This is a genomic window from Microbulbifer variabilis (genome assembly GCF_052467165.1).
In genome coordinates this window covers 4,062,672-4,117,500 of the sequence record NZ_CP174301.1, presented here as the reverse complement: position 1 = coordinate 4,117,500, position 54,829 = coordinate 4,062,672, and the positions used below count along the sequence as shown (strand labels likewise).

At 51.9% G+C, this 54,829-nt stretch carries 59 protein-coding genes, 5 tRNA genes and 2 rRNA genes (1 of these 66 running past the window's edge); 57 read left to right on the top strand and 9 right to left on the bottom strand.

Annotation, left to right across the window (positions count from 1 at the left end):
* The first annotated feature begins 26 nt into the window (after window positions 1-26).
* Window positions 27-2,904 (top strand): 23S ribosomal RNA (locus ACJJIP_RS18410).
* Window positions 2,905-3,107: 203 nt separating this feature from the next.
* Window positions 3,108-3,223 (top strand): 5S ribosomal RNA (gene rrf, locus ACJJIP_RS18405).
* Window positions 3,224-4,131: 908 nt separating this feature from the next.
* Here rrf and ACJJIP_RS18400 read toward each other — a convergent pair.
* A complete protein-coding gene (locus ACJJIP_RS18400; protein ID WP_444945758.1) occupies window positions 4,132-5,088 on the bottom strand; it encodes a hypothetical protein in 957 nt (318 codons plus the stop codon).
* A gap of 189 nt (window positions 5,089-5,277) precedes the next feature.
* Between ACJJIP_RS18400 and ACJJIP_RS18395 the strand changes: the two genes are divergently transcribed.
* The 25 genes from ACJJIP_RS18395 (at window position 5,278) to tuf (ACJJIP_RS18275) (ending at window position 31,413) form a co-directional block, all read left to right on the top strand.
* The gene (locus tag ACJJIP_RS18395; RefSeq protein ID WP_444945757.1) at window positions 5,278-6,702 is read left to right on the top strand and encodes an alpha/beta hydrolase; all 1,425 of its coding nucleotides are present in this window, start codon (window positions 5,278-5,280) and stop codon (window positions 6,700-6,702) included.
* Window positions 6,695-7,447 (top strand): ABC transporter ATP-binding protein, encoded by a 753-nt coding sequence (locus tag ACJJIP_RS18390; RefSeq protein ID WP_444945756.1) that lies wholly within the window; start codon window positions 6,695-6,697, stop codon window positions 7,445-7,447. The genes ACJJIP_RS18395 and ACJJIP_RS18390 overlap by 8 nt, the downstream gene beginning before the upstream one ends.
* Window positions 7,444-8,637, top strand: a complete 1,194-nt coding sequence (locus ACJJIP_RS18385) for an ABC transporter permease (protein ID WP_353377276.1) — start codon at window positions 7,444-7,446, stop codon at window positions 8,635-8,637. Before ACJJIP_RS18390 ends, ACJJIP_RS18385 begins: the two co-directional genes overlap by 4 nt.
* A gap of 25 nt (window positions 8,638-8,662) precedes the next feature.
* Complete coding sequence (gene alr / locus ACJJIP_RS18380) at window positions 8,663-9,775, top strand: alanine racemase (protein WP_353377275.1); 1,113 nt, start codon at window positions 8,663-8,665, stop codon at window positions 9,773-9,775.
* A gap of 5 nt (window positions 9,776-9,780) precedes the next feature.
* Window positions 9,781-10,782, top strand: coding sequence for a bifunctional biotin--[acetyl-CoA-carboxylase] ligase/biotin operon repressor BirA (gene birA, locus ACJJIP_RS18375; protein WP_245556634.1), 1,002 nt, complete (start codon window positions 9,781-9,783; stop codon window positions 10,780-10,782).
* On the top strand, window positions 10,779-11,528 hold the full coding sequence (locus ACJJIP_RS18370; RefSeq protein WP_444945755.1) for a type III pantothenate kinase: 750 nt from the start codon (window positions 10,779-10,781) through the stop codon (window positions 11,526-11,528). The genes birA and ACJJIP_RS18370 overlap by 4 nt, the downstream gene beginning before the upstream one ends.
* A 14-nt stretch (window positions 11,529-11,542) precedes the next feature.
* Window positions 11,543-12,232, top strand: coding sequence for an SPOR domain-containing protein (locus tag ACJJIP_RS18365; protein ID WP_020411100.1), 690 nt, complete (start codon window positions 11,543-11,545; stop codon window positions 12,230-12,232).
* A gap of 194 nt (window positions 12,233-12,426) precedes the next feature.
* Window positions 12,427-12,502, top strand: a tRNA-Thr gene (locus ACJJIP_RS18360).
* A gap of 110 nt (window positions 12,503-12,612) precedes the next feature.
* Window positions 12,613-12,696, top strand: a tRNA-Tyr gene (locus ACJJIP_RS18355).
* A gap of 60 nt (window positions 12,697-12,756) precedes the next feature.
* A tRNA-Gly gene (locus ACJJIP_RS18350) sits at window positions 12,757-12,830 on the top strand.
* A gap of 69 nt (window positions 12,831-12,899) precedes the next feature.
* Window positions 12,900-12,974: transfer RNA gene (locus tag ACJJIP_RS18345), tRNA-Thr, on the top strand.
* Between the two features lie 129 nt (window positions 12,975-13,103).
* Window positions 13,104-14,297: an elongation factor Tu gene (tuf, locus tag ACJJIP_RS18340; RefSeq protein ID WP_020411101.1), complete on the top strand. Its 1,194-nt coding sequence runs from the start codon at window positions 13,104-13,106 to the stop codon at window positions 14,295-14,297.
* A gap of 101 nt (window positions 14,298-14,398) precedes the next feature.
* Window positions 14,399-14,474 (top strand) — tRNA-Trp (locus tag ACJJIP_RS18335).
* 117 nt (window positions 14,475-14,591) lie between these two features.
* Entirely contained in the window at window positions 14,592-14,960 is a 369-nt protein-coding gene (secE, locus tag ACJJIP_RS18330) for a preprotein translocase subunit SecE (protein WP_020411128.1), read from the top strand.
* 10 nt (window positions 14,961-14,970) lie between these two features.
* Window positions 14,971-15,504: a transcription termination/antitermination protein NusG gene (nusG, locus tag ACJJIP_RS18325; protein WP_026304859.1), complete on the top strand. Its 534-nt coding sequence runs from the start codon at window positions 14,971-14,973 to the stop codon at window positions 15,502-15,504.
* Between the two features lie 158 nt (window positions 15,505-15,662).
* Window positions 15,663-16,094, top strand: coding sequence for a 50S ribosomal protein L11 (gene rplK / locus ACJJIP_RS18320; RefSeq protein ID WP_020411126.1), 432 nt, complete (start codon window positions 15,663-15,665; stop codon window positions 16,092-16,094).
* The gene (gene rplA, locus ACJJIP_RS18315; protein WP_020411125.1) at window positions 16,095-16,790 is read left to right on the top strand and encodes a 50S ribosomal protein L1; all 696 of its coding nucleotides are present in this window, start codon (window positions 16,095-16,097) and stop codon (window positions 16,788-16,790) included.
* A 280-nt stretch (window positions 16,791-17,070) separates the two neighbouring features.
* On the top strand, window positions 17,071-17,565 hold the full coding sequence (rplJ, locus tag ACJJIP_RS18310; protein WP_020411124.1) for a 50S ribosomal protein L10: 495 nt from the start codon (window positions 17,071-17,073) through the stop codon (window positions 17,563-17,565).
* Window positions 17,566-17,642: 77 nt separating this feature from the next.
* The gene (gene rplL, locus ACJJIP_RS18305) at window positions 17,643-18,011 is read left to right on the top strand and encodes a 50S ribosomal protein L7/L12 (RefSeq protein WP_444945754.1); all 369 of its coding nucleotides are present in this window, start codon (window positions 17,643-17,645) and stop codon (window positions 18,009-18,011) included.
* A 297-nt stretch (window positions 18,012-18,308) separates the two neighbouring features.
* The gene (gene rpoB, locus ACJJIP_RS18300; protein WP_020411122.1) at window positions 18,309-22,382 is read left to right on the top strand and encodes a DNA-directed RNA polymerase subunit beta; all 4,074 of its coding nucleotides are present in this window, start codon (window positions 18,309-18,311) and stop codon (window positions 22,380-22,382) included.
* Window positions 22,383-22,513: 131 nt separating this feature from the next.
* Window positions 22,514-26,743: a DNA-directed RNA polymerase subunit beta' gene (rpoC, locus tag ACJJIP_RS18295; protein ID WP_020411121.1), complete on the top strand. Its 4,230-nt coding sequence runs from the start codon at window positions 22,514-22,516 to the stop codon at window positions 26,741-26,743.
* A gap of 249 nt (window positions 26,744-26,992) precedes the next feature.
* Window positions 26,993-27,367, top strand: a complete 375-nt coding sequence (rpsL, locus tag ACJJIP_RS18290; protein ID WP_020411120.1) for a 30S ribosomal protein S12 — start codon at window positions 26,993-26,995, stop codon at window positions 27,365-27,367.
* A 110-nt stretch (window positions 27,368-27,477) separates the two neighbouring features.
* On the top strand, window positions 27,478-27,948 hold the full coding sequence (rpsG, locus tag ACJJIP_RS18285; RefSeq protein WP_020411119.1) for a 30S ribosomal protein S7: 471 nt from the start codon (window positions 27,478-27,480) through the stop codon (window positions 27,946-27,948).
* A 90-nt stretch (window positions 27,949-28,038) separates the two neighbouring features.
* Complete coding sequence (gene fusA, locus ACJJIP_RS18280) at window positions 28,039-30,144, top strand: elongation factor G (protein WP_020411118.1); 2,106 nt, start codon at window positions 28,039-28,041, stop codon at window positions 30,142-30,144.
* A 75-nt stretch (window positions 30,145-30,219) separates the two neighbouring features.
* On the top strand, window positions 30,220-31,413 hold the full coding sequence (gene tuf / locus ACJJIP_RS18275) for an elongation factor Tu (protein WP_020411101.1): 1,194 nt from the start codon (window positions 30,220-30,222) through the stop codon (window positions 31,411-31,413).
* A 147-nt stretch (window positions 31,414-31,560) separates the two neighbouring features.
* On the opposite strand, the gene ACJJIP_RS18270 is transcribed toward tuf (ACJJIP_RS18275), so the two are convergent.
* A complete protein-coding gene (locus tag ACJJIP_RS18270; RefSeq protein WP_444945753.1) occupies window positions 31,561-32,070 on the bottom strand; it encodes an aminoacyl-tRNA deacylase in 510 nt (169 codons plus the stop codon).
* Window positions 32,071-32,212: 142 nt separating this feature from the next.
* Between ACJJIP_RS18270 and rpsJ the strand changes: the two genes are divergently transcribed.
* From rpsJ to ACJJIP_RS18120, 30 genes are all read left to right on the top strand, one after another.
* Window positions 32,213-32,524, top strand: a complete 312-nt coding sequence (rpsJ, locus tag ACJJIP_RS18265) for a 30S ribosomal protein S10 (RefSeq protein ID WP_010133849.1) — start codon at window positions 32,213-32,215, stop codon at window positions 32,522-32,524.
* A gap of 110 nt (window positions 32,525-32,634) precedes the next feature.
* Complete coding sequence (gene rplC / locus ACJJIP_RS18260) at window positions 32,635-33,270, top strand: 50S ribosomal protein L3 (RefSeq protein ID WP_020411384.1); 636 nt, start codon at window positions 32,635-32,637, stop codon at window positions 33,268-33,270.
* Between the two features lie 18 nt (window positions 33,271-33,288).
* Entirely contained in the window at window positions 33,289-33,903 is a 615-nt protein-coding gene (gene rplD / locus ACJJIP_RS18255) for a 50S ribosomal protein L4 (protein WP_020411385.1), read from the top strand.
* Complete coding sequence (gene rplW, locus ACJJIP_RS18250; RefSeq protein WP_020411386.1) at window positions 33,900-34,196, top strand: 50S ribosomal protein L23; 297 nt, start codon at window positions 33,900-33,902, stop codon at window positions 34,194-34,196. Before rplD ends, rplW begins: the two co-directional genes overlap by 4 nt.
* Before the next feature lie 14 nt (window positions 34,197-34,210).
* On the top strand, window positions 34,211-35,035 hold the full coding sequence (gene rplB, locus ACJJIP_RS18245; RefSeq protein ID WP_020411387.1) for a 50S ribosomal protein L2: 825 nt from the start codon (window positions 34,211-34,213) through the stop codon (window positions 35,033-35,035).
* A 37-nt stretch (window positions 35,036-35,072) separates the two neighbouring features.
* Window positions 35,073-35,351 carry a 30S ribosomal protein S19 gene (rpsS, locus tag ACJJIP_RS18240; protein ID WP_020411388.1) on the top strand — a complete coding sequence of 93 codons (279 nt, stop codon included), beginning with the start codon at window positions 35,073-35,075 and terminating at the stop codon, window positions 35,349-35,351.
* A 15-nt stretch (window positions 35,352-35,366) separates the two neighbouring features.
* A complete protein-coding gene (rplV, locus tag ACJJIP_RS18235; RefSeq protein WP_020411389.1) occupies window positions 35,367-35,699 on the top strand; it encodes a 50S ribosomal protein L22 in 333 nt (110 codons plus the stop codon).
* A gap of 19 nt (window positions 35,700-35,718) precedes the next feature.
* Window positions 35,719-36,399 carry a 30S ribosomal protein S3 gene (gene rpsC / locus ACJJIP_RS18230; RefSeq protein WP_020411390.1) on the top strand — a complete coding sequence of 227 codons (681 nt, stop codon included), beginning with the start codon at window positions 35,719-35,721 and terminating at the stop codon, window positions 36,397-36,399.
* Between the two features lie 11 nt (window positions 36,400-36,410).
* A complete protein-coding gene (gene rplP, locus ACJJIP_RS18225) occupies window positions 36,411-36,824 on the top strand; it encodes a 50S ribosomal protein L16 (protein ID WP_020411391.1) in 414 nt (137 codons plus the stop codon).
* Window positions 36,824-37,015, top strand: a complete 192-nt coding sequence (rpmC, locus tag ACJJIP_RS18220; protein WP_020411392.1) for a 50S ribosomal protein L29 — start codon at window positions 36,824-36,826, stop codon at window positions 37,013-37,015. The genes rplP and rpmC overlap by 1 nt, the downstream gene beginning before the upstream one ends.
* A 2-nt stretch (window positions 37,016-37,017) precedes the next feature.
* Entirely contained in the window at window positions 37,018-37,281 is a 264-nt protein-coding gene (gene rpsQ, locus ACJJIP_RS18215; RefSeq protein WP_020411393.1) for a 30S ribosomal protein S17, read from the top strand.
* 46 nt (window positions 37,282-37,327) lie between these two features.
* Entirely contained in the window at window positions 37,328-37,696 is a 369-nt protein-coding gene (gene rplN, locus ACJJIP_RS18210) for a 50S ribosomal protein L14 (RefSeq protein ID WP_020411394.1), read from the top strand.
* 20 nt (window positions 37,697-37,716) lie between these two features.
* Entirely contained in the window at window positions 37,717-38,028 is a 312-nt protein-coding gene (gene rplX, locus ACJJIP_RS18205) for a 50S ribosomal protein L24 (protein WP_020411395.1), read from the top strand.
* 31 nt (window positions 38,029-38,059) lie between these two features.
* Window positions 38,060-38,599: a 50S ribosomal protein L5 gene (rplE, locus tag ACJJIP_RS18200; protein ID WP_020411396.1), complete on the top strand. Its 540-nt coding sequence runs from the start codon at window positions 38,060-38,062 to the stop codon at window positions 38,597-38,599.
* 9 nt (window positions 38,600-38,608) lie between these two features.
* Window positions 38,609-38,914 carry a 30S ribosomal protein S14 gene (rpsN, locus tag ACJJIP_RS18195; protein ID WP_020411397.1) on the top strand — a complete coding sequence of 102 codons (306 nt, stop codon included), beginning with the start codon at window positions 38,609-38,611 and terminating at the stop codon, window positions 38,912-38,914.
* Window positions 38,915-38,954: 40 nt separating this feature from the next.
* Complete coding sequence (gene rpsH, locus ACJJIP_RS18190) at window positions 38,955-39,347, top strand: 30S ribosomal protein S8 (protein ID WP_020411398.1); 393 nt, start codon at window positions 38,955-38,957, stop codon at window positions 39,345-39,347.
* A 12-nt stretch (window positions 39,348-39,359) separates the two neighbouring features.
* Window positions 39,360-39,893, top strand: a complete 534-nt coding sequence (gene rplF, locus ACJJIP_RS18185) for a 50S ribosomal protein L6 (protein WP_020411399.1) — start codon at window positions 39,360-39,362, stop codon at window positions 39,891-39,893.
* A 13-nt stretch (window positions 39,894-39,906) separates the two neighbouring features.
* A complete protein-coding gene (rplR, locus tag ACJJIP_RS18180) occupies window positions 39,907-40,257 on the top strand; it encodes a 50S ribosomal protein L18 (RefSeq protein ID WP_020411400.1) in 351 nt (116 codons plus the stop codon).
* A 10-nt stretch (window positions 40,258-40,267) separates the two neighbouring features.
* A complete protein-coding gene (rpsE, locus tag ACJJIP_RS18175) occupies window positions 40,268-40,774 on the top strand; it encodes a 30S ribosomal protein S5 (protein WP_020411401.1) in 507 nt (168 codons plus the stop codon).
* A 38-nt stretch (window positions 40,775-40,812) separates the two neighbouring features.
* Window positions 40,813-40,998 carry a 50S ribosomal protein L30 gene (gene rpmD / locus ACJJIP_RS18170; RefSeq protein ID WP_020411402.1) on the top strand — a complete coding sequence of 62 codons (186 nt, stop codon included), beginning with the start codon at window positions 40,813-40,815 and terminating at the stop codon, window positions 40,996-40,998.
* A gap of 1 nt (window position 40,999) precedes the next feature.
* Complete coding sequence (rplO, locus tag ACJJIP_RS18165; RefSeq protein WP_020411403.1) at window positions 41,000-41,434, top strand: 50S ribosomal protein L15; 435 nt, start codon at window positions 41,000-41,002, stop codon at window positions 41,432-41,434.
* An 11-nt stretch (window positions 41,435-41,445) separates the two neighbouring features.
* Window positions 41,446-42,792 (top strand): preprotein translocase subunit SecY, encoded by a 1,347-nt coding sequence (gene secY / locus ACJJIP_RS18160; RefSeq protein ID WP_020411404.1) that lies wholly within the window; start codon window positions 41,446-41,448, stop codon window positions 42,790-42,792.
* 41 nt (window positions 42,793-42,833) lie between these two features.
* Window positions 42,834-42,950 carry a 50S ribosomal protein L36 gene (gene rpmJ / locus ACJJIP_RS18155; protein WP_010133825.1) on the top strand — a complete coding sequence of 39 codons (117 nt, stop codon included), beginning with the start codon at window positions 42,834-42,836 and terminating at the stop codon, window positions 42,948-42,950.
* A 341-nt stretch (window positions 42,951-43,291) separates the two neighbouring features.
* Window positions 43,292-43,648, top strand: coding sequence for a 30S ribosomal protein S13 (gene rpsM / locus ACJJIP_RS18150; protein ID WP_020411405.1), 357 nt, complete (start codon window positions 43,292-43,294; stop codon window positions 43,646-43,648).
* An 87-nt stretch (window positions 43,649-43,735) separates the two neighbouring features.
* Complete coding sequence (gene rpsK / locus ACJJIP_RS18145) at window positions 43,736-44,125, top strand: 30S ribosomal protein S11 (RefSeq protein ID WP_020411406.1); 390 nt, start codon at window positions 43,736-43,738, stop codon at window positions 44,123-44,125.
* A gap of 15 nt (window positions 44,126-44,140) precedes the next feature.
* Window positions 44,141-44,761, top strand: a complete 621-nt coding sequence (gene rpsD / locus ACJJIP_RS18140; protein WP_020411407.1) for a 30S ribosomal protein S4 — start codon at window positions 44,141-44,143, stop codon at window positions 44,759-44,761.
* Between the two features lie 44 nt (window positions 44,762-44,805).
* Window positions 44,806-45,810, top strand: coding sequence for a DNA-directed RNA polymerase subunit alpha (locus tag ACJJIP_RS18135; protein ID WP_026304886.1), 1,005 nt, complete (start codon window positions 44,806-44,808; stop codon window positions 45,808-45,810).
* Window positions 45,811-45,933: 123 nt separating this feature from the next.
* On the top strand, window positions 45,934-46,320 hold the full coding sequence (rplQ, locus tag ACJJIP_RS18130) for a 50S ribosomal protein L17 (protein WP_020411409.1): 387 nt from the start codon (window positions 45,934-45,936) through the stop codon (window positions 46,318-46,320).
* 74 nt (window positions 46,321-46,394) lie between these two features.
* Window positions 46,395-46,649, top strand: a complete 255-nt coding sequence (locus ACJJIP_RS18125; RefSeq protein WP_444945752.1) for a YeaC family protein — start codon at window positions 46,395-46,397, stop codon at window positions 46,647-46,649.
* Between the two features lie 165 nt (window positions 46,650-46,814).
* Window positions 46,815-47,450 (top strand): hypothetical protein, encoded by a 636-nt coding sequence (locus ACJJIP_RS18120; RefSeq protein ID WP_444945751.1) that lies wholly within the window; start codon window positions 46,815-46,817, stop codon window positions 47,448-47,450.
* A 57-nt stretch (window positions 47,451-47,507) separates the two neighbouring features.
* Here the strand turns inward: ACJJIP_RS18120 and ACJJIP_RS18115 are convergent, their stop codons facing one another.
* From ACJJIP_RS18115 to uvrA, 7 genes are all read right to left on the bottom strand, one after another.
* The gene (locus tag ACJJIP_RS18115; RefSeq protein WP_020411412.1) at window positions 47,508-48,962 is read right to left on the bottom strand and encodes a pectin acetylesterase-family hydrolase; all 1,455 of its coding nucleotides are present in this window, start codon (window positions 48,960-48,962) and stop codon (window positions 47,508-47,510) included.
* A gap of 408 nt (window positions 48,963-49,370) precedes the next feature.
* Window positions 49,371-50,348 carry a 5-oxoprolinase subunit C family protein gene (locus tag ACJJIP_RS18110; protein ID WP_020411413.1) on the bottom strand — a complete coding sequence of 326 codons (978 nt, stop codon included), beginning with the start codon at window positions 50,346-50,348 and terminating at the stop codon, window positions 49,371-49,373.
* Window positions 50,345-51,109, bottom strand: coding sequence for a 5-oxoprolinase subunit PxpB (gene pxpB / locus ACJJIP_RS18105; protein ID WP_020411414.1), 765 nt, complete (start codon window positions 51,107-51,109; stop codon window positions 50,345-50,347). Before pxpB ends, ACJJIP_RS18110 begins: the two co-directional genes overlap by 4 nt.
* Window positions 51,106-51,855, bottom strand: coding sequence for a 5-oxoprolinase subunit PxpA (gene pxpA, locus ACJJIP_RS18100; protein WP_020411415.1), 750 nt, complete (start codon window positions 51,853-51,855; stop codon window positions 51,106-51,108). Before pxpA ends, pxpB begins: the two co-directional genes overlap by 4 nt.
* 56 nt (window positions 51,856-51,911) lie before the next feature.
* A complete protein-coding gene (locus tag ACJJIP_RS18095) occupies window positions 51,912-52,520 on the bottom strand; it encodes a hypothetical protein (protein WP_444945750.1) in 609 nt (202 codons plus the stop codon).
* A gap of 141 nt (window positions 52,521-52,661) precedes the next feature.
* Window positions 52,662-52,946 (bottom strand): hypothetical protein, encoded by a 285-nt coding sequence (locus tag ACJJIP_RS18090; protein ID WP_444945749.1) that lies wholly within the window; start codon window positions 52,944-52,946, stop codon window positions 52,662-52,664.
* Window positions 52,947-53,073: 127 nt separating this feature from the next.
* A protein-coding gene (uvrA, locus tag ACJJIP_RS18085; RefSeq protein ID WP_353377125.1) for an excinuclease ABC subunit UvrA crosses the window boundary here: on the bottom strand, window positions 53,074-54,829 show its 3' portion. Its footprint extends 1,070 nt past the window's final position; only the last 1,756 of its 2,826 coding nucleotides appear in the window; its start codon lies beyond the right edge, outside the window — the gene reads right to left on this strand; its stop codon occupies window positions 53,074-53,076.

Here is a 54,829-nt window from a genome sequence, read left to right as displayed (position 1 = left end):
GTCGTTAGTAGTCGTTTGTGTTGTATGGTCAAGCGACTAAGCGTATACGGTGGATGCCTTGGCAGCTGGAGGCGATGAAGGACGTAGGAGCCTGCGAAAAGTCTAGGGGAGCTGGCACACAAGCTTTGATCCTAGAATGTCCGAATGGGGAAACCCACTCCTTTTAGGAGTATCCATAACTGAATTCATAGGTTATGGAGGCGAACCCGGGGAACTGAAACATCTAAGTACCCGGAGGAAAAGAAATCAACCGAGATTCCCTTAGTAGCGGCGAGCGAACGGGGATTAGCCCTTAAGCTCTTTATGTTTTAGTGGAAGGTTCTGGAAAGTACCGCGATACAGGGTGATAGCCCCGTACACGAAAAGGCATTTAGAGTGAAATCGAGTAGGTCGGGACACGTGTTATCTTGACTGAATATGGGGGGACCATCCTCCAAGGCTAAATACTCCCAGCTGACCGATAGTGAACCAGTACCGTGAGGGAAAGGCGAAAAGAACCCCGGAGAGGGGAGTGAAATAGAACCTGAAACCGTATACGTACAAGCAGTAGGAGCCCTTCGGGGTGACTGCGTACCTTTTGTATAATGGGTCAGCGACTTATTGTCTGTAGCAAGGTTAACCGCTTAGGGGAGCCGTAGAGAAATCGAGTCTTAATAGGGCGTTTAGTTGCAGGCAATAGACCCGAAACCCGGCGATCTATCCATGGGCAGGTTGAAGGTTGAGTAACATCAACTGGAGGACCGAACCCACTAATGTTGAAAAATTAGGGGATGACCTGTGGATCGGAGTGAAAGGCTAATCAAGCCGGGAGATAGCTGGTTCTCCTCGAAAGCTATTTAGGTAGCGCCTCGCGTCTCACCCTCGGGGGTAGAGCACTGTTTGGGCTAGGGGGTCATCCCGACTTACCAACCCCATGCAAACTCCGAATACCGAGGAGTGCAATCGCGGGAGACACACGGCGGGTGCTAACGTCCGTCGTGGAAAGGGAAACAACCCAGACCGCCAGCTAAGGTCCCAAATACCAATTAAGTGGGAAACGATGTGGGAAGGCCCAGACAGCTAGGAGGTTGGCTTAGAAGCAGCCATCCTTTAAAGAAAGCGTAATAGCTCACTAGTCGAGTCGGCCTGCGCGGAAGATATACCGGGGCTAAATTGGTAACCGAAGCTGCGGATGCCTTCGGGCATGGTAGAGGAGCGTTGTGTAAGCCGTTGAAGGTGGATCGGGAGGTCTGCTGGAGGTATCACAAGTGCGAATGCTGACATGAGTAACGATAAGGGAGGTGAAAAACCTCCCCGCCGGAAGACCAAGGGTTCCTGTCCAACGCTAATCGGGACAGGGTTAGTCGGCCCCTAAGGCGAGGGCGAAAGCCGTAGTCGATGGAAAACAGGTTAATATTCCTGTACTCGCTATTGCTGCGATGGAGTGACGGAGAAGGCTAGGCCAGCATGGCGATTGGTTGTCCATGTTTAAGGTTGTAGGCTGGGGACTTAGGCAAATCCGGGTCCCTAAGGCTGAGAACTGATGACGAGTCTCTTTTAGAGACGAAGTGGTTGATGCCCTGCTTCCAGGAAAAACTTCTAAGCTTCAGGCAATAGTGAACCGTACTCTAAACCGACACAGGTGGTCAGGTAGAGAATACCAAGGCGCTTGAGAGAACTCTGGTGAAGGAACTAGGCAAAATGGTACCGTAACTTCGGGAGAAGGTACGCCGGTTTTGGTGATGGGACTTGCTCCCTAAGCTGAGGCCGGTCGAAGTGACCAGGTGGCTGCGACTGTTTATTAAAAACATAGCACTCTGCAAACACGTAAGTGGACGTATAGGGTGTGACGCCTGCCCGGTGCCGGAAGGTTAATTGATGGGGTTAGCTTCGGCGAAGCTCTTGATCGAAGCCCCGGTAAACGGCGGCCGTAACTATAACGGTCCTAAGGTAGCGAAATTCCTTGTCGGGTAAGTTCCGACCTGCACGAATGGCGTAACGATGGCCACGCTGTCTCCACCAGAGACTCAGTGAAATTGAAATCGCTGTTAAGATGCAGTGTACCCGCGGCTAGACGGAAAGACCCCGTGAACCTTTACTACAGCTTTGCACTGAACTTTGAGCCTATTTGTGTAGGATAGGTGGGAGGCTTTGAAGCAGCGACGCTAGTTGTTGTGGAGCCGTCCTTGAAATACCACCCTGGTATGTTTGAGGTTCTAACTCTGGTCCGTTATCCGGATCGAGGACAGTGTATGGTGGGTAGTTTGACTGGGGCGGTCTCCTCCCAAAGAGTAACGGAGGAGTACGAAGGTGCACTCAGCATGGTCGGAAATCATGCAATGAGCATAATGGTATAAGTGCGCTTGACTGCGAGACAGACATGTCGAGCAGGTACGAAAGTAGGTCATAGTGATCCGGCGATTCTGTATGGAAGGGTCGTCGCTCAACGGATAAAAGGTACTCCGGGGATAACAGGCTGATACCGCCCAAGAGTTCACATCGACGGCGGTGTTTGGCACCTCGATGTCGGCTCATCACATCCTGGGGCTGAAGCCGGTCCCAAGGGTATGGCTGTTCGCCATTTAAAGTGGTACGCGAGCTGGGTTTAGAACGTCGTGAGACAGTTCGGTCCCTATCTGCCGTGGGCGTTGGAGATTTGAGAAGAGTTGCTCCTAGTACGAGAGGACCGGAGTGAACGAACCTCTGGTGTTCCGGTTGTCACGCCAGTGGCATTGCCGGGTAGCTATGTTCGGACGGGATAACCGCTGAAAGCATCTAAGCGGGAAGCCTCCTTCAAGATAAGATCTCCCTGGGAACTTGATTCCCCTAAAGGGCCGTGGAAGACTACCACGTTGATAGGCTGGGTGTGGAAGCGTTGTGAGGCGTTGAGCTAACCAGTACTAATTGCCCGTGCGGCTTGACCATACAACAGAGATGGTTACTAACGACTAGCTAAGCTAGCGGATTGTGAGTTAGAGACATACGATCGCTTGCGGTGTATTACTACAGATTGTTTTACCGACTTATTTGGGGTTATCGCCGGTCAACAACATGACCGAGGCAAACAGCGATAACGCGGCAGGCCAAGCACATTGCTTATAAGACCAGCGCCAACCCAAGCCAGTTTGCCTGACGACAATAGAGTTGTGGAACCACCTGATCCCTTGCCGAACTCAGAAGTGAAACGCAACATCGCCGATGGTAGTGTGGGGCTTCCCCATGTGAGAGTAGGTCATCGTCAGGCTTCTAATCCGAAAGGGCCACCCATTGGGTGGCCCTTTTTTTATGTGTAAAAAAATACCCGTGAAGAGCCGTAAAGAAGAAAAGCAAAAACTTGGAAGTTAATGATAAAAAGAAGTTAAAAATAAAAAGAAGCAAAGATGAAACGAAGAAAAATTAAAAAAGAAAAGCTAAAAATAAAAACTAAGAAAATAATGTGACAAAGAAACCCCTTGAAAAATTTAAACAGGAAAAACCCCGCTAAAAAGTCGAACACGTTTACGCGGCTGTAAATAAAGAGTTCTCCTCGCGGCTTTCTCTCCTGAAAAAAATTGAGCGCCCAGCTATTTTTTACTGCAACCTTCCCTGGAATGGCATTCCCAAATAATTTACCGCAGTACTACTAGTAGTCTTCCCGGAAAAAATCTTCCCAATAAAGAAATTATCTCCGCTGTAAAAAAGGGCCTGACAGGGATAAAAGTGACACAAAAATACCAACGAAAAAGCCGGTGATTTTTTGTGCGCTCGCGCAATGTCACACAACTGTAAGGCTGGCAGCGGATATACCACAGTTATACACAAGTCTATCCAGCCATTCTGTTAATAACGGCCGACCTGTGGAAATCACCCTAGAATCAGTGGTGTTTTTTTACCCATTAAAAGACCCCCTATGGAAACAAAGGCCTGAAAGTGGATATCCCGGAGTTATGCACAGGTCTATCCATGGATTCTGTTAGTAACCGTCTCTTCATCCGCTTGTCATCAGTTATAAACAACTACCTGTTTAGACAGAGATGTCAGTTTTATTAAAGGTGGCACGGAAGTCTTTGTGATCGAAAGTTTGGCTTGGGTGGAATAAGAGGGAAATAAAAAAGCCCCTCTGAGTGGGGCTTTTTTATTTAGGTTGTGCTGAAGTATGCAGAAGATAGTTTGCTATGGTTCATAGGCATTTTCTGGGACCAGATCGTAATTCATTTCTTTTAGGCTCAGCTCATCAAGAGGAACCAGCTGTGCGGGAAGAGAAAAGCTACGTAGTGGCTTACCCTGGGCCCAGTCCAGGATAGTAATTGTTTCTGTTTCTTCTTGGAGCTGGTGTAGTAGGCCCTTTAGTGCGATCGCATTAGCTGAAGATAAGAAGTGATACTCATGCTCTCCCTCCAGCTGAACGAAACGGGACTCCTTATCAGCTTCTTCAATACGAAGCCATGCTGTACCTTTATCCACACCCTCTTCACCGAGAACCATAGGCCCAAGTGAGTCTTCATAGATCGAGGTTAAGTTGTTAACTATTGGAGGGCGTAATGTGCCAACCCAAACCCAACCAGAGAGACTTATACGACTTAACTGCCATTCACACAGCCAGACTGTCTGATCATCATCGATGCGAAACTCACGATACTCTCGCTGCCCAAGATAGCTGTCAAAACTAACTTCCTCGTTGGGGTTATCCCGACGGAAGCTGTGTAGCTGCTGGGTCATCTCATAATTGACTTCCCAGTGTTTTCTTAAGCGCCACTGCATAGGGTATTGACCCCACTCGACGATATATTCTTCCCGCTCGCGGATAGTTTCTACAACCCGCCAGAAGGCGCCATCAATCAAAATGCAGGTATCGCCAATTTTACAGCCTGGAGCAATGATGCTGCATTCCGGTGACGCCTCTGAAGCGCTGACAATATGTTCAGCGCGCCCTTCGATTACATCGTACCAGGGGAATCCATGGCGCAAGGGCGGAGGGAATGCGAGTGGTGGTCGACCACCGAGTAGGCGACGAAAAAGTACCGACTTCTCAATTTCCAGGTCAGAGAGAGTATAACCTTCCTGTTGGGTGATCTGGCCCCAGGCAAAGGCGGCTCGGATTAGGTGTTTTTCACGGTCTGAAAAGCTCATGGGTGCAGTCATGGGCAAACTAAAACGGAAACCTTACCACTGTGGGGAGGAGGGTGCTAATGCAATTCATTGACATGGGATGGTAAAGGACAGGTTTACTTGAGCTTAGATACACTGGGGTACTCGACAAATAGATTAGGAGAAGCTGTCGTGGTATGGATGCGGAGGTTATATTTCGGTTGTTTAGTAATGGGTTTTTTTATCGCCCATGGTGCTATGGCGGCCGAAGGAAATGGTGGGGCTGACGATTGCTATCTTGATGGATGGCAATACTCATTGCAGTGTTCTCGGATTACAGTTGGGAAAGAGGACACACAAGTTAAACTGGCCGTAATGGTTTCTCCCGCGCTGGATGAAAGCGGAGAAGAGCCTCTCTATCTACTCGCGGGGGGGCCTGGGCAGGCGGCGAGTGATCTTGCAATCCTGCTGAACAAGTTTCGTAAAATAAACCAAACGCGTGCAATCGTATTGGTGGATCGCCGCGGTGCAGGATTATCCCGCCCATTTAGCTGCGGTATTGATCGCAATACGCCAAACGAATTGGAAGTGATCTCAAAATCACTGGCAGATTGCTACCTGCAACAAACAACATTTGCCAATTCACTCAGTAGCCGCCAGACCATTGAAGACCTTGAACTGGTGCGGAAACATTTCGGCCACGAGAAGATTTCCCTGTGGGGTGGTTCCTGGGGAACACGGACAGCTTTACTTTATCAGCAGTGGTATCCGGACAGTTTAACTGCCTTGGTACTAGATGCGGTAGCACCTATAGATACAAAGGTGTTTTTAGGGGCTTCGGCTGCTGAGCATGCCTTGCAAACTTTAGTGAGAGACTGTCAATCCGATTTAGCCTGCTCCCGGTTTGGTGATTGGCGGGGAGAATTGGAACAATTGCTGATTAACTGGGATGACTCCGCTGCGAAAAAATTTCCGGATCCAGTTACGGGGAGAATATCCGAGCAACCCATGTCACTCTGGGCCTTGCAAAGCATGATCCGGGCGGCTTTGTACTCTCCCGAAGCGTCTGCGCAACTGCCATTTGCAATCACTGAAGCAGGCTCAGGTAATTACTTGCCATTGGCCGGTATAGCGGGATTTTTTTCAGATACAACAACGGGAATGTCCCTGGGCCTGACTTTCTCTGTTGCCTGCTCAGAGGAGTTACATCGAATCAGCGAGGAAGAAGTTGCTGCGGATATTGCTGGTGCTTTTATTGGCAGGGCTTTTCTTGAGTTTTTTTCTCGTGGCTGTGATGTATGGCCTGTGCCTAAAAGGCTTTATAGCAAACCTGAACCCCGTCACCATCCAGTATTGTTAATATCGGGTGAAGCGGATCCGATCACGCCGCCAATCTATGCACAAAAGGATCTTGATTATCTCTCCAATAAGCAGCACCTGGTAGTAATGGGGGGAGGACATATTAATTCCATTCGAGGTTGTATTCCTGATTTGATTGATAAATTTCTTACTTCACCTGAAGTGAAGCTGGATCAAGCTTGTGTGAAGGATATTCACAGACCGCCGTTCATGATTGGAGCTTATGGACCAGAGTTGGATCGGAGAGGCGGTTCTGATTCAAAAGGAATGGAACAGGGGGGGAGCGGCAGTGATTAGAGTTAATTCGGTTAGTAAGCAGTTTTCGGGAACCCCTGTACTGAAGAACCTGAACTTTTCTATTGCTGATGGGCAGATAACAGCCTTACTGGGTGCCAATGGTGCGGGCAAAACGACATGTCTTCGCATTATTACCGGTTTACTAAAAGCAGATAGTGGGCATGCTTATGTTGGTGGCCTGGAGGTTTCAAAGTATCCGAAGGAAATACGTCGGCAGTTAGGCGTGGTTGGAGACCGGGAGGGACTTTATGAACGTCTTACCGTAGCGGAGTATTTGTCCTTTTTCGCCAGTGCCCAAGGGTTGGCTGGAGATAAATTAGAATTTGCATTGCAATCTGTGCGAGAAGAGTTAGAGCTATCCAGCCTTTGGAATCGTCGAACAAAAGGGTTTTCTCAAGGGGAGAGAATGAAGGTGTCTCTCGCTCGGGCGCTAGTACATCGGCCCTCCCATCTGATTTTGGATGAGCCCACCCGTGGTTTAGATGTGCTTGCTGCCAGGTTACTGCGTAGAACTCTTTTAAACTTGAGGTCAGAGGGAACAGCAATTTTATTTTCGAGCCATATTATGGCTGAGGTTGTAGAGCTATCCGATACTGTTTTAATCATGGCAAATGGCGCTATTGTCGATAGTGGAACCCCGGGCGAACTCAATACACGTTCAGGTAGTAACAGCCTTGAGGATAGTTTCGTGAAGCTTGCTTATGGTCAAAGGGCAGGGAAGCGTCAGCAGGGAGAGGTAGCATGAGTATTGTCGATAATGTTTTATCACAGCAATTCCAAGCACTGGTTCTAAAGGAGCTTCTTGAAGTTTGGCGTGATCGGCGGGCTTTAATGATTGCATTGGGTTTTACCCTTTTATTTCCAGCAATAATGATTGGAAGTGGTGCCCTATCTTTTAAGGTAGTGTCCGAAACCAATTTAAATATTGCCATTGTAGGTAGTGACTATGCCCCTTTATTAGAGAATCAATTACATGGAACTGGTTTCCGGATTGATCAGTTGAGGGAGGGGATTCCACGTGAACTTCTTGAGGATAAATATGATGCTGTCCTACAAATAGGCAAAGAATTTGAGACAGACTATCGCAATCTCCTGTCTCCCAAAGTCTATTTGTATGTTGATGGTTCAAGTAAATCTGGTGGGCGAGGTATTCAGCTTATACAGGAGCGCCTGGGTACCCTACAGAAAACAATTATGCAGCAGCGTTTATCAGCACGTGGTATTGCGCCTCAGGTTCTTACTCCCTGGCAGTTACAAATAAGGGACGTTAGCACTCCGTCCAGCCGGGGGTTAGCTATTTTAGGAATTATGGTGCCAGTGCTATTGATTATGGCGTTGATGGTATGCAGCGCAGCTCCATCTATCGACACCTCTGCGGGAGAGCGGGAGCGCATGAGTATCGAAACCTTATTGCAGCAACCCTTGAATGGTTGGCAGATTATTGTGGCGAAAGTGCTCGCCGTAACCAGTATCGGTTGGTTTGGGTCACTTCTTTCGCTCGCAGTTTTAACGCTATCATTTACTCTTTTACCACTGGCAGAAATTGGAGTGCAGTTTTCTGCAGGAATAGCCGAGTTGGTGGCTATGAGTTTTTTGTTATTGCCACTGGCATTGCTGGTTGCTGTTCTCCAGATTCTTTTGGCCCTGCGCTCCCAGTCCTTTAAAGATGCACAAATCCAGCTGAGCATTTTGCAGGGATTACCTGTCGCATTGCTGATGATAGTAAATCTATCTGACATTAAATTGGACTCACCCGCTTGGCAACTGACCCCCTTAATCGGGCAGCAACAATGGCTCAGCCTGTTAATGGCAGGTGAGGCGATACCTGTACCCTTGGCTCTTGCTGGCTCCTTGGTCACCCTATCTTTGGTTGGGCTGTGTATATTAGTAGGTGCACGTGCTTTGAGTCGTGAGAGCCTGCTTGGGGCTACCTAGCTGATGAATTGAGAGTTGTATTGGCATGAATGACTTCCGCGAGGGGCTGCTGAGTATTAATTTGCAGTCAATTGCTGATAACTATCTAGATCTGACCGAGAAGTTGGCTGGTGGCGCCCGCTGTGGCGCTGTGGTCAAGGCGGATGCCTATGGCCTAGGTATGACCCAGGTAGCGCCGACCCTCTACCGGCAAGGCTGCCGGGACTTCTTTGTTGCAACCCAAGCGGAAGGGGAGCGTCTTCGTAGAGAGCTGGGGGACGAGGTCCGCATCGTTATTCTAACCGGGGTGCGAAATGGGGCAGAATTAGAGTGTGCCCATGCAGGGTTGATGCCAACACTGTTTACCCTGGAGCAATTGCGCAATTGGGTCGAAATATGTGCTCGCGCGGAATTAGTGGCTCCCTGTGCGGTAAAAGTGGATTCGGGTATGACCCGCCTGGGTCTCAGCGAGGAGGAGTTTGAACTACTACTGGGGGACCGGCAATTACTTGGCTCCGCGGATATACGCATCCTTCTCAGCCATCTGGCTTGTGCGGATGAGCCGCTCCATCCACAAAATAGCTTTCAATTGCGCAGTTTTAAAGAAGCTGGTGAGAGGCTGCGTTCACTGTGTCCCGAGGTGCAGCTGAGCCTCGCTAATTCCTCAGGCATTTTCCTCGGTGAGGATTATCACTTTGATATTGCCCGCCCCGGATCTGCTCTCTACGGGATTAACCCGGTTCCCGGTACTCCCAATCCAATGAGGCCCACAGTAGCACTCAGTCTACCGATAGTGCAAAAGCGTTTTGTCAGTCGCGAACAGTCTGTTGGTTATGGAGCGACCCAACAGGCTGCAGCAGGAAGCTGGCTGGCAGTGGCTCGGGGTGGCTATGCAGACGGTATAATCCGGGCTCAGGGTGGCCGGGGTCGCGGCTGGGCCTGCGGTCGCCATCTACCGATAATCGGTCGTATATCTATGGATTCCACTACTTTCGATATCTCTGCGTTATCCGACCAAGACCGGGAATCTCTGCAGTCCATAGATGTTCTCAATAAAGAGCTAACGGTGGATGAGGTGGCAGAATACGCTGGCACTATTGGTTATGAGGTGTTGACCAGCCTCGGACATCGTTATTTTCGTCGCTATATAAAAAGTTGATCACCTTGCAAGACACTATCGCAAAAAGCTCACTGGAACAGTTACGCCCGGTATTGGAATTACTGGCTGATGGTAATCTGCATTCTGGGGAATCTCTCGGTGCAGCCCTTGGAGTAAGCCGCGCTGCAGTGTGGAAGCAATTAAAGAAACTTGAGCATTACGGATTGGCTCTCGAATCGGTTAAAGGGAGGGGTTACCGTTTGCCTGGAGGGTTGGAGTTGCTCTCTTCGGACAAGATTTACGAGGGGCTTGGGGATAATTCCAATGCTCTTTTACGCGAGCTGATTTTATTTGACGAGGTGGGCTCGACGAATACACAGCTCTTAACTCGCATGGAGCAGGGTAGTGGGCATGCTATTGCCATGCTTGCAGAAAGACAGAGTGCTGGTCGAGGGCGTCGCGGTCGAGGCTGGATCAGCCCTTATGGGGTTGGGGTGAGTTTGTCTGTCGGCTGGGAGTTCAGCGGCGGAGTGCAAAGCCTGGAGGGACTGAGCCTCGCGGTAGGGGTGGCGTTGGCGCGGGCATTAGAACGTTTTTCGGTACCGGATATCCGCTTGAAATGGCCCAATGATATCTGGTGCCGTGGCCGGAAGCTTGCAGGGGTTTTGCTTGAGCTCAAGGGGGATCTGACCGATCGCTGTGCTGTGGTTATCGGCATAGGGCTGAATAGTGGCCTGCGCATTGAAACCGCCACTGAAATTGATCAGCCTTGGGCGGATTTGCAGCAGATTTGCCCGGGGATACCGCGTAACCATTTAGTGGCTGCGATATTGGATGAGCTGTTACCGTTATTGCACGAATATCCACAAAGAGGATTTAGTGCTTACCGGGATGCCTGGACCAAGCTGGATCAATTTGCCGGCCAACCGGTCACACTGCAGGCCGGTTCTCAGGTTTGGGCCGGTATCGCCGCCGGGGTAGATGACAAAGGTGCCTTAATTTTAGATATGGATGGAGAGCTGAAACACTTTCATGGAGGGGAAATCTCTTTGCGGGGGCAGGTTTGATTCTGGAACTGGATATTGGTAATACCCGTGGCAAATGGCGCCTGTTAAACGAAGGGCAGGTAGATATGCGCGGGCATTTTGGTACCTCCGACTTGCGTGAAGGTCGTATGCCGGACGGCTGGGATAAGCTGGGCCTGGAGTTGCAGCCCAAGCGGGTTCGCGTGGTAAATGTTGCGGGCCCCGTAGTCGCTGAGTCGTTGTCAGAGCATGTAAGATCCTTGTTTTCTCTGGATGTGGAGTTCTCACAGGTACTCGAAGAATGTGCCGGAGTTACCTGTGGCTATGACAACCACCAGGTGTTAGGTACTGATCGATGGCTGGCGATGCTTGCCGCATATGGCCGGGACCAGAGTGCAGCACTAATTGTGGACTGTGGCAGCGCGGTTACCCTAGATTTGATAGACAATAACGGAGGTCACCTTGGTGGGTATATCGTACCCGGTATAGGTTTAATGCAGCGCTCTCTGCGGCTGGATACTCATGCGGCCAAGAGTGCGCAGGCGTTTACATTGACGACATCGTTAAGTGCTGGGCGCAATACCGATGAGGCCATTAATCGCGGACTATTTCTAATGGTGCTTGGGGCAATCGATCGGGCACTTGATCAACTGCGAAATTATACTGGTGGGGAGCCGTTACTGTGGCTTACCGGTGGAGATGGGGCGCTACTGTCCTCTCTCTATCAAAGTGAGCATCACTTGGTGCCGGAGTTGGTACTGGATGGCTTGGCGTTGAGTAATCCCTAAATATAAAGACTGTTATGCGTTGGATCGCTCTCTTCTTACTGATACTTAATCTGGGGGTGTTTGCCTGGTTTATGGCGGCATCCCCAGCTAATGATGGCACCGTCAGTGTTGTCAGCCCAGGTCGGGGCACTGAAATCCAGGAAATTGTCTTGGTTAGTGAAATATCGCCAGAACAGCTGCCCCCAGTGGAAGAGGAGACGGCCCCGTTAGCCACTGAGGTCTCTGGAGAGCAATTGTGTACCTTGATCGGGCCTTTTCCCGAAGAATATCTGGGGAAGGATATAGTGGAGCGTCTCTCCGCCCTCCAGGTTTCTGCCAGTCTTCGCGAAATTCAAATGCAAGGGCAGATGCGTTACTGGGTTTTTTTACCGCCGCTGAACTCTCGTAGAGAGGCATTCAACCGTTTGCGTGAACTGCAGGCCCAGGGTATCGATAGCTATGTAATCCCCAAGGGTGCTCTTGCCGACGGTATATCATTTGGTATTTTCAGTGAACGCGAACGCGCAGAAGGTCTTGCTGAAGAGCTGGCGGAAAAGGGAATTGGGGCGCAGTTCCGTGAAGAGCCTCAGACTCATATGGAGCGTTGGATTATATTGGCACCTGGGCAGGCTGAACGTTTGGCTGGAGAATTCTGGCAACATCTGCAGGAAGAGCACCCCAAGCTGGATCGGCGCAGAAATCTTTGTTCAGAAGTGGCGAGCTGAAAGGCTCTCGACTATAGGTCTTAATCCTCACGGCTTGATATTTAGCGGCTGAATTTTTCTCTATGAGGCAAATGGCGACACAAAAAATTCCGATTTATCTGTAAAAAGGGTGTTGCTTGTCAGGATAACTTCCCCTAGAATCCCGCCTCCATTGACGAGGCTGACCAATCAACTTCGCCAATGAATGGGATAGTGCTGGCGTAGCTCAGTTGGTAGAGCAGCTGACTTGTAATCAGCCGGTCGGGGGTTCGACTCCTCTCGCCAGCTCCATTTTATCCCAGCATTGTTCAACATTAAATTTCGCAGGTAAGTCTGTGAAATTTAAAGAAAAAAATGTTGACAGTGCAGCGGAAGGTGTAGAGAATGCACCCCGCATTGAGGCAGGGGTTCCCGAGTGGCCAAAGGGATCAGACTGTAAATCTGACGCGAAAGCTTCGGTGGTTCGAATCCACCCCCCTGCACCATTTTTTACACCGTAAGGTGTTGCCGGCGAAACGGATTGTTTCGTTTGGAGGCTCCCGCAAGCGGGCATAGTTCAATGGTAGAACCTCAGCCTTCCAAGCTGATGATGCGGGTTCGATTCCCGCTGCCCGCTCCAGTTATGGGTTCAGCTGGAATACCCTCCGGATTGGCAAGCCTTGTGGTCGCCTGGTTTGGCGAGATATTTGCTCATGTAGCTCAGGGGTAGAGCACACCCTTGGTAAGGGTGAGGTCGGCGGTTCAAATCCGCCCATGAGCTCCATTTTTAATAGCCGCGAGGGTGAGAGCTCTTGCGGTTGTTTGTGTCCGGGGTCGGGGTTTTCCGGGTCGGATGCGCATGTTCTGGACATGGGTGGGATCGTTAACGGCTCACCTATATTAGGAGGCTGCAATGGCAAAAGAAAAGTTTGAACGTTCCAAGCCCCACGTGAACGTGGGCACCATCGGTCACGTTGACCACGGTAAAACCACCCTGACCGCTGCTCTGACCCGCGTATGTGCGGAAGTATGGGGCGGTGACGCTGTAGCTTTCGACGGTATCGACAATGCACCGGAAGAGCGTGAGCGCGGTATCACCATCGCTACCTCTCACGTTGAGTACGAGTCCCCGACTCGCCACTACGCGCACGTAGACTGCCCGGGACACGCCGACTACGTTAAGAACATGATCACCGGTGCTGCTCAGATGGACGGCGCTATCCTGGTATGTTCCGCAGCTGACGGCCCCATGCCGCAGACTCGTGAGCACATCCTGCTTTCCCGTCAGGTAGGTGTACCTTACATCGTTGTATTCCTGAACAAAGCGGACATGGTAGACGACGAAGAGCTGCTCGAGCTGGTAGAGATGGAAGTTCGCGAACTTCTGGACCAGTACGAGTTCCCGGGTGACGACACTCCGATCATCGTTGGTTCTGCTCTGATGGCCCTGAACGGCGAAGACGACAACGAAATGGGTACCACCGCTGTTAAGAAGCTGGTTGAAACCCTGGACGAGTACATTCCTGAGCCGGAGCGCGCTGTAGACCTGCCGTTCCTGATGCCGATCGAAGACGTATTCTCCATCTCCGGTCGTGGTACCGTGGTAACCGGTCGTGTAGAGCGCGGTGTAATCCACACTGGCGACGAGATCGAGATCGTTGGTATCAAAGAGACCACCACTACCACCTGTACTGGTGTTGAGATGTTCCGCAAGCTGCTCGACGAAGGTCGTGCAGGTGAGAACATCGGCGCGCTGCTGCGCGGCACCAAGCGTGACGAAGTGGAGCGTGGTCAGGTACTGGCTAAGCCAGGTTCTATCACTCCGCACACCAAGTTCGAAGCGGAAGTGTACGTACTGTCCAAGGACGAAGGTGGTCGTCACACCCCGTTCTTTAAAGGCTACCGTCCTCAGTTCTACTTCCGTACTACCGACGTAACTGGTGCGGTAGAGCTGCCGGAAGGTACTGAAATGGTAATGCCGGGCGACAACATTCAAATGGTTGTTACCCTGATCGCTCCGATCGCCATGGAAGACGGCCTGCGTTTCGCTATTCGCGAAGGTGGTCGTACCGTAGGTGCGGGCGTTGTTGCTAAGATCATTGAGTAATCTTTGATCTTCGTGCCGCCGAGGTTCCTTGGCGGTGCACCAGATGAGAGGGCAGGCTATAGTCCTCTCCATCTTCGAGTGTTAAAGCACTCGTGATGTACAGGCCAGTAGTTCAATTGGTAGAGCACCGGTCTCCAAAACCGGCTGTTGGGGGTTCGAGTCCCTCCTGGCCTGCCATTTTCAATCACTCCGCTTAGGATAAGCTTAGGGGTGTCGCGAAACCCTGCTTATGAGTGGGGCTTTTGTGTTTTTGAGCACTAGGGGCTTATCTGTAGTGCGCTAAGGGCTTCATATATGAATGCTAAAGCAGAAGCGAAAACCTTTCGTCTTGACGGCCTAAAGTGGCTGCTGATAGTGCTGTTGGTTGGCGGTGCTGTCGCGGGCAACTCTTATTATGCCGAATTCCCCTTGATCTACCGCGTGTTGGCAGTTACTGCCATCTGCTTGGTCGCTCTGGTTGTGGCAGTAAATACCGCCAAAGGCAATGCTCTCTGGCAACTGTTGCGCGAGGCGCAAACCGAGGTCAGGCGCGTGGTTTGGCCGACCCGCCAAGAGGCAACCCAGACCACAGTGATTGTGGTGGTTTTTGTATTGATTATGGCGTTAATTCTCTGGGCGCTGGACTCCGCATTAGGTTGGGCGGCATCCAAACTCATCGGCTAAAGGTTGATACATGTCAAAGCATTGGTATGTGGTCCAGGCTTACTCGGGATATGAGAAGCGTGTTGCCAGCTCCCTAAAAGAGCGAATTGAGCTGCACGAAATGGATCACCTGTTTGGTGAAGTGCTGGTTCCCACCGAAGAAGTGGTGGAGATGCGAGCAGGACAGAAGCGTAAAAGTGAGCGTAAGTTCTTCCCCGGCTATGTTCTGGTGGAAATGGAACTGAATGATGACACCTGGCACCTGGTAAAAGAAACTCCACGTGTGCTCGGTTTTATCGGTGGTAAGGCGGATAGGCCGGCGCCTATTACCGATCGAGAGGCGCAGGCTATCCTGAATCGCATTGATGATTCTGTCGATAAGCCGAAGCCCAAAACACTGTTTGAGCCTGGCGAAATGGTTCGGGTTATCGACGGTCCGTTTAATGATTTCAATGGTGTGGTTGAAGAAGTTAACTACGAGAAGAGCCGCTTGCGCGTAGCAGTGTTGATTTTCGGACGCTCCACCCCGGTTGAGCTGGAATTTAGCCAGGTAGAAAAGACCTGATTCCAGTATATTTTTTTGCCCTCTTTCGCCGCGAGGTGGAAGGGGGTTTTCGCGTCCCCGAAAAATAAGTTTTATTTTTGGGGTTTTGGGGAGCCGGTTCCTTTGATCATAGTGGTTAGTTGGAATGGGCGTTACCACCCATCTAGAGGAGAGCTGTAATGGCTAAGAAAGTAGAAGCTTATATCAAGCTACAAGTTAAGGCCGGTCAGGCCAATCCAAGTCCACCCGTAGGTCCTGCACTGGGTCAGCACGGCGTGAACATCATGGAATTCTGTAAGGCGTTCAATGCCCAGACCCAGAGCCTCGAGCCAGGTCTGCCAGTGCCGGTTGTGATCTCTGTTTACAGTGATCGCTCCTTCACCTTCATTATGAAATCTCCGCCTGCCGCGGTCCTGCTGCGCAAGGCTGCCAAGATCAAGAGCGGTTCCGGTCGTCCTAATACCGACAAGGTGGGCAAGGTTACCCGTGCTCAGCTGGAAGAGATCGTGGAAATGAAGAAAGCCGACCTGACTGCATCCGACATGGACGCGGCCGTGCGCACCATCGCCGGTTCCGCACGCAGTGCCGGTATCGAAGTGGAGGGTCTCTAAGTGGCTAAATTGAGCAAGCGTCAGCGCGCTATCGCTGAGAAAGTGGAAGCTGGCAAGGCTTATGGCATTGAAGAAGCTGTTGCCCTGCTGAAAGAGCTGTCCAACGTTAAGTTTGCAGAGACTGTAGACGCCTCTGTAAACCTGGGCATCGACCCGCGTAAATCCGACCAGGCTGTTCGTGGTGCGACCACTCTGCCGCACGGTACCGGTAAAGAAGTTCGCGTAGCTGTTTTCACCCAGGGTGCAAATGCTGACGCCGCTAAGGAAGCGGGCGCTGACCTGATCGGTATGGATGAGCTGGCTGCCGATGTTAAAGCCGGCAAGATGGACTTCGACGTAGTAATCGCTTCTCCGGATGCGATGCGCGTAGTTGGCCAGCTGGGTCAAATCCTCGGCCCGCGTGGCCTGATGCCGAACCCAAAGACTGGCACTGTAACTCCAGACGTTGCCACTGCTGTTAAGAATGCCAAAGCTGGTCAGGTGCGTTTCCGCGCTGACAAAGGCGGCATCATCCACGGCGGTATCGGCAAGGTAGCTTTCGATGCAAATGCACTGAAAGAAAACCTGGAAGCCCTGGTTGCCGACCTGAAGAAAGCCAAGCCGGCTTCCGCTAAGGGCGTGTACCTGAAGAAGATCACCTTGAGCACCACTATGGGCCCGGGCCTGGTTATCGACCAGTCTTCTCTGACCATCTAATTATGGCAGTGCAGCCCTCTGGGGCTGTATGCCGAAATGAACTTTGGGGTCCACTTGATGCTTCGGCAGAAATGTGGGCCGTCAAAGACCGTAGGTGCCCGGTGCGTTGAGGTTTAACGTGTCTGGCTTAATCCAAACCTCGGCCAGGTTGGTCGCTAAGAGGTTTGAGCCTACGCAGACGGTGTCGCCCAAACCAGTATTTTTTACTGGATTTGAGCTTTATGCACCGGAACGGATCGGACGGTTAAGTCCGATTTTTTTCAAATCCAGGAGTGACACTATGGCTATTGGACTCGAAGACAAGAAAGCGATTGTCGCAGATGTCCAGCAAGCTGCTGAGGGTGCTCTGTCTGCGGTAGTTGCGGATTCCCGCGGCGTAACCGTGAATGACATGACTGCCCTGCGCAAAGAGGCTCGCGAGAACGGCGTTTGGTTAAAAGTCGTCCGCAATACTCTGGCGCGTCGCGCTCTGGCAGGAACCGATTACGAATGTCTGACCGACAAATTCGTAGGTCCCAGCATCATTGCATTTTCCAACGAACACCCGGGTGCCGGCGCGCGCATCCTGAGCCAGTTCGCCAAGGGCAATGACAAGCTGGAACTGAAAGGTGCTGCCTTCGAAGGCGCGATCACCGACGTCGCACTGTTGGCAAGCCTGCCGACATACGACGAGGCGATCGCCAAGCTGATGAGCGTGTTGAAAGAAGCATCTGCTGGCAAGCTGGTTCGCACTATTGCGGCCGTTCGCGACCAAAAAGAGCAGGAAGCTGCATAATTTTTTCGCAAGAGCGAATCGCAGTTTCAAAACGAAATACGAGCAGCTACTGCTCAAACCAATTCAGGTAATGACTCATGTCTCTGACTAAAGAAGATATCATCAACGCTGTTGCTGAAATGTCCGTTAAGGACGTTGTTGAGCTGATCGAAGCGATGGAAGAGAAGTTCGGTGTAACTGCTGCTGCAGCAGTTGTAGCCGGTCCGGCTGGTAGCGAAGCAGCTGCTGAAGAGAAAGACTCTTTCGACGTGATCCTGACCTCTGCAGGCGACAAGAAAGTGAACGTGATTAAAGCTGTTCGCGGCATCACTGGCCTGGGCCTGAAAGAAGCCAAGGCATTGGTTGACGGCGCTCCGAGCCCGCTGAAAGAAGGCGCAACCAAAGACGAAGCTGAAGCCGCTAAGAAAGAGCTGGAAGAAGCTGGCGCAACTGTAGAACTGAAGTAATTCAGTTGTTGCGATTCCCGCTAGCAGTCGCGTAAAGCGGCAGGTAGCGGTAAGGCTGGTGGACTTTGTCCGCCGGCCTTTTTGCCGTTTGCGGTACTGAGGTTTTTAGTGGTGCCGGCGGAAGGAAAAACCGTGGCAAACCTCATTTAACCATAGCGCAGCCATGCTGCCTAAAAGCAAGCGGAGAGGTTTCTGATCAGTACAGCCCAAACTGTGTTGCTCAGAGGCTTCTCGCCCGGAGGAACTCCCGAATGGAGTTCCACGAAGTCTTGTCACTGATCAAGCTGGGGAATTTGAATGGCTTACTCATATACTGAGAAAAAACGTATCCGCAAGGATTTTGGCAAACTGCCTAAGGTCATGGATGTGCCCTTCCTGCTTGCGATACAGCTGGATTCATATCGCAATTTTACACAGGCCGACAAGCGCCCAGATGACCGCCTGGATGTTGGCCTGCAGGCGGCGTTTAAATCTGTATTTCCAATTGTCAGCTATTCCGGCAATGCCGCCCTGGAGTACGTGAGCTATACGCTGGGTAAGCCGGCTTTTGATGTAAAAGAGTGCACCCTGCGCGGTGTCACTTACGCGTGCCCACTGCGCGTGCGAGTACGCCTGATTATTTACGATAAAGAGTCTGCGAATAAGTCCATCAAGGACATCAAAGAGCAGGAAGTGTACATGGGCGAAATCCCGCTCATGACCGACAACGGTACTTTTGTAATCAATGGTACTGAGCGGGTAATCGTATCCCAGTTACACCGTTCCCCGGGTGTATTTTTCGATCACGACAAAGGCAAGACTCACTCCTCCGGTAAGCTGTTGTACGCCGCACGAGTTATCCCTTACCGTGGATCCTGGTTGGATTTCGAGTTCGACCCGAAAGATCTGGTATTCGTACGTATCGACCGTCGCCGCAAACTGCCAGCGACGATTCTGTTGCGTGCACTGGGTTATAGCTCCCAGGAAATGCTGGAGATGTTCTTCGAGACCAGCAGGTTTGAGCTGCACGAGGATCACGTCAGCCTGGAACTGATCCCTTCTCGCTTGCGTGGTGACGTTGCCTCCTTTGATATCAAAGATGACCAGGGCAAGGTGATTGTGGAAGAGGGGCGTCGTATCACTCCGCGCCACATTCGCCAGCTGGAAAAGGCCGGTGTTGAGAAACTGGAAGCACCCCTGGAGTACCTGTTTGGCCGCACCTTGGCCCACGATATTGTCGATGAATCCACCGGCGAAATTGCGGTCGAGTGTAATACCGAGATCACTGCAGAAGTGATCGCGCAGTTGCGTGTGCTGAATATCAAGCAGTTCGATACTCTGTACACCAATGATCTGGACCGGGGACCGTTTATCTCCGATACCCTGCGTGCAGAGCCCTCCCGCACTCAGCTGGAAGCGCTGGTAGAGATCTACCGCATGATGCGCCCGGGCGAGCCACCTACCAAGGAATCTGCGGAGTCCCTGTTCGAGAACCTGTTCTTTACCGACGAGCGCTATGACCTGTCTGCGGTTGGCCGCATGAAGTTCAACCGCCGCCTGGGCCGTGAAGATGAAACAGGCCAGGGCACCCTGAGCAAAGAAGATATCGTTGATGTGCTGAAAATGTTGATCGATATCCGCAACGGACAGGGTATGGTGGACGATATTGACCACCTGGGTAACCGTCGCGTGCGTTCCGTAGGTGAGATGGCTGAAAACCAGTTCCGCGTTGGCCTGGTGCGTGTTGAGCGCGCGGTCAAAGAGCGCCTGTCCATGGCAGAGTCTGAAGGCCTGATGCCGCAAGACCTGATCAACGCCAAGCCGGTAGCAGCTGCCGTTAAAGAGTTTTTCGGTTCCTCACAGCTGTCTCAGTTTATGGACCAGAACAACCCGCTGTCGGAAGTTACCCACAAGCGCCGTGTTTCCGCATTGGGCCCGGGCGGCCTGACGCGCGAGCGCGCCGGCTTTGAGGTACGAGACGTACACCCTACGCACTACGGCCGCGTATGTCCTATTGAAACACCGGAAGGACCGAACATCGGTCTGATTAACTCCCTGGCGACTTACGCCCGTGCCAACCACTATGGCTTCCTTGAGAGTGCCTACCGCAAAGTGGTTGATGGCAAGGTTACCGACGAAATCGAGTACCTGTCTGCGATTAACGAGGCCAACTACGTAATTGCCCAGGCGTCTGCTGCTGTTGATGATGAAGGCAATTTCACCGATGACCTGGTGAGCGTGCGTCACCAAAATGAATTCGCCCTGAAAGCGCCGGGTGAAATTCAGTATATGGATGTATCCGCTAAGCAGGTGGTTTCTGTAGCTGCGGCAATGATTCCTTTCCTTGAGCACGATGACGCCAACCGTGCATTGATGGGATCGAACATGCAACGCCAGGCGGTTCCAACCCTGCGTGCTGAAAAGCCGTTGGTGGGTACCGGTATGGAACGCACTGTGGCGCGTGACTCCGGTGTGTGTGTGGTAGCCAAGCGCGGCGGTGTGATTGAGCGTGTAGATTCCAGCCGCGTTGTAGTGCGAGTGGCTGATGCTGAGGTTGAAGCCGGTGATGCAGGTGTGGATATCTACAACCTGACCAAGTACATCCGCTCCAACCAGAATACCTGTATTAACCAACGCCCGATCGTAAGCACCGGTGATCGCGTTGAGCGCGGTGACATTCTTGCCGATGGCCCGTCTGTTGATCTGGGTGAGCTGGCACTGGGCCAGAATATGCGCATCGCATTTATGCCCTGGAATGGCTACAACTTTGAGGACTCCATCCTTATCAGTGAGCGTGTTGTACAGGAAGACCGCTTCACCACCATCCATATTCAGGAGCTGACCTGTATTGCCCGTGATACCAAGTTGGGCAGTGAGGAAATCACCGCGGATATTCCTAACGTGGGTGAGTCTGCGCTGAATAAACTGGATGAATCCGGCATCGTGTATATCGGTGCGGAAGTGGGCCCCGGCGATATTCTGGTGGGCAAGGTAACTCCGAAAGGTGAAGCACAGCTGACTCCGGAAGAGAAGCTGCTGCGCGCAATCTTCGGTGAGAAAGCCTCCGACGTTAAGGACACCTCCCTGCGTGCGCCTAGCGGCACCCGCGGTACCGTGATCGATGTACAGGTGTTTACCCGCGACGGTCTGCAAAAAGACCAGCGTTCCATCGATATCGAGAAAGCCCAGTTGGATGAGGTTCGCAAGGACCTGAACGAAGAATACCGCATTGTTGAAGCCGCTACTTTTGAGCGCTTGCAGAAGGCATTGCAAGGCCAGAAAGCCGCTGGTGGTAAAGGTATCAGCAAAGGTCAGGAACTGACTGCTGAAGTGCTGGGTGCGCTGCCACGCGAAGACTGGTTCAAGCTGCGTATGGAAGAAGAAGGCTTGAATGATCAGCTGGAAAAGGCGGAAGCTCAGTTGAAAGAGCGCCGTAAGCTGCTGGACGAAGCCTTCGAAGACAAGAAGAAGAAGCTGGAGTCCGGCGATGACCTGGCTCCAGGCGTATTGAAAATCGTTAAGGTCTACCTGGCGATCAAGCGCCGTATCCAGCCGGGCGACAAGATGGCCGGTCGCCATGGTAACAAGGGTGTGATCTCCGTAATCAAGCCCGTTGAGGATATGCCTTACGACCAAAACGGTGAGCCGGTAGACATCGTTCTGAATCCACTGGGGGTTCCCTCGCGGATGAACGTCGGGCAGGTTCTGGAAATGCACTTGGGCATGGCTGCTAAAGGCCTCGGCGTCAAAGTCGACAAGATGATCAAGGAGCAGCAGGAAATTGCCAAGGTACGCGGTTTCCTGGAAGAGGTTTACAACTCCACCGGTGGTCGCCGTGAGGAGCTGGAAACCCTGTCCGATGAGGAAGTCATGGGAATGGCGCACAACCTGCGTCGCGGTGTGCCTATGGCAACTCCCGTATTCGACGGTGCCGATGAGAGCGAAATCAAGCAATTGCTCCGCCTTGCGGATATCCCAGATTCCGGACAGATTACTCTGCACGACGGCCGTACAGGTGATGCCTTTGAACGTCCTGTGACTGTGGGCTACATGTACATGCTCAAGCTGAACCACCTGGTGGACGACAAGATGCACGCGCGTTCCACTGGTTCCTACAGCCTGGTTACCCAGCAGCCACTCGGCGGTAAGGCCCAGTTCGGTGGTCAGCGTTTCGGGGAGATGGAGGTCTGGGCACTGGAAGCTTACGGTGCGGCTTACACCCTGCAGGAAATGCTCACAGTTAAATCCGATGACGTGGAAGGTCGTACCAAGATGTACAAAAACATCGTGGACTCTGACCACCGTATGGAGCCCGGCATGCCGGAATCCTTCAACGTACTGGTTAAGGAAATCCGCTCTCTCGGTATGAACTTCGAGCTCGAGCACGAGTAAGACCGATTTGTGCAGCAGCCTGTTAGCAGGCGAATTGAGACAAGTGCCGGCGCCCCTGAATGCAGTAGGGCACCGGCCCACCCGGCACAGCTTGTCTGCCGGGTTGACTATCCCCTAGTGGAGGAAAGGCCTTGAAAGATTTATTAAATCTGGTGAAGTCCCAGGAGCACCTGGAAGAGTTTGATGCGATCCGCATCGGTCTGGCCTCGCCGGACATGATTCGCTCCTGGTCCTACGGCGAAGTGAAGAAGCCGGAGACCATTAACTATCGTACCTTCAAGCCAGAGCGCGAAGGTTTGTTCTGTGCCAAGATCTTTGGTCCAGTGAAGGATTACGAGTGCTTGTGCGGTAAGTACAAGCGCATGAAGCATCGCGGCATTATCTGTGAGAAGTGTGGCGTTGAAGTTACCAAGGCCAAAGTGCGCCGTGAGCGTATGGGCCACATTGAGCTGGCTAGCCCGGTTGCGCATATCTGGTTCCTAAAATCCCTGCCGTCCCGTATCGGCCTGCTGCTGGATATGACCCTGCGTGATATCGAGCGTGTGCTGTATTTTGAATCCTACGTGGTAACCGAGCCCGGCATGACCACCCTGGAGCGCGGCCAGCTGCTAAATGACGAGCAGTACTTCGAGGCGATGGAAGAATTCGCCGATGAGTTCGAAGCAAAGATGGGTGCCGAAGCGATCCAGGAGTTGATGAGTGACATCGAATTGCCTGCTGAAATTCAGCGTCTGCGTGAAGAGATCCCGGCTACCAACTCCGAGACCAAGATCAAGAAACTGTCCAAGCGCCTGAAGCTGCTGGAAGCTTTCTACAAGTCCGGCAATAACCCCGAGTGGATGGTAATGCAGGCACTGCCTGTTCTGCCGCCGGATCTGCGCCCACTGGTACCGTTGGATGGTGGCCGCTTTGCGACCTCCGATCTGAACGACCTCTACCGCCGTGTGATTAACCGTAACAACCGCCTGAAGCGCCTGCTCGAGTTGAATGCGCCAGATATTATCGTGCGCAACGAAAAGCGTATGCTGCAGGAATCTGTGGATGCGCTGTTGGATAATGGTCGTCGCGGCCGTGCCATCACTGGCTCTAACAAGCGCCCGCTGAAGTCCCTGGCGGACATGATTAAAGGTAAGCAAGGTCGTTTCCGTCAGAACCTGCTGGGTAAGCGTGTTGACTATTCCGGTCGTTCCGTAATTGTGGTCGGTCCGACCCTGCGCCTGCATCAGTGTGGCCTGCCCAAGAAAATGGCGTTGGAGCTGTTCAAACCGTTTATTTTCGGCAAGCTCGAAGCCCGAGGCCTGGCCACCACCATCAAAGCTGCCAAGAAAATGGTAGAGCGCGAGGAAGCGGTCGTTTGGGATATTCTCGACGAAGTTATCCGCGAGCACCCGGTACTGCTTAACCGTGCCCCGACTCTGCACCGTCTGGGTATTCAGGCGTTTGAGCCGGTACTGATTGAAGGTAAAGCAATCCAGCTGCACCCGCTGGTTTGTGCCGCCTATAACGCCGACTTCGACGGCGACCAGATGGCAGTACACGTACCGCTGACTATTGAAGCGCAGCTGGAATCCCGCGCGCTGATGATGTCCACCAACAATATCCTGTCGCCCGCAAACGGTGAACCGATCATCGTACCTTCCCAGGACGTGGTGCTGGGTCTGTATTGGATGACCCGTGAGCGTGTAAATGATAGAGGCGAGGGCATGTTCTTCTCCGATATCAAGGAAGTGAGCCGCGCCTTCTACGCCAAGCAGGTTGGCTTGCAGGCGAAAGTCAAGGTGCGCATCCGCGAGAAGATTCTTGGTGAGGATGGGGAGAAGCACGAGAGTATCTCTGTACAGGACACCACTGTCGGCCGTGCGCTGCTTTGGAACATCGTACCGGAAGGCCTACCGTTCGAGCTGGTTAACCAGCCGATGAAAAAGAAATCCATTTCTCGTGTGCTTAACGAGTGCTACCGCAAGGTGGGCCTGAAGGCGACAGTTATTTTCGCTGACCAGCTGATGTACACCGGTTTCGATTTCTCTACAAAGTCCGGCTCCTCCATTGGTGTGAATGACTTTGAAATCCCAGCTGCTAAGGCCGACCTGATCGGCGCTGCTGAAGCTGAAGTAAAAGAGATTGAAAGCCAGTTTGCTTCTGGTCTGGTAACCCAGGGTGAGAAGTACAACAAGGTTATCGATGTTTGGTCCCGTACCAACGATAAGGTAACCCAGGCAATGATGGCGGGGATCAAGAAAGAGAAGGTGATCGATCGCGAGGGTAAAGAAGCCGAGCAGGATTCCTTCAACTCTGTATACATGTACGCCGACTCAGGCGCACGGGGTTCTGAGGCGCAGATTCGCCAGCTCGCTGGTATGCGTGGTCTGATGGCTCGTCCAGATGGTTCCATTATTGAGAACGCCATTACCGCGAACTTCCGTGAAGGTCTGACTGTACAGCAGTACTTCATCTCGACCCACGGTGCTCGTAAAGGTCTGGCGGATACCGCACTGAAAACCGCTAACTCCGGTTACCTGACTCGCCGCCTGGTGGATGTTGCTCAAGACGTGGTAATCACTGAAGTGGATTGTGGCACCGATGATGGTCTGACAATGGCGCCGGTAATTGAGGGTGGTGACGTAATCGAGTCTCTCGGTGACCGTATCCTCGGCCGTGTTGTAGCCCGCGATGTCCTCAAGCCTGGTAGCGATGAAATTGCCGTTCCCGCTGGCACTATGATCGACGAGAAGTGGGTAGAGCGCATCGAAGCCATGGGTATCGATGAGGTTCTGGTTCGCTCCCCGATCAGCTGTACCACCGCCCACGGTATTTGTGCCCAGTGTTACGGTCGTGACCTGGCCCGTGGCCACCGCGCCAACCCAGGTGAGTCTGTGGGTGTTGTTGCCGCACAGTCTATCGGTGAGCCGGGCACTCAGCTGACCATGCGTACCTTCCACATTGGTGGTGCTGCGAGCCGTGCTTCTGCAGCGGACAGTATTCAGGTGAAGCTGGGCGGTACCGTACGCCTGCACAATGTGAAGACAGTGAAAACCGAAGCCGGCACTCTGGTAGCGGTTTCCCGCTCCGGTGAGTTGGCTATTGCTGATGGTGCTGGCCGCGAGCGTGAGCGCTATAAGCTGCCTTACGGCGCTGTGATCAGCGTTTACGAAGGTGCTGAGGTAGACGGTGGCCAGATTGTGGCCAAGTGGGATCCGCACACCCACCCCATCATCACCGAGGTTGCCGGTTGGGTGAAGCTGTCCGGTATGGAAGACGGTCTCTCTATTCGCAAGCAGACCGATGATATTACCGGTCTGTCCTCTATTGAGGTAATCGATCCGGCCGAGCGTCCGGCAGCGGGTAAAGACCTGCGTCCTGCAGTAACCCTGGTTGATGAAAATGGCGAAGAGCTGACTCTGGCTAACAGTAATGCGCCGGCGCACTACGCATTGCCGCCGCGCGCCATCCTCAGTCTGGCTGAAGGCAAACAGGTGAACGTGGGTGACGTTATCGCGCGTATTCCGCAGGAATCCGGTGGTACCAAGGATATCACCGGTGGTCTGCCGCGCGTTGCCGACCTGTTCGAGGCCCGTAAGCCGAAAGAGCCGTCTATCCTGGCGGAAATCTCCGGTACGGTTTCCTTCGGTAAAGAGACCAAGGGCAAGGTTCGTCTGCAGATTACTCCGCGCGACGGCAAGCCTCTGGCCAACGGTAAGGATCACTACGAGGTTCTGATTCCGAAGCACCGTCAGCTGACTGTGTTCGAGGGTGAAACCGTAGAAAAGGGTGAGGTTATCTCCGATGGCCCGTCAAACCCGCATGACATCCTGCGCCTGAAAGGTGTGGAAGAGCTGGCACGCTACATCACCAATGAGATCCAGGAAGTTTACCGTCTCCAGGGTGTAGGCATTAACGATAAGCACATCGAAACGATTGTGCGTCAGATGTTGCGTAAAGTGGAGATCACCGAGATGGGTGACTCCGGCTTTATTAAGGGCGATCAGGTTGAATACCAACGCGTGATAGAAGAGAACGAACAGCTGCGTGCCGAAAACAAGCAGCCTGCGCAATTCGAGCGTCTGTTGCTGGGTATCACTAAAGCCTCTTTGGCCACCGAGTCCTTCCTGTCGGCGGCTTCGTTCCAGGAGACTACTCGCGTTCTAACTGAAGCGGCGGTAACCGGCAAGGAAGACAGCCTGCGCGGTCTGAAAGAGAACGTAGTAGTGGGTCGCCTGATTCCGGCAGGTACTGGTCTGGCCTACCACAGCGAGCGCAAGCGCAAGCGCAGCCTGCAGTTGGAAGAGAGCTTCAGTGAAGGTCCTTCCGCAGCAGAGGTGGAAGCGGCCTTGACCGAGGCCTTGAAGTCCTCTGGCGAATAAGGTGTATTCCCACTTTGCCTTGCAGGCGGAGTGGGGTATATCCAGGCATTTCGGTGCCGAGTGAGATTGGCGACTGTCTGTGATGTAAGCACTTACTTCCGTCGCCGATTGACTAGGCGGGTTGTCGCTTATAGAATGCGGCCCCCGCTGATGTGGGGTGTTTCGTCCGGCCTTCGAGTCGGCGCTACACACAGACGACAGGCCCTCACTGTAAGAGGTGGGGGCATTTTATTTTTGGAGTGATTTTTAATGGCAACGATCAACCAGTTGGTTCGTAAGCCGAGAAAACGCAAAGTCGAAAAAAGCGACGTTCCCGCTCTGCAGGCCAGCCCGCAGCGTCGTGGAGTTTGCACTCGCGTGTACACCACTACACCGAAGAAGCCGAACTCCGCACTGCGCAAAGTTTGCCGTGTGCGTCTCACCAACGGTTTCGAAGTAACTTCGTACATCGGTGGTGAAGGCCACAACCTGCAGGAGCACAGCGTGGTACTGATTCGCGGCGGTCGTGTAAAAGACCTGCCGGGTGTGCGTTACCACACTGTACGCGGTGCACTTGACTGTGCCGGCGTAAACGACCGCAAGCAGGGCCGTTCTAAGTACGGCGCCAAGCGTCCTAAAGGTTAATCTCCTTTAACGATTTGCGTTTCGGTTTCCAACCGGAGTAAGGCTGAGCTCGCCGGATTGTAAGGTTTTACGGCGGCGTCTCAGAATAACCCTGAAGAGAGGCAATACCCATGCCGAGAAGACGAGTAGTCGCCAAGCGCGAAGTACTACCCGATCCCAAGTTCGGGAACGTCACCCTGGCCAAGTTCATGAACCATGTCATGATCAGCGGCAAGAAGTCAGTAGCAGAGCGTATCGTATACGGTGCCCTGGAGACTGTTTCTGAAAAAATGAACAAAGACCCTATCGAAGTATTTGAGGAGTCTTTGGAAAACATCGCGCCTATGGTGGAAGTTAAATCCCGCCGTGTTGGTGGTGCGACCTATCAGGTGCCTGTAGAAGTGCGCCCCTCGCGCCGTATGGCTCTGGCAATGCGTTGGTTGGTGGAGTTCTCCCGCAAGCGCGGCGAGAAGTCCATGGCTCAGCGCCTGGCCAATGAAATGATCGATGCAGCTCAGAACAAGGGCGGTGCGGTCAAGAAGCGTGAAGATGTACACCGCATGGCGGAAGCCAACAAGGCGTTCTCTCACTACCGCTTCTAAGTCTGATGATTACCAACATCGGAAATTAATACCGAAAGGCAGCACGGAAATTTCCAGGCTGCCTTTTGCCGTTATATCGAGGATACAACTGTGGCACGTAAAACGCCTATCGCACGTTACCGCAACATCGGTATCTGTGCCCACGTAGACGCCGGTAAAACCACCACTACTGAGCGCGTACTTTTCTACACTGGTCTGTCCCACAAAATTGGTGAGGTGCACGAAGGCGCCGCAACCATGGACTGGATGGAGCAGGAGCAGGAGCGTGGTATTACCATCACTTCCGCTGCAACCACCTGTTTCTGGGCCGGCATGCAGCAGCAGTTCGACCAGCACCGCGTAAACATCATCGACACCCCGGGACACGTTGACTTCACCATTGAAGTAGAGCGCTCCCTGCGCGTACTCGACGGCGCGGTTGTTGTTCTGTGTGGTTCCTCTGGTGTTCAGCCTCAAACTGAAACCGTTTGGCGTCAGGCGAACAAATACGAAGTACCGCGCATGGTATTCGTCAACAAGATGGACCGCGCCGGTGCGAACTTCCGCAACGTTGTGAGCCAGCTGAAAGACCGTCTGAACGCAAACGCTGTACCGCTGCAAATGACCATCGGTGCTGAGGACGAGTTCAAGGGGGTTGTTGACCTGGTGAAGATGAAAGCCATCATCTGGAACGAAGCAGACCAGGGCATGACCTTTGAATACGCTGACATCCCCGCTGAGCTGCAGGACGAGTGCGACGAAATGCGCGAGTACCTGGTAGAAGCGGCGGCTGAAGCCAGCGAAGAGCTGATGGAGAAATACCTGGAAGAGGGTGAGCTGACCGAAGACGAGATCAAGGCAGCTATCCGCCAGCGTACTCTGGCCAACGAAATCGTTCCGGTTCTGGGCGGCTCCGCCTTCAAGAACAAGGGCGTACAAGCTGTACTGGACGCAGTTATCGAATACCTGCCGGCGCCGACTGAAGTTAAGGCGATCGAAGGTACTCTGGAAGACGGCGAAACCGTTGAGACCCGCGAAGCGGATGACGAGGCTCCGTTCGCCGCTCTGGCGTTCAAAATTGCTACCGATCCCTTCGTTGGCACCCTGACTTTCTTCCGTGTCTACTCCGGTAAGCTGGAGAGCGGTACTGCGGTATACAACTCCGTAAAAATGAAGAAAGAGCGCGTTGGTCGTATGGTGCAGATGCACTCCAACGACCGTCAGGAAATTAAAGAAGTATTGGCTGGCGACATCGCAGCTGCGATCGGTCTGAAGGATGTAACCACTGGTGACACCCTGTGTGCCGAGAGCAACAAGATTGTTCTGGAGCGTATGGAGTTCCCAGAGCCGGTAATTTCTGTTGCGGTTGAGCCCAAGTCCAAGCCGGACCAGGAAAAAATGGGTATTGCCCTCGGCAAGCTGGCCCAGGAAGACCCGTCTTTCCGTGTGAAGACCGACGAGGAAACCGGTCAGACCATCATCTCTGGTATGGGTGAGCTGCACCTGGACATCATCGTCGACCGTATGCGTCGCGAGTTCAACGTTGAAGCGAACATCGGTAAGCCTCAGGTTGCCTACCGTGAAGCGATCCGTAACACCTCTGAGATCGAAGGCAAGTTCGTTCGTCAGTCCGGTGGTCGTGGTCAGTTCGGTCACGTATGGGTGAAATTTGAGCCCGCTGAAGACGAGTCCCAGGAAGGTCTGGAATTTGTTAACGAAATCGTGGGCGGTGTTGTACCTAAGGAATACATCCCGGCGGTATCAAAAGGTATCGAAGAGCAGATGCAAAACGGTGTTCTGGCTGGCTACCCGCTGCTGGGCCTGAAGGCAACTCTGTACGACGGTTCCTACCACGATGTGGACTCCAGTGAAATGGCGTTTAAAATCGCCGGCTCCATGGCGACCAAGAAGCTGTCCTCTGTGGGCGGTGCAGTACTGCTTGAGCCGATGATGAAGGTGGAAGTGGTAACTCCGGAAGAGAACATGGGTGACGTGGTTGGTGACCTCAACCGTCGTCGTGGCCTCATCCAGGGTATGGAAGACAACCCCGCTGGTAAGGTTGTCAACGCGGAAGTACCTCTGGCAGAGATGTTCGGTTACGCAACCGACCTGCGTTCTGCTACTCAGGGCCGTGCTACCTACACCATGGAGTTCCTGAAGTACGCCGAAGCGCCGAAAAATGTTGCCGATGAGATCATTGCAAAGAACAAGGCCTAATTAACTTCTGCTCAAAAGGGCCTCAGTGAATGGCTGAGGCTTCTTTGGCAAACTTTTAGCTAGAGGACATCTAAGATGGCAAAAGAAAAGTTTGAACGTTCCAAGCCCCACGTGAACGTGGGCACCATCGGTCACGTTGACCACGGTAAAACCACCCTGACCGCTGCTCTGACCCGCGTATGTGCGGAAGTATGGGGCGGTGACGCTGTAGCTTTCGACGGTATCGACAATGCACCGGAAGAGCGTGAGCGCGGTATCACCATCGCTACCTCTCACGTTGAGTACGAGTCCCCGACTCGCCACTACGCGCACGTAGACTGCCCGGGACACGCCGACTACGTTAAGAACATGATCACCGGTGCTGCTCAGATGGACGGCGCTATCCTGGTATGTTCCGCAGCTGACGGCCCCATGCCGCAGACTCGTGAGCACATCCTGCTTTCCCGTCAGGTAGGTGTACCTTACATCGTTGTATTCCTGAACAAAGCGGACATGGTAGACGACGAAGAGCTGCTCGAGCTGGTAGAGATGGAAGTTCGCGAACTTCTGGACCAGTACGAGTTCCCGGGTGACGACACTCCGATCATCGTTGGTTCTGCTCTGATGGCCCTGAACGGCGAAGACGACAACGAAATGGGTACCACCGCTGTTAAGAAGCTGGTTGAAACCCTGGACGAGTACATTCCTGAGCCGGAGCGCGCTGTAGACCTGCCGTTCCTGATGCCGATCGAAGACGTATTCTCCATCTCCGGTCGTGGTACCGTGGTAACCGGTCGTGTAGAGCGCGGTGTAATCCACACTGGCGACGAGATCGAAATCGTTGGTATCAAAGAGACCACCACTACCACCTGTACTGGTGTTGAGATGTTCCGCAAGCTGCTCGACGAAGGTCGTGCAGGTGAGAACATCGGCGCGCTGCTGCGCGGCACCAAGCGTGACGAAGTGGAGCGTGGTCAGGTACTGGCTAAGCCTGGTTCTATCACTCCGCACACCAAGTTCGAAGCGGAAGTGTACGTACTGTCCAAGGACGAAGGTGGTCGTCACACCCCGTTCTTTAAAGGCTACCGTCCTCAGTTTTACTTCCGTACTACCGACGTAACTGGTGCGGTAGAGCTGCCGGAAGGTACTGAAATGGTAATGCCGGGCGACAACATTCAAATGGTTGTTACCCTGATCGCTCCGATCGCCATGGAAGACGGCCTGCGCTTCGCTATTCGCGAAGGTGGTCGTACCGTAGGTGCGGGCGTTGTTGCTAAGATCATCGAGTAATCGTTACTCGTGATCTGAAAAAGCCGCGGCGGAAACGCTGCGGCTTTTTTTATGCCCGAAATAGAGATTTGGAGTTAAGGGTTGGCGACATAATTGAAAGCACCCTTAATTACGGTTGGCCAGCGGCCTGGTTGGTCGGGTGGTAATTTACGGCCAGTCCTTGCTCAGGTCGGCTGTGTGGCTGCTGATAAAGAGCTTGGTGAATTGTGGTCCGTCCATTTCCACAAGTTCTTCGTGGTCACCGGCCTCGAAATAAATGGTCTCCTGGTGGCTGAGGCTGCTGTCCAGCAGGGTGGTGATGCCATACGCCTGGCCAATTGGGGGGAGGGCGCCCAATTCACAATCCGGGAAGATTGAACCGAGTTCATTCTCCGCAACCATTTCCAGGCCGTTACGACCGGTTTCCATATGTACGGCACGCATATCCAGGCTGCTACTGGCGGGTATCACCACCATTACATAGCCGTCATTGTCCTGCAGCATAATCGCCTTGGCTACCTGGTCCTCTCTGACATGGGCTGCGTGTGCGCTTTCGCGGCTGGTTCGTGTATGTGGGTGTTGAACCAGGTGGTAGTCGACCGACTGGTCATTGAGGTATTGACTCAATTTTGCGGCAATAGTCATTTCTGTACCCTCGTTCCACTCTAGGTACTTCATTGTAGTTTGCGCAGATTGAAATTTGCGCAGGCTGTACAGTTGACAGCCTCCCGCGCTCCCCGTAGAATTCGCGCTCCTTTTCGCCCGCCCTCGGGGCTGCGGAAGAGGACGTTCTTTAGTTCATAAGTTGGAGTTTGATTCCATGCAGGGTCAACGTATCCGTATTCGCCTGAAGGCCTTCGATCACAAGCTGATCGACGCGTCCACTCAGGAGATCGTAGAGACGGCTAAGCGCACTGGCGCACAAGTTCGCGGTCCTATCCCGCTGCCGACTCGCAAAGAGAAGTACACCGTACTGATTTCTCCGCACGTTAATAAAGACGCTCGCGACCAGTACGAAATCCGTACTCACAAGCGTTTGCTGGACATCGTTGAGCCTACCGAGAAAACCGTCGACGCGCTGATGAAGCTCGATCTGGCGGCCGGTGTTGAGGTCCAAATTAGTCTCGGCTAACACTTTTACTAACTACCGAATCCCGGGCGAAAAAGGTCCGGGTAGTGTAACGCTCTGAAACTGGGCGGCCGCAGTGGGTTAAAGCCCCGTGCACTGAGAGGTTAATAAAGATGACTATAGGTATTGTCGGCCGCAAGAGCGGCATGACTCGCATCTTCACTGAAGATGGCGTATCCATTCCGGTAACCGTTGTTGAGGTTGCTCCGAATCGCGTCACCCAGGTGAAAACTCAGGAAACTGATGGCTATACCGCTGTTCAAGTAGCAGTGGGTAACCGCAAAGCTTCCCGTGTCTCCAAGCCCGAAGCGGGCCACTTCGCCAAAGCCAATGTAGAGGCTGGCACTAATCTTTTCGAACTGCGCACTGACGGTTCTGAAGAGACTTTCGAAATCGGTTCTGAAATTACTGTTTCCAGCTTCGAAGCTGGCCAGATGATCGACGTAACCGGCACTTCCAAAGGTAAAGGCTTCCAGGGCGGCGTTAAGCGCTGGAATTTCCGCACCCAGGACGCAACCCACGGTAACTCCCTGTCTCACCGCGCACCCGGTTCTATCGGTCAGTGTCAGACTCCTGGCCGCGTATGGAAAGGCAAGAAGATGGCTGGCCATATGGGTGCTGAGCGCGTAACCGTGCAAAACCTGGAAGTGGTTCGTGTCGATGCCGAACGCAACCTGCTGTTGGTTAAAGGCGCTGTTCCCGGTGCACCCGGTGGCAATGTTATCGTTCGTCCGGCAGTTAAAGCCTAAGTCTGAGGGGAAATAGATATGGAACTGAATATCGCTACTCCCGAAGGCGCTAAAGGCACAGTAGCTGTCTCTGAAGTGACTTTCGGGCGTGAGTTCAACCAAGATCTGGTGCACCAGGCAGTAGTGGCCTATATGGCCGGCGCTCGCCAGGGTACCAAGGCGCAGAAGAATCGTTCCGACGTTTCTGGTGGTGGCAAGAAGCCATGGCGCCAAAAAGGTACTGGCCGTGCACGTGCCGGTACTATCCGCAGCCCGCTGTGGCGTTCCGGTGGCGTAACTTTCGCCGCTGATCCGCGCGATCACAGCGTTAAGCTGAACAAGAAAATGTACCGCGCTGCACTGCGTTGCATTCTGTCTGAGCTGGCTCGTCAGGAGCGCCTGGTAGTGGTTGAGTCCTTCGACGTGGATGCACCCAAGACCAAGCAGCTGGTAAGCAAACTGGCTCAATTTGACCTGTCCGACGCGCTGATCGTGACTGAAGAGGTTAGCGAAAACCTCTACCTGGCCGCTCGCAACTTGCACAAGATCGACGTCCGCGATGTACAGGCGATCGATCCCGTAAGCCTGATTCGCTTTGATAAGGTCGTGGTTACCGTTTCTGCGCTCAAGAAAATTGAAGAGGTGCTGGGATGAACCAAGAGCGACTCTACAAAGTACTGCTGGGCCCGGTAATTTCCGAAAAAGCTGCTGTGCTGGCCGATAGTGCCAACCAGGTGGTTTTCAAGGTTTCCACCGATGCTGAGAAAGCAGAAATCAAGGCTGCGGTAGAGAAACTGTTTAACGTTTCCGTTGAGCAGGTTCGCACCGTGAACGTAAAAGGTAAAACCAAGCGCACTCGCCACGGCATGGGCCGTCGCAGCGACTGGAAAAAAGCCTACGTTCGCCTGGCTGAAGGCAGCGACATCAACTTTGAAGCTGCTGAGTAAAGGGGACTGTTACAATGGCAATTGTAAAAACAAAACCGACCTCCGCCGGCCGTCGTCACCTGGTTAAGGTTGTTAACCCCGACCTGCACAAAGGTGCTCCTTACGCTCCTCTGCTGGAGAGTAAAAGCAAAAGCGGTGGCCGTAACAACAATGGTCGTATTACCACTCGCCACATCGGCGGTGGTCACAAGCAGCACTACCGCGTTATCGACTTCAAGCGCAACAAAGACGGTATTCCGGCTAAAGTTGAGCGCCTGGAGTACGATCCCAATCGCAGCGCGCACATCGCTCTGGTGTGTTATGCAGATGGTGAGCGTCGTTACATCATTGCACCGAAAGGCCTGAAGGCTGGTGCCACCATTCAGTCCGGCGATGCCGCACCGATTGCTGTGGGTAACACTCTGCCTCTGCGCAACGTTCCGGTAGGTTCTGTAATTCACGGCATTGAGCTGAAGCCTGGTAAAGGCGCTCAGTTAGCCCGCTCTGCAGGTGCCTCTGTACAGCTGGTAGCTCGTGAAGGCCAGTACGCGACTATTCGTCTGCGTTCCGGCGAAATGCGTAAGGTTCTCGCTGAGTGCCGCGCAACCCTGGGTGAAGTGAGCAACTCCGAGCACAGCCTGCGCAAGCTGGGTAAAGCCGGTGCTGCACGCTGGCGTGGTGTTCGTCCTACCGTTCGCGGTGTGGCGATGAACCCGGTAGATCACCCGCACGGTGGTGGTGAAGGTCGTACCTCCGGTGGCCGTCACCCTGTTACTCCGTGGGGCGTTCCGACCAAGGGTAAGAAAACGCGCAAGAACAAGCGCACCGATAAGATGATAGTACGTCGTCGCGGCAAGTAAGCCGCGCGATGTCTGAGCAGCTAGAGAGGAATCGACAGTGCCACGCTCATTAAAGAAAGGTCCCTTTATTGATCTGCATTTGATCAAGAAGGTGGAGGCGGCGATTGAAGCAAACGATCGTCGACCGATTAAAACCTGGTCCCGCCGTTCCATGATTATGCCGGAAATGGTTGGACTGACGATTGCCGTACACAACGGTCGTCAACACGTGCCCGTTTTGGTTAACGAAGAAATGGTTGGCCACAAACTGGGCGAGTTCGCTGCTACCCGCACTTACCGCGGTCATGCTGCGGACAAGAAAGCGAAGAAGCGCTAAGCCGAGGTTAAAAAGATGGAAGTAGCAGCAAAATTACGCGGCGCACGTCTATCGGCGCAAAAGGCGCGACTGGTAGCTGATCAGGTTCGCGGCAAAGGCGTTGAAGAAGCCCTGGATATTCTTGCATTTAGCAATAAAAAGGGTGCGGCGATTGTCAAGAAAGTACTGGAATCGGCCATTGCCAACGCTGAGCACAACGAAGGTGCTGACGTTGACGAGCTGAAAGTTTCCACAATTTTTGTGGACGAAGGTATGACCATGAAGCGCATTAAACCGCGTGCGAAAGGTCGTGCAGATCGCATTCTTAAGCGTACTTGTCACATCACTGTGAAAGTGGCCGAGAAATAAGAGAGCAGGCGAGAAAACCATGGGACAAAAAGTACATCCTACCGGCATTCGTCTGGGTATCGTTAAAAAGCATACCTCTGTTTGGTATGCCGGCAGCGACGAGTACGCAGACAAGCTGTACACGGATCTGAAAGTTCGCGAATACATTCGCAAAAAACTGGCCCACGCTTCCGTGAGCCGTATCGAGATCGAACGTCCGGCAAACACTGCACGTGTGACTATTCACACTGCACGCCCCGGTATCGTAATCGGTAAAAAAGGTGAAGACGTAGAACGTCTGCGCAACGAAGTAAGCGCGCAGATGGGCGTACCTGTGCACATCGATATCGAAGAAGTGCGCAAGCCTGATATGGACGCGGCTCTGGTTGGCCAGAACGTTGCCCAGCAGCTGGAACGCCGTGTTATGTTCCGTCGCGCTATGAAGCGTGCGGTACAGAACGCTATGCGTCAGGGTGCCGAAGGTATCAAGATTCAGGTGAGTGGTCGTCTCGGTGGTGCGGAAATCGCACGTACCGAATGGTACCGCGAAGGTCGTGTGCCCCTGCACACCCTGCGCGCTAACATCGACTACGCCACTGCTGAAGCGATGACAACCTACGGCATCATCGGTATCAAGGTGTGGATCTTTAAAGGCGAAGTTATCGGTGACGAAGTTCCCGATGAGAAGCCGGCTAAGACCCGCAAGAAAGCTGCTAAATAAGGGGTACGCAGATGCTGCAACCAAAGCGTACAAAATTCCGCAAGGTACAGAAGGGTCGCAACCGCGGTCTTTCTCAGCGCGGCTCTAAAGTGAGCTTTGGCGAGTTTGGTCTTAAGGCTATCGGTCGCGGTCGCATTACTGCGCGCCAGATCGAAGCAGCTCGTCGCGCAATGACTCGTCACGTTAAGCGTGGCGGTAAAATCTGGATTCGCGTGTTTCCGGACAAGCCAATTACCAACAAGCCCCTCGAAGTTCGTATGGGTAAAGGTAAAGGTGGCGTTGAATACTGGGTGGCTCAGATCCAGCCGGGCAAAGTTCTCTATGAAATGGAGGGCGTGTCCGAAGAGCTGGCTCGTGAGGCTTTCGCACTTGCTGCGGCCAAGCTGCCTGTAAAGACAACTTTCGTTAAGCGTTCGGTGATGTAATGAAGACTGCAGATCTACGCGAAAAGTCAGTTGAAGAGCTGAACCAGGAACTGCTGAACCAGCTCGAAGCTCAATTTAAGCTTCGTATGCAAAAATCCACCGGTCAGCTGGCACAGACTCATCTGCTGAAGCAGACTCGTCGCGACATTGCTCGCATTAAGACTGTGTTGACCGAGAAGGCAGGTAACTAATCATGGCTGAAGCAAAACTGAAGCGTACTCTGACCGGTAAGGTCGTGAGTGACAAGATGGATAAAACCATCACCGTTTTGATCGAGCGCCGTGTTAAGCACCCGATCTACGGCAAAATTGTGAGCAAGTCCACAAAGCTTAAGGCTCATGACGAGAACAATGATTGCAGCATCGGTGATGTTGTAACCATCGAGGAATCTCGTCCGCTGTCCAAGAGCAAATCCTGGGCCTTGCAGAAAATTGTAGAGCGTGCGGCGAAGGTATAACCCCTAGCGCATTGACTGCCGAATTGAAAGGTTTCGGAGAGAGACAATGATTCAAGCGGAATCCTACTTAGAAGTAGCTGACAACAGTGGGGCTCGCCGCGTCATGTGCATCAAGGTGCTGGGCGGCTCCCATCGTCGTTATGCCGGCGTGGGCGACATTATTAAGGTAACCGTTAAGGAAGCCATTCCCCGCGGTAAAGTAAAGAAAGGTCAGGTAATGAACGCTGTTGTGGTTCGCACCAAAAAAGGTGTACGCCGTAACGACGGATCCCTGATTAAGTTTGACGATAACGCAGCGGTACTGCTGAACCAGCAATTGGCGCCGGTTGGCACCCGTATTTTTGGTCCGGTAACTCGCGAACTGCGCGGTGAGAAGTTCATGAAGATCATCTCGCTCGCCCCCGAAGTTATCTAAGCCTCGAGCGGAGAAGAGTTATGCGCAAGATCAAGCGTGACGATGAAGTGATCGTTATCGCCGGTCGCGACAAAGGCAAGCGTGGTTCAGTACGTAAAGTACTGAACGACGGTCGCCTGATTGTTTCCGGCATACAGATGATCAAGAAACACCAAAAGCCAAATCCCCAGCTGGGCGTTGCTGGCGGCATCGTTGAAAAAGAAGCTGCGATCCAAGCTTCCAACGTAGCCATCTTCAACCCCAACACCCAGAAGGCTGACCGGGTGGGCTTTAAAGTACTGGAAGACGGCACTAAGATTCGCGTCTTCAAATCCAGCGGCGAAGCCATCTAAGGCTCTTGACGCAAAAGCAGGTTGGTAGATCATGGCAAAGCTTAAAGAGCTCTACACTAAGGACCTCGTGGCCAAGCTGAAAGAAGAGCTTGGTCTCGAGAATGTGATGGCAGTGCCGCGCATCACCAAGATCACCATCAACATGGGTGTTGGTGAAGCGATTGGTGATAAGAAGGTGCTGGAGCACGCTGTTAATGATATGACAGCAATTACTGGTCAAAAGCCCATCGTTACTAAAGCGCGCAAATCTATTGCGGGCTTTAAGATTCGTGACGGTTGGCCGATCGGCTGCAAGGTTACTCTGCGCGGTGAGCGCATGTATGAGTTCCTGGAGCGTTTGGTTGACATCGCGATTCCGCGTATCCGTGACTTCCGTGGCATTAGCCCGAAGCAGTTTGACGGCCGCGGTAACTTCTCTATGGGCGTGACCGAGCAAATCATCTTCCCGGAAATTGACTACGACAAAGTAGACAAGCTCCGCGGTCTGGATATTTGTATTACCACTACAGCTGCAAACGACGATCAAGGTCGCGCGCTGCTGAAAGCGTTCAACTTCCCTTTCAAGGGTTAAGAGGATTCCATGGCGAAGAAATCCATGATTGCGCGCGAAAACAAGCGCGCTCGAACCGCAGCTAAGTACGCCGAGAAGCGTCAAGAGCTGAAGGCGATCATCGCCAGTTCCACTGCTTCCGAAGAGGAGCAGTGGGAGGCTCAACTCAAGCTGCAGAAAATGCCGCGCGATGCAAGCCCGGTACGTCAGCAACGCCGCTGTCGTATTACTGGTCGCCCCCACGCTGTATACCGCAAGTTCGGCCTGTGCCGTAACAAGCTTCGTGAAGCTGCGATGCGTGGTGATGTTCCTGGCCTCGTGAAGTCCAGCTGGTAATTACCAGCTGGTTTAAGGCAGATTTGAGGAGTCTCATAAGATGAGTATGCAAGATCCGTTGGCAGATATGCTGACTCGCATCCGCAATGCCCTGGCGCGCGGAAAGGCGGAAGTCACCCTGCCATCATCAAAATTGAAAGTGGCTGTAGCCAAAGTCCTGAAAGACGAAGGTTACGTTACTGACTTGAATGTAAGCGAGGGCGCTAAGCCTGAACTGACTATCGCTCTGAAATACTTCCAGGGCAAGCCGGTTATCGCTGAACTGGACCGCGTTTCCCGTCCGGGTCTGCGCTCTTACACTGGTAAGAAAACTCTGCCTACCGTACGTGGTGGTCTGGGTATCGCGATCGTTTCCACCTCTAAAGGTGTAATGACCGATCGCGCTGCTCGCCAGGCCGGTATCGGTGGCGAAGTGCTCTGCACCGTATTCTAAGCGGGGGTCATAATGTCTCGAGTAGCAAATAGTCCGGTAGTTATCCCCGCAGGTGTTACCGTTGACCTGAAAGGTCAGAACATCGCTGTTAAGGGCGGTAGCGGTAACTTGGATATGGTTATTCACGGTGAAGTAGAAGTGAGCCAGGCAGACAGCCAGCTGACTTTTGCCGCGCGCAATAGCTCCAAGCAAGCCAGGGCCTTGGCGGGTACTACCCGTGCACTGGTTAATAACATGGTGATAGGCGTAAGCGCTGGCTTCGAGAAGAAGCTGCAGTTGCTGGGTGTTGGTTATCGTGCGAAAGCCGCCGGTAAAACGGTTAACCTGACCCTGGGCTTCTCCCATCCGATCGATTATCAGTTGCCGGAAGGTGTGACTGCGGAAACTCCCTCCCAGACTGAAATCGTACTGAAGAGCAGCAATAAGCAGCTGCTGGGCCAAGTGGCCGCTGAGATCCGTGCGTTCCGTCCGCCGGAGCCCTACAAAGGTAAGGGTGTCCGTTATGCCGATGAGCGCGTGTATCGCAAAGAGGCCAAGAAGAAGTAAATAGGGCATAGATATGAACGTTAAGAAAGCATCTCGCTTGCGTCGTGCACGTCGTGCCCGCGCCAAGATCAGTGAGCTGGGCGCCGTTCGCCTTACCGTGAACCGCACTCCACGTCACATTTACGCACAGATCCTGTCTGCCGAAGGCAATACGGTATTGGCTTCCGCCTCTACCCTGGACAAGGACCTGCGCGCTGGTAAAACCGGTAACGTCGACGCTGCTACCGCGGTTGGCAAGCTGATCGCTGAGCGTGCAAAAGCCGCCGGCGTTGAAGCAGTTGCCTTTGATCGCAGTGGCTTTAAGTACCACGGCCGTGTTAAGGCTCTGGCTGACGCTGCCCGCGAAGCCGGTCTGAAATTCTAAGGGTTGAGTTATGGCTAGAGAGAAAGACAAAAGCAACGACGAAGGCCTGCAGGAGAAGCTGGTCCAGGTCAACCGCGTTGCCAAGACTGTTAAAGGTGGTCGTATCTTCGCCTTTACCGCACTGACTGTCGTTGGTGACGGCAATGGCCGTGTCGGTTTCGGTCGCGGTAAGGCGCGTGAAGTGCCTGTAGCGATTCAGAAGGCGATGGAAGCTGCGCGCCGCAACATGGTCCAGGTAGAACTGAATGGCGATACCATCCAGTACGCTACCAATGGTCGCCATGGTGGTTCCAAGGTTTACATGCAGCCCGCTTCCCAGGGTACCGGTGTAATTGCCGGTGGTGCTATGCGCTCCGTACTGGAAATGGCTGGTGTACACAACGTATTGGCCAAGTGCTACGGTTCCACCAATCCGGTGAACGTAGTGCGCGCAACCTTCAAAGCTCTGGAGCAAATGCAGAGCCCTGAAGATGTTGCTGCCAAGCGCGGTAAATCAGTCGAAGAGATTCTGGGCTAATCACAGTCCAGATTTAAGGTTATTGGTGGGTTAAGACCATGGCTAAGAAGACCATTAAAGTCACCCAGACCAAAAGTATCAACGGACGCCTGAAAAGCCATCAGGCGTGCGTTGCGGGTCTGGGCCTGCGCCGCATCGGCCACACAGTGGAAGTGGAAGATACTCCTTCCGTGCGCGGCATGATCAACAAAGTAAACTACCTGGTTAAGGTTGAGGGGGAATAACATGCGTTTGAATGACTTATCTCCCGCACAAGGCCACAAGCACAGCGCAAAGCGCGTTGGTCGCGGAATAGGTAGTGGGTTGGGTAAGACCGGTGGCCGTGGCCACAAAGGTCAAAAAGCACGTTCCGGCGGTAGTGTTCGTCCAGGCTTCGAAGGCGGTCAGATGCCTTTGCAGAAGCGTCTGCCTAAGTACGGTTTCACCGCTCGTGTTTCTCGCTTCACCGCGGAAGTACGTCTGGCTGAGCTGGCCAAGGTAGAAAGTGACGTAATCGATTTGGCAGCGCTGAAGAATGCCGATATTATCGGCAGCCATATTAAACGCGCCAAAGTGTTCCTCTCAGGTGAACTGACTAAAGCAGTTACCGTAAAGGGTCTGGGAGTGACCAAAGGTGCAAAGGCGGCTATCGAAGCTGCTGGCGGTAAAATAGAAGACTAATCGAGGCGCCAATGGCACGACCAGGATCCGGTGGAAATCCCCTGGGCAACAGCAAGGGATTGGGCGAGCTTTGGGCTCGCCTTCGTTTTCTGTTTCTAGCGATTCTTGTTTATCGACTGGGGACGCATATTCCGGTGCCCGGTATTGATCCGGAAAAGCTGTCAAACCTGTTTAACCAGAACCAGGGGACCATCCTTGGCCTGTTTAACATGTTCTCTGGCGGCGCCCTGGAAAGGATGAGTATTCTGGCGCTGGGCATCATGCCCTACATCTCCGCGTCCATCATCATGCAGTTGATGAGCGCGGTGACTCCCTCTCTGGAAGCGTTGAAGAAGGAAGGGGAGGCCGGAAGGCGCAAGATCAACCAATATACTCGCTACCTCACGGTAGTGCTGGCCCTGATTCAGGGTATTGGTATGACTTTCGGGCTTGCTGGACAGAATCTGGCTTACTCATCTGAGCCTGCGTTTGGTTTTTACTTTGTGGCGGTAACGTCACTGGTGACCGGTGCCGTATTTATGATGTGGCTCGGTGAGCAGATCACCGAGCGCGGTGTTGGCAATGGCATTTCCATGCTGATTTTCGCCGGTATCGTCGCCGGTTTGCCCGGTGCCATCGGTCAGGCGTTTGAACAGGCACGGCAGGGTGAGCTGCATATCCTTATGCTGCTGATCATCGGCGTAATTGCTCTTGCGGTGGTGTTCTTTGTGGTAGTGATGGAGCGCGGTCAGCGTCGAATCACAATTAACCACGCCCGACGCCAGGCTGGTCGCTATTCTGCCGCACCGGCTGCGCAGGCGAGCCACCTGCCCCTGAAGGTGAATATGGCCGGTGTTATTCCGGTGATCTTCGCCAGTAGTATCCTGCTGTTCCCGGCTACGCTGGCGCAGTGGTTTGGTCAGGGCGGGGAAGGTGTTGGTGCTCAGATTCTGCAGTGGATGGCATTGCAGCTGGGGCCAGGGCAGCCGCTGAACATTATTTTGTTCGCACTGCTGATCGGTTTCTTCTGTTTCTTCTACACGGCGTTGATGTTCAACCCGAATGAAGTAGCAGATAACCTGAAAAAGTCCGGTGCTTATGTGCCAGGTATTCGCCCTGGTGAGCAGACAGCCCGCTATATCGATAGCGTGTTGACCCGACTCACCCTGGTAGGTGCCGTGTATATCGCGCTGGTATCCCTGCTGCCGCAGTTCCTGGTAGTTGGGTTTAACGTTCCCTTCTATCTGGGGGGTACCTCACTACTGATCGTTGTAGTCGTAGTGATGGACTTTATGGCGCAGGTACAGTCGCATCTGCTGTCACACCAGTACGAAGGCTTGATGAAAAAAGCGAACCTGCAAAGCTACGGTCGTCGCTAGTGCGTCACCTGCTCGCAGTTTGATTGAATTGAGGTAAGGTCATGAAAGTACGCGCTTCTGTAAAAAAGATCTGCCGTAACTGCAAAATCGTACGTCGCAAAGGCGTTCTGCGGGTAATCTGCAGCGCTGAGCCACGTCACAAGCAGCGTCAAGGCTAAAAAGGGGCCAGCCCCTTCGGGGTGCGTCCATTGGGCGCCCCCGTAAAAGCTGGAAGAATTCGCTGATCGCTACAGCCCCGTATCGATTGGCAACACCTCAAAATTTTTGGGGTGGGGAGGAGGTGGTAAAGCCTTCTTCCAATTGGGGGCGTTGACTGTCGTCCGCAGCCGTTTCGGGAGGCCGAAACGGTCGTGGGCTATTGCAAATTAGTGTCTGAAAAGCTATTCTTGCGCGCCTTTTTGGTGGCGCCGCCGGTTTTTTAGTCGCTGTCAGCGCCGAAATCAAAGTAGAGCCACATACTTATTTATAGCAGTGGCTCCAATACGTGGAGTACGCCTCTATGGCACGTATTGCTGGTGTCAATGTACCAGACCACAAGCACGCCGTGATCTCCCTGACCCACATTTACGGGGTAGGTCTCACTAAGTCAAAGTCTATTTTGGCAGCGGTTGGTATCGCTGAATCCACCAAAATCCGCGACCTGTCTGAAGAGCAGATCGAAACCATCCGCGGTGAAGTTGCAAAACTCACTGTAGAGGGCGACCTGCGCCGTGAAGTATCCATGAACATCAAACGTTTGATGGACCTTGGATGCTACCGCGGTTTGCGTCACCGCCGCAGCCTTCCGCTGCGTGGTCAGCGCACCAAAACCAATGCTCGCACCCGTAAGGGTCCGCGCAAGCCGATTCGCAAGTGAGCCTGATTAAGGCGCGATATCGCGGTTTAACAAGCCCCTTCCCGGTAGTGAACCGAGGGGATTTGATACAGGATTTAGGATACTGGTATGGCTAAGCCAAAAACTACTGTTCGCAAAAAGGTCAAAAAGACCGTTGTTGACGGTATTGCCCACATCCACGCATCGTTTAACAATACGATCGTGACGATCACTGATCGCCAGGGTAATACCCTCAGCTGGGCCACCGCAGGTGGATCCGGCTTCCGTGGCTCAAGAAAGAGCACCCCGTTTGCAGCCCAGGTTGCCGCTGAGCGCGCAGGTACTGCAGCTCAGGAGTACGGCCTGAAAAACCTCGACGTAGAAGTAAAGGGCCCTGGCCCCGGTCGCGAATCCGCTGTTCGCGCACTGAACAACTGCGGCTACAAGATCACCAACATCACCGACGTGACGCCAATCCCGCATAACGGTTGTCGTCCGCCCAAGAAACGTCGCGTGTAAGAGGGGGCTGATAAAATGGCACGTTATATTGGACCAAAATGTAAACTGTCCCGTCGTGAAGGGACTGACCTGCAGCTGAAGAGCGGCGTTCGTCCGCATGACTCTAAGTGTCGCGCAGAATCCAAGCCCGGCCAGCATGGTGCTGGCCGTGGTCGTCTGTCCGATTACGGTATTCAGCTGCGCGAGAAGCAAAAGGTTCGCCGTATCTATGGCGTACTGGAAAAGCAGTTCCGTAACTACTATAAGGAAGCGGCGCGCCTGAAAGGTGCAACTGGTGAGAACCTGCTGCAACTTCTGGAAAAACGCCTGGACAACGTGGTTTACCGCATGGGCTTCGGCTCAACGCGCTCTGAAGCGCGTCAGCTGGTTTCCCACAAGGCGATTCTGGTAAACGGCACAACTGTTAACATTCCTTCTTATCAAATTAAGGAAGGTGATGTAGTTGCTGTACGTGAAAAAGCTAAGAAGCAGCTGCGTATCCAGAATTCCGTTTCCCTCGCTGCCCAGCGTGGCGATGTCGAGTGGGTAGACGTAAACGCGAGCAAACTGGAAGGCACTTTCAAGCGCACTCCAGATCGTGTCGATCTGCCGGCAGAGATCAACGAAAACCTTATCGTGGAACTGTACTCCAAGTAACAATTAGTCCACTTTAAGGAATGCAACTGTAAACAGGTATGGCTATGCAGACTGCTGTCAACGAGTTTTTGACACCGCGTCGTATTGACGTCACCGAGTACAATCCGAATCACGCCAAAGTGATTTTGGAGCCCCTGGAGCGTGGCTTTGGCCACACTCTTGGCAATGCGCTGCGTCGCATCCTGCTGTCCTCCATGCCGGGCTGCGCCGTCACCGAAGTCGAAATCGACGGTGTCGAGCACGAGTACAGCGCGATTGAAGGTGTGCAGGAAGATGTTATTGAAATCCTGCTCAACCTGAAAGAAATCGCGGTTGTTATGCACGGCAAGGATCAGGCGGTATTGAGCCTGAGCAAGAAGGGCCCAGGTGCGGTAACTGCTGGAGATATCCAGGTAGATCACGATATCGAGATTGTGAATCCTGAGCACGTGATCGCCAATATCACTGGTGATGTGGAACTCAACCTGCGTCTCACCGTAGCGCGCGGTCGTGGCTATCAGCCAGCGGACGCTCGCCGAGACGAGGAAGAGGAAAGCCGCGCGATTGGCCGTCTGCAGCTGGATGCTTCATACAGCCCGGTACGTCGTGTTTCCTACAGTGTGGAAAGTGCACGTGTGGAGCAGCGCACTGACCTGGACAAGCTGGTTCTGGACCTGGAGACCAATGGTACCCTGGACCCAGAAGAGGCAATTCGCCGCGCCGCTACGATTCTGCAGCAGCAGCTTGCAGTTTTTGTAGACCTGGAAGGTGAAAAGGATGCGCAACCGAAAGCTGAAGAGCCCGAAGTTGACCCGGTACTGCTGCGCCCAGTAGACGACCTGGAGCTGACCGTACGTTCGGCCAACTGTCTGAAAGCAGAAAACATTTACTACATCGGTGATCTGATCCAGCGCACCGAAGTTGAGCTGCTGAAGACGCCGAACCTTGGTAAGAAGTCTCTGACAGAAATCAAGGACGTACTCGCTTCCCGTGGTTTATCCCTGGGTATGCGCCTGGAAAACTGGCCGCCGGCCAGTCTGAAAGGCGACAGCAAGTTAAGCCCCCTGTAAGCATTTGGTAGTCGCGGCGGTGCCGCGACTAGTAGAAAGAACCCGAGCGGTGCCACAGCTTAGCGCGACACCGCTCCAGAACGACCTGCTGTGACAGCAACTTAGGTCGTAAGGAATTGAGTCATGCGTCATCGCTATAGTGGCCGTAAATTCAGCCGCACGAGCGCTCACCGCAAGGCCATGTTCAAGAACATGAGCGCCTCTCTGGTGGAGCACGAACTGATCAAAACCACACTGGCCAAAGCCAAAGAACTGCGCCGCGTTGCCGAGCCGCTGATCACTCTGGCTAAGAAAGACAGTGTTGCCAACCGCCGTCTGGCTTTCGCTCGTATCCGTGACAAGGATGCTGTGCGCAAGTTGTTCGACGAGTTGGGTCCTCGTTACGAAGCCCGTCCTGGTGGATATATTCGTATCCTGAAGTGTGGGTTCCGCGCTGGTGACAAAGCACCAATGGCTTATGTTGAGCTGGTAGATCGTCCTCAGGTTGAAGACGAAGCTGCGGAAGCGTAAGCTTGCCAACTAGCCATAGTGCTACGGAAGGCCGGTCATAGACCGGCCTTTTTTATGCGTTTAGAAGGGTTTGTATGTCTTTTGAACAATTACTGAGTAACTTGAACCCCCACATTGTAGCGAGCCTGAGGCGTGCTATTGAGTTGGGTAAATGGCCTAATGGTGTTGTTATTACCCCAGAGCAGCGTAGGCTTTGTGGAGAGGCTGTAGCCAACTGGGAGGCACGGAACCTGCCTAAGGAGCAGCAGGTAGGCTATGTAACTCCGAAGGCCTCAGAAGAACCTTGTGCGAGCAAAAAGGATGATGAGCAGCCATTGAACTGGGTTTAATATCGCACAGATTGAGATCATGGTTTTTGTTTTCAGCAGGCTTTAGAGATATTGGCGCAAATATCTACATCTGGGACGCCCTTTCCATTCATCACTTCAGCTTTCTCTGCTTATATAGTTACCGACATAGAAATATAAAATTTCCAATTTGCTCGGTAACTGATTATGAAAAAACTGATATTGCTTGCCGGCGCAGTAACTCTAGCAGTTGTTGGCATTGATCACTACGATATTGATGTGCAGGCCGGTGTTGCCAAAGCTCGGCAATTTATAACTCCTTTAACCGAAAATAGTGAATTAGCGAAGGATATTGCTGAGCGTATACCGTGGTCACAGCTGGAAAATGCGGAAGTGGAGGAGTTATTGGACCACCCCCGTGTGAAAGCTTACCTGGACCAGGAAAAGGCGAAGAAGGCTTTGCAGAACTATTTTGCAAATCTTGGAAACCTATCCAGTGAGGAGGCCTGGGATACGATAGAACAAGTGGAAAGTGAAAAGCGAGTTACCGGTTACGAGGCGCTGTCCTTAAAGCTCGCCTGGCTGGAAAAAAATAGTATCAACGAAGCTGAGTTCAAGCGGCGCGCGGAAGAGCTGTTTAATATCTACCGTGAGCAGGCCCAATCAGTTATTAGTCACTATGATCCCCATACAGAGGTGCCTGGCTTCTCAACATATAAAGATCTTGAAAGGTCTATTGTTGAAGAAGTGCAGCAAATGACCTCCTTCCCAGATGGAATGAGCAAACATGAGTACCTTCGTAAACGCCTGCAAGAAGCACGGGAAACTGTTTACGGCTCCTAATTAGATAGCAGTGCCGCTAGTAATAAACTAACAGCACTGCTTTCTTTCAGGCTTTACCTACATGAACAGGCCGATCAGGTCGTAAAACCAATTACTATTGTTTTCAAAGTCTGAAACTTTATCCGTTTCGTAGGCGCGAATCATACCCCCACCGTTATGGTTCACAATGTTGTTGAGAAAATCTTTTAACTCCAGTCCATGTTCTGCAATCTCACCATAGTGCAAGTCGATAATGGTAGTGCAATGGCTCTCGTTAAGATTACGGAACATCGGGAAGTAGTAGCCCCAATTACTGGTTTGGTCCAAGAGAGGGATTAGATTCTCATGGGTGTCCTTTTGCCAGCGTTGGCGCAGTTTATTTAAGCGAGAGTTGGCATCTGGATCATTGTAAATATCTTCGTAGAAGCGCTCATAGGAGTATGAAGAAAAATTACCGTCAGCCAGGAAGTGTGTGATACCAAGGCGATCTGTGGGAAATTTATTTGATAATGCACTGTATATCGAAGCCAGCTGATTGCTATCAAACCCTGGAGTAAAGGATTTTATCGCATTAATTGGGTTCTCTTCATTTGGGTCCCCGTCAGTTGTGTAGGTGGTCCAGGAGTGAAGAACTTCGTTATGTAACGGTAACGATGGGTACTCGGTGCTGTTATCACTATCTAAAGGTGCTTTATAAAGTGGGCCAGAGTCATCAATTAAATAACCATAGTCGACATCCATATCCTCGCGAAGTTTTGTATAATTTAACAGGGCCCCTACACTTCCAGCGCTGCATCCAGCAGTCAGCATTTGTTTAGGCTTCTGTAAATTATTTTTTACCCACGAAGTGACAGCCTGGACATTACGTAATCCATTATGGTGCCAAATTAAATCTGGATTTTGACCGCTGGAATCTTCATAAATCTCTGTTTTATCTCCAACATAAATATCACCGGTACAATAGGGAACATATACTAAATTCCACTCACCAGTCTTGTATTGGTTATAGGGATGGTGGGTGTAGATTAAGGGAGATACGCCGGCAGTCGTCAGGTTATCTAGATTACTGAAATCTAATAAATTTATGTTGCTGAGATAGTCGTCAGGAATGCCATTGGGGTTACGTGCCCCGCGAATGCCCGCCTGCCCTGAACAGCTCTCATAATCCCAGCATGCACCGCCACCCTCAAAATAGAAAACGGTGTTGCTAGTATCGGGCACTCGGTATACGAAGAATTTATAGGGGGAGCCGTTGCCGCACATGGCGCCTGTGTTGGCAGGAACGTCGATTTTTTGCCAGGTGTTGAAATCGCTGGGATCGAAGTCATCGTTAAAGCTGGGATCATCTATTGTTAATGGATACATCCCTTGGGCCTGCTCGGTAGTTACAGGAGCATTAGCACTGGGTGGATTAAATAAATGTTTTAAAGTTGTCCAAAAATTGTAATCTCCGGGCTCTGCTTGAGCATAGGAGGTGATTAGAAATGAGCTGGCAATCAGTGCCGTAATAAAACCACGGAGAATTCTTATCATTATTAATCCCCTTGAGGTAGTTGATATATTCTCTCTGGACCAGGTCGAATTGGGGGCGCTAAGTATAGAGGTCGGTTGTGGCCTCTACTCCTGCAAGTCAATTAGAACACTCGTCCAAATCGCTGCTTCGGTAAAACCCAAAGAGGTTAGTTAATATTGATCTTCTGGTCTAGCAGGAGCCGTATAAAAACTTATTGGTCATTAAGGACTGCTTGGTCCAGGCGGATTTATTGAAGATATTTTATTAATGTTTGAAATTTTTTGATTTTGGGTAAGATGTGTTTCTATTGAAACCGGTGATGCTAGAAGTGACAAGCTTTGGTTTTCAAAATAAAGAGGTATGTAAGGAGTGAGAATATTGTTTGCTCTATGCTCTTAGTTCGGAATTCTAAATAAGAAAAAATACTTTCAGAGAGTAAGTAAATCCCTGGTTTCTGTAGCAATCTCCCTTTGTAGTTTTTCCAAACTTTTCTGCTTTTCGCGTAGAATTATTCTCGCGTTTTCCAAGGTAATTACCTGAAAACTAATTTTATCTAATGCGTTTAGTTGACCCAATCTGTGGAGGTCTGCCCGGATGACATGGGCCAGCCGGGGATAACCACCGATAGTTTGTCCCTCTATAAAAGAAATGATGGGTTCACCATTCTCGGGAATTTGGATGCTCCCTGGATATAGACCGGACGAGATCATTTTCCCTGAAGTTTCAGTAAGAGCTTCACGACTAGGATTAATTGAGGGAGATAGGCGTATCCCCATACGGTTACTCTGAGCGGATACCTGAAAAGAGGTCCCGCTGAACTTTTCCATGATTTCCTGGCTAAAACTACCAGCTTCCGGGCCATGTACCACCCTTATTAGGGGGCGTAATTTATAATTGGGTTGAAGTTCACGTTTTAGTTTTGCAGGCCTAGCTGTCCAAGTATCTACGAAGCCAATTCTATCACCATTTTCAATGGCTCTATCATGATGTCCGCCAAAACCACTGATTAAATGGGTTGCAGTACTGCCTAAAATCATAGGGGTCGATATCTTTGCAGAAATACCTATATAAGCACGCATACCGCTGATAAGTTTAGAAAAATTCAGAATATCTCCACGTTTTACCTGGATAACCCTGTAATACTCAATGGCCCTGTTATTTAAAGATGTTTTGAATTGCGCTCCGGTAATGGCTATTGAGACATCACAAGTGAACTCAATAAGGGGACCGGTCAAGGTAATTTCCAGCACAGGGTTATTTAATGGGTTGCCCAGTAACATGTTTGCGAGTTTCATAGAGAGAGGATCTGCGGCCCCCCCAATGGGAATGCCATAGTGCATTAGGCCGGGACGGCCATAGTCCTGGATGCTAGTTTGTAACCCTGCCCGGATAAAGTGCATGCTCATGGATAGCTTTCCTTAGAGTATTTACACTGTACTTGCGGTGCTATGTCATTAAATTCTGACTCACTGATAGAGTAGAATTCGATGGTATCCAAGGGCTGGGCAATAAAGGGGGATGTATTGTAAGGCTGGAAGAGTTTGATAGGCGTTTGCCCAATAATTTGCCAACCACCTGGTGTGGCCTGTGGGTAGATCCCAGTCTGGCCGCCACCGATACCAACGGCACCTGCGGGAATGTGTAAGCGCGGCGCTTCTTTTCGCGGGCAATGTAGCTTGGGGTCCAGTCCACCCAAATATAAAAAACCGGGAGAAAAACCCAGCATATGCACTAAATAAACGGAAGTGCTATGTAGCTCAATAATTTCTTCAGGTGTTAGGCCTGTGTATTCGCTCACAGTAAGCATGTCTGGGGCAAAAGAATTTTCATAGCATACTGGAATGCGGATTACGCAGGGTTCTCTTTCCAGGAAGTGGGAGTTCGTGGCCTTTAAGAATTTTTTGGTCAGAGTTTTCACTTCCCGTGAAAGCGATTCGTCAAGATATAAAAGTGGATCAAAAGTAATAGTCAGGCACTGGTAAGCGGGAATCAGATCGATAACTTTTAGGTCGTCCTGCTTGAGAATGTACTGTCGCAATCCAATTATATATCGACTAAGGAGTTCACTGGGTTCAGCTGAAAAGCGAATATCCAGCGCGCAATCCCCATTTGCAATGATGTCAAACTCGAGTTTTAGGAAACGCGGCTTTTCTTGGGTAGATATCACGAGCCGATACTCAGCCCATGATGGTGTAGATGGTTGATCAGCCTCTGTGCAATATTAACCGCCTGGGGGTTGTCCCCATGTAAACATATTGTATCGACAGAAAATTTAAGGGGTGTGCCATGATAACTTGCAAATTTCTTTCCCTTAGCTAGCGCAACAGCCCGCTCAAGGCATAAATCTACGTTACTCAGTACGGAACCTGGCAGGGAGCGAGGCGCCAGTTTATCTGGAGTTAAATATTGCCGATCCATAAAGCCCTCTCGATAAAATATGCGGCCTTTCTCCTTGGCTATAACTTCCATTGCGCCATTGGCTAAGCCGATAATTTTCAGAGAGGGATATTCTTCATTGAGTAAGGAGGTAATTTTTCGTGCTAGCACTATATCTGCTTCTGCATCGTTATATAGAGCTCCGTGCAGTTTAATATGATCGAGATGCGCCCCTACTTCCTGAGTAAGGCCTTGCAATAGTTCAAGTTGCTCGTATAAAGAGTCGAGCAACTGATTGATGGAAATTTTTATTGATTTGCGCCCAAAATTTTCCCTATCAGGGTAGCTGGGGTGTGCGCCAACTTGTAACTGGTGTTTTCTTGCATTGATAACGGAGAGGCGCATTATCTCTAGGCTTCCCGCGTGCGCGCCACAGGCGATATTACAGCGGGAGATAAAGGGCATAAGTTGAGCATCCTTTTCACAGCTGGCTAGATCAACACCTTCACCTAGATCGCAGTTGATATCAATATGCACAATGCTTGCCTCTGAAGTCTTAATTGGCGCCGCTTAAACAAATAGGTTCTGTTTTTTTATTTTTTATTATGGGGGCAATGTTTTACTTCAGAGGAAATTTGAACTCCCTTTGATTCGTAACAATCACCCAAGGGTGAGCAAAAGCATGCTTCAACTTCAATATGGTTTCGAAGCATGTCGAGCTTTTCCCAGAGCGGGTCACTTGCCACTGTTCTTTGCAACGTTAAGAATTTTATAGATGCCTGAGCAGGAATGATGGCTTGTTCCAATATCACCGTGTTCAAACCGCTCTGGTTGGCAAGAATACTATCACCTTCTTTTTTAAGTTCACTTATAGCTTCATATAATTTCTTTTTTTCCTTGGCGCAGCAGCCGTCTAGAAAAGTATCTAAGTCAGGGTAGGTTTTATTTTGGTATATGAACTCTAGGTTCTTTAGGATGGCAGGCCCTGCGCCGGCATTATGCAAAGCGAAAATTATAGTTGCTTTTTGAGTTGATCCGTCAAAGTTGCCTTGGTCAAATTTAACGACTGGCATCGTCATTACTCTGACCTGTTTATTAGCTGCTTTAGCTTGAAGATAAGTGGCGTAAAAAGAGGCTATAGAAATAAAGATGGCGCATAGTGCAATTATTAAGTTGAGCCTTTCCTTATTAAGATATTTCATAATTATGTGCCTACAAGTCAGTCAGAACTGGAGTGCGCTCTGTTTGTTTTCTATAGTGGAAAATCGGCGCCATTTGCTAATAAATATGTTAGCTGTTTTGGTGGTTTTTTACTTTACAGCAAATAATGGCGTGTATAGGTGTTAATCTGTTGGGCAATGATCTACCTCTGCAGACATTTTTTGAGAATTTGATTGATAACAATTTTCAAGTGGAGAGCAAAAATAGGAAGACACAGTAATGTTCCATCTTTCTTTGTTGAGTTTTTCCCATAGCTCAGCGGTTTCCTCTCCACGAGAGGCTGCAAGAAGCGTGTATTTGTCCTGTGCTGGAATTATAAATTCCCTTCTCTCTCCAGACCATATGGATCCATTCTTGGAGAGAGAATAGGAGGAATTAGATTTAGCCTCTCTAATTTTCTGTCGCACTATCCTGAATTCTTCTTTGCAGCAGGCCTGTAGAAGCTCAAAGTAATTAGGATAGCTATTGCCACCATAATGGTATTCAATGGATTTCAGGATGCCGGTTTTTAGACTGGCACCCTATCTCACTTAACTAACTAAGCATCGGTTTCAGAAAACGTCCGGTATGGGAAACTTTTATTTCAGCAACTTCCTCAGGTGTCCCAGCAGCGATGATCTGCCCACCGCCTGAACCGCCCTCGGGGCCCAGGTCTACGATCCAGTCTGCAGTTTTGATAACGTCTAAATTGTGTTCTATTACAACTATCGTATTACCATGGTCGCGCAGGCGGTGCAGAACATCCAATAACAGTTGGATATCGGCAAAGTGTAGGCCGGTTGTGGGCTCGTCGAGGATATATAAGGTTTGCCCTGTATCTCGCTTGGAGAGTTCGCGGGATAGTTTCACTCGCTGGGCCTCACCGCCGGAGAGCGTGGTGGCTGCCTGGCCGAGCTTGATATAGGAGAGGCCTACATCCATTAGGGTTTGTAACTTTTTGGCGATTACTGGCACGGGATCAAAAAACTCCCGAGCATCTTCTACTGTCATCTCCAGCACTTCGTGGATATTCTTGCCTTTGTAGTGTACTTCCAAGGTTTCACGGTTATAGCGTTTACCATGGCAGGTATCACAGGGTACATAGATATCTGGTAAGAAGTGCATTTCCACCTTGATCACGCCGTCACCCTGACAGGCCTCGCAGCGCCCGCCCTTAACATTAAAGCTGAAACGTCCAGGCTTATAGCCGCGTGAACGAGCTTCTTGGGTGCCGGCAAACAGATCGCGAATTGGAGTGAAGATGCCGGTGTAGGTAGCCGGATTGGACCTTGGGGTACGCCCGATGGGGCTTTGGTCTATATCCACGCACTTGTCGAAGTTTTCCAGCCCATGGACAGCCTTGTAAGGGGAGGCCTTTAGGGTGGTGGCCTTGTTGAGGGCAGTGGCAGCAAGCGGATACAAGGTGGTGTTAATTAACGTGGACTTGCCGGAGCCTGAAACACCCGTGATACAGGTAAATAGCCCAACGGGAATCTCTAAGTCAACATTCTGCAAGTTGTTACCGCTGGCTCCTTCGAGGCGCAGAACATAATCGGGGGCAGGGATGTAACGCTCTTCTGGTACGGCAATTTTCTTTTTCCCTGACAGGTATTGGCCGGTTAGGGATTTCTTGCACCTGGCAATCTTATCAGCGGTGCCAGCCGCGACCACTTCGCCACCATGAACGCCGGCACCGGGGCCGATATCGACAATAAAATCGGCACTGCGAATGGCGTCTTCGTCGTGCTCAACAACGATTACGGTATTACCAATATCACGGAGGTGGGTAAGTGTATTCAGTAAGCGCTCATTATCCCTCTGGTGTAGACCGATGGAGGGCTCGTCGAGGATATACATTACGCCGACAAGGCCGGCACCGATCTGACTGGCGAGGCGGATCCGTTGTGCCTCACCGCCGGATAGGGTTTCTGCACTGCGGTTCAGAGTCAGGTAGTTCAGACCTACATCTACAAGGAAGCGAAAGCGGTCTCGCAGCTCTTTAAGAATCTTATCGGCGATCTCTTTCTGTGCGCCTTTGAAGGTCAGTTCGTGGTCGAAATAATCAAAGGCGTCGCCAACGGGTAACTCGGTAATCTGCGCCAGTGTACGGTTATCCACAAATACATGTCGAGCCTCACGGCGCAAACGGGTGCCGTGACACTCAGGGCACTTTTGTGTGCTCAAGTATTTAGCCAGCTCTTCGCGTACAGACTGGGATTCTGTATCCCTATAGCGGCGCTGGAAGTTGGGGATAATCCCCTCGAAGGTATGCTGGCGCACGGTGACATCACCGCGATCATTGACATAGCTG

Bases quoted from the DNA above. Each gene is read 5' to 3' on its own strand.
- ACJJIP_RS18400 (WP_444945758.1), bottom strand. From the start codon at position 5,088: ATGAGCTTTTCAGACCGTGAAAAACACCTAATCCGAGCCGCCTTTGCC.
- ACJJIP_RS18395 (WP_444945757.1), top strand. From the start codon at position 5,278: ATGGGTTTTTTTATCGCCCATGGTGCTATGGCGGCCGAAGGAAATGGT.
- ACJJIP_RS18385 (WP_353377276.1), top strand. From the start codon at position 7,444: ATGAGTATTGTCGATAATGTTTTATCACAGCAATTCCAAGCACTGGTT.
- alr (WP_353377275.1), top strand. From the start codon at position 8,663: ATGAATGACTTCCGCGAGGGGCTGCTGAGTATTAATTTGCAGTCAATT.
- ACJJIP_RS18365 (WP_020411100.1), top strand. From the start codon at position 11,543: ATGCGTTGGATCGCTCTCTTCTTACTGATACTTAATCTGGGGGTGTTT.
- tuf (WP_020411101.1), top strand. From the start codon at position 13,104: ATGGCAAAAGAAAAGTTTGAACGTTCCAAGCCCCACGTGAACGTGGGC.
- secE (WP_020411128.1), top strand. From the start codon at position 14,592: ATGAATGCTAAAGCAGAAGCGAAAACCTTTCGTCTTGACGGCCTAAAG.
- nusG (WP_026304859.1), top strand. From the start codon at position 14,971: ATGTCAAAGCATTGGTATGTGGTCCAGGCTTACTCGGGATATGAGAAG.
- rplK (WP_020411126.1), top strand. From the start codon at position 15,663: ATGGCTAAGAAAGTAGAAGCTTATATCAAGCTACAAGTTAAGGCCGGT.
- rplJ (WP_020411124.1), top strand. From the start codon at position 17,071: ATGGCTATTGGACTCGAAGACAAGAAAGCGATTGTCGCAGATGTCCAG.
- rplL (WP_444945754.1), top strand. From the start codon at position 17,643: ATGTCTCTGACTAAAGAAGATATCATCAACGCTGTTGCTGAAATGTCC.
- rpoB (WP_020411122.1), top strand. From the start codon at position 18,309: ATGGCTTACTCATATACTGAGAAAAAACGTATCCGCAAGGATTTTGGC.
- rpsL (WP_020411120.1), top strand. From the start codon at position 26,993: ATGGCAACGATCAACCAGTTGGTTCGTAAGCCGAGAAAACGCAAAGTC.
- rpsG (WP_020411119.1), top strand. From the start codon at position 27,478: ATGCCGAGAAGACGAGTAGTCGCCAAGCGCGAAGTACTACCCGATCCC.
- tuf (WP_020411101.1), top strand. From the start codon at position 30,220: ATGGCAAAAGAAAAGTTTGAACGTTCCAAGCCCCACGTGAACGTGGGC.
- ACJJIP_RS18270 (WP_444945753.1), bottom strand. From the start codon at position 32,070: ATGAAGTACCTAGAGTGGAACGAGGGTACAGAAATGACTATTGCCGCA.
- rpsJ (WP_010133849.1), top strand. From the start codon at position 32,213: ATGCAGGGTCAACGTATCCGTATTCGCCTGAAGGCCTTCGATCACAAG.
- rplC (WP_020411384.1), top strand. From the start codon at position 32,635: ATGACTATAGGTATTGTCGGCCGCAAGAGCGGCATGACTCGCATCTTC.
- rplD (WP_020411385.1), top strand. From the start codon at position 33,289: ATGGAACTGAATATCGCTACTCCCGAAGGCGCTAAAGGCACAGTAGCT.
- rplW (WP_020411386.1), top strand. From the start codon at position 33,900: ATGAACCAAGAGCGACTCTACAAAGTACTGCTGGGCCCGGTAATTTCC.
- rplB (WP_020411387.1), top strand. From the start codon at position 34,211: ATGGCAATTGTAAAAACAAAACCGACCTCCGCCGGCCGTCGTCACCTG.
- rplV (WP_020411389.1), top strand. From the start codon at position 35,367: ATGGAAGTAGCAGCAAAATTACGCGGCGCACGTCTATCGGCGCAAAAG.
- rpsC (WP_020411390.1), top strand. From the start codon at position 35,719: ATGGGACAAAAAGTACATCCTACCGGCATTCGTCTGGGTATCGTTAAA.
- rplP (WP_020411391.1), top strand. From the start codon at position 36,411: ATGCTGCAACCAAAGCGTACAAAATTCCGCAAGGTACAGAAGGGTCGC.
- rpmC (WP_020411392.1), top strand. From the start codon at position 36,824: ATGAAGACTGCAGATCTACGCGAAAAGTCAGTTGAAGAGCTGAACCAG.
- rpsQ (WP_020411393.1), top strand. From the start codon at position 37,018: ATGGCTGAAGCAAAACTGAAGCGTACTCTGACCGGTAAGGTCGTGAGT.
- rplN (WP_020411394.1), top strand. From the start codon at position 37,328: ATGATTCAAGCGGAATCCTACTTAGAAGTAGCTGACAACAGTGGGGCT.
- rplX (WP_020411395.1), top strand. From the start codon at position 37,717: ATGCGCAAGATCAAGCGTGACGATGAAGTGATCGTTATCGCCGGTCGC.
- rplE (WP_020411396.1), top strand. From the start codon at position 38,060: ATGGCAAAGCTTAAAGAGCTCTACACTAAGGACCTCGTGGCCAAGCTG.
- rpsN (WP_020411397.1), top strand. From the start codon at position 38,609: ATGGCGAAGAAATCCATGATTGCGCGCGAAAACAAGCGCGCTCGAACC.
- rpsH (WP_020411398.1), top strand. From the start codon at position 38,955: ATGAGTATGCAAGATCCGTTGGCAGATATGCTGACTCGCATCCGCAAT.
- rplF (WP_020411399.1), top strand. From the start codon at position 39,360: ATGTCTCGAGTAGCAAATAGTCCGGTAGTTATCCCCGCAGGTGTTACC.
- rplR (WP_020411400.1), top strand. From the start codon at position 39,907: ATGAACGTTAAGAAAGCATCTCGCTTGCGTCGTGCACGTCGTGCCCGC.
- rpsE (WP_020411401.1), top strand. From the start codon at position 40,268: ATGGCTAGAGAGAAAGACAAAAGCAACGACGAAGGCCTGCAGGAGAAG.
- rpmD (WP_020411402.1), top strand. From the start codon at position 40,813: ATGGCTAAGAAGACCATTAAAGTCACCCAGACCAAAAGTATCAACGGA.
- rplO (WP_020411403.1), top strand. From the start codon at position 41,000: ATGCGTTTGAATGACTTATCTCCCGCACAAGGCCACAAGCACAGCGCA.
- secY (WP_020411404.1), top strand. From the start codon at position 41,446: ATGGCACGACCAGGATCCGGTGGAAATCCCCTGGGCAACAGCAAGGGA.
- rpmJ (WP_010133825.1), top strand. From the start codon at position 42,834: ATGAAAGTACGCGCTTCTGTAAAAAAGATCTGCCGTAACTGCAAAATC.
- rpsM (WP_020411405.1), top strand. From the start codon at position 43,292: ATGGCACGTATTGCTGGTGTCAATGTACCAGACCACAAGCACGCCGTG.
- rpsK (WP_020411406.1), top strand. From the start codon at position 43,736: ATGGCTAAGCCAAAAACTACTGTTCGCAAAAAGGTCAAAAAGACCGTT.
- rpsD (WP_020411407.1), top strand. From the start codon at position 44,141: ATGGCACGTTATATTGGACCAAAATGTAAACTGTCCCGTCGTGAAGGG.
- ACJJIP_RS18135 (WP_026304886.1), top strand. From the start codon at position 44,806: ATGCAGACTGCTGTCAACGAGTTTTTGACACCGCGTCGTATTGACGTC.
- rplQ (WP_020411409.1), top strand. From the start codon at position 45,934: ATGCGTCATCGCTATAGTGGCCGTAAATTCAGCCGCACGAGCGCTCAC.
- ACJJIP_RS18125 (WP_444945752.1), top strand. From the start codon at position 46,395: ATGTCTTTTGAACAATTACTGAGTAACTTGAACCCCCACATTGTAGCG.
- ACJJIP_RS18120 (WP_444945751.1), top strand. From the start codon at position 46,815: ATGAAAAAACTGATATTGCTTGCCGGCGCAGTAACTCTAGCAGTTGTT.
- ACJJIP_RS18115 (WP_020411412.1), bottom strand. From the start codon at position 48,962: ATGATAAGAATTCTCCGTGGTTTTATTACGGCACTGATTGCCAGCTCA.
- ACJJIP_RS18110 (WP_020411413.1), bottom strand. From the start codon at position 50,348: ATGAGCATGCACTTTATCCGGGCAGGGTTACAAACTAGCATCCAGGAC.
- ACJJIP_RS18095 (WP_444945750.1), bottom strand. From the start codon at position 52,520: ATGAAATATCTTAATAAGGAAAGGCTCAACTTAATAATTGCACTATGC.